The sequence below is a fragment of the Sandaracinobacteroides hominis genome, assembly GCF_016464365.1.
Taxonomy (GTDB): Bacteria; Pseudomonadota; Alphaproteobacteria; order Sphingomonadales; family Sphingomonadaceae; genus Sandaracinobacteroides; species Sandaracinobacteroides hominis.
The window spans coordinates 1-41543 of sequence record NZ_JADCUC010000010.1 but is presented as its reverse complement, the minus strand read 5'-3'; the positions used below and the strand labels follow the sequence as shown (position 1 = coordinate 41543).

34 protein-coding genes and 3 pseudogenes are annotated in these 41543 nt (G+C 62.2%); 16 read left to right on the top strand and 21 right to left on the bottom strand.

Features of this window, described 5'->3' with window-relative positions:
- Positions 1–109: 109 nt before the first annotated feature.
- The 4 genes from IM784_RS16030 to IM784_RS16015 are packed head-to-tail and all read right to left on the bottom strand — an operon-like array spanning position 110 to position 2906.
- Positions 110–688 carry a hypothetical protein gene (locus IM784_RS16030; RefSeq protein WP_199556359.1) on the bottom strand — a complete coding sequence of 193 codons (579 nt, stop codon included), beginning with the start codon at positions 686–688 and terminating at the stop codon, positions 110–112.
- 58 nt (positions 689–746) lie between these two features.
- Entirely contained in the window at positions 747–2045 is a 1299-nt protein-coding gene (locus tag IM784_RS16025; RefSeq protein ID WP_199556358.1) for a site-specific DNA-methyltransferase, read from the bottom strand.
- Complete coding sequence (locus IM784_RS16020; RefSeq protein WP_235977435.1) at positions 2042–2443, bottom strand: DUF6915 family protein; 402 nt, start codon at positions 2441–2443, stop codon at positions 2042–2044. The genes IM784_RS16025 and IM784_RS16020 overlap by 4 nt, the downstream gene beginning before the upstream one ends.
- Before the next feature lie 13 nt (positions 2444–2456).
- On the bottom strand, positions 2457–2906 hold the full coding sequence (locus IM784_RS16015; protein ID WP_199556357.1) for a DUF6878 family protein: 450 nt from the start codon (positions 2904–2906) through the stop codon (positions 2457–2459).
- Positions 2907–3082: 176 nt separating this feature from the next.
- Here IM784_RS16015 and IM784_RS16010 point away from each other — a divergent pair, with 176 nt between their 5' ends.
- Entirely contained in the window at positions 3083–3418 is a 336-nt protein-coding gene (locus IM784_RS16010; RefSeq protein WP_199556356.1) for a hypothetical protein, read from the top strand.
- A 74-nt stretch (positions 3419–3492) separates the two neighbouring features.
- Here the strand turns inward: IM784_RS16010 and IM784_RS16005 are convergent, their stop codons facing one another.
- The 8 genes from IM784_RS16005 to IM784_RS15970 form a co-directional block, all read right to left on the bottom strand.
- Positions 3493–4020, bottom strand: coding sequence for a JAB domain-containing protein (locus tag IM784_RS16005; RefSeq protein ID WP_199556355.1), 528 nt, complete (start codon positions 4018–4020; stop codon positions 3493–3495).
- Between the two features lie 20 nt (positions 4021–4040).
- Positions 4041–7019 (bottom strand): Tn3 family transposase, encoded by a 2979-nt coding sequence (locus tag IM784_RS16000; RefSeq protein WP_199556354.1) that lies wholly within the window; start codon positions 7017–7019, stop codon positions 4041–4043.
- 4 nt (positions 7020–7023) lie between these two features.
- A complete protein-coding gene (locus IM784_RS15995; protein WP_199556353.1) occupies positions 7024–7608 on the bottom strand; it encodes a recombinase family protein in 585 nt (194 codons plus the stop codon).
- Between the two features lie 459 nt (positions 7609–8067).
- Entirely contained in the window at positions 8068–10566 is a 2499-nt protein-coding gene (locus IM784_RS15990) for a S8 family peptidase (protein ID WP_199556352.1), read from the bottom strand.
- Between the two features lie 2 nt (positions 10567–10568).
- Positions 10569–11543, bottom strand: a complete 975-nt coding sequence (locus IM784_RS15985; protein WP_065847562.1) for an AAA family ATPase — start codon at positions 11541–11543, stop codon at positions 10569–10571.
- Between the two features lie 248 nt (positions 11544–11791).
- Positions 11792–12412, bottom strand: coding sequence for a GIY-YIG nuclease family protein (locus IM784_RS15980; RefSeq protein ID WP_083199203.1), 621 nt, complete (start codon positions 12410–12412; stop codon positions 11792–11794).
- A 241-nt stretch (positions 12413–12653) separates the two neighbouring features.
- A complete protein-coding gene (locus IM784_RS15975) occupies positions 12654–13286 on the bottom strand; it encodes a tyrosine-type recombinase/integrase (protein ID WP_133084382.1) in 633 nt (210 codons plus the stop codon).
- Between the two features lie 295 nt (positions 13287–13581).
- Complete coding sequence (locus IM784_RS15970) at positions 13582–14460, bottom strand: LysR family transcriptional regulator (protein WP_062344839.1); 879 nt, start codon at positions 14458–14460, stop codon at positions 13582–13584.
- 209 nt (positions 14461–14669) lie between these two features.
- On the opposite strand from IM784_RS15970, the gene IM784_RS15965 reads away from it, so the two are divergent.
- The 9 genes from IM784_RS15965 to IM784_RS15925 all read left to right on the top strand — a co-directional run bounded on the left by IM784_RS15965 (position 14670) and on the right by IM784_RS15925 (position 21869).
- On the top strand, positions 14670–15365 hold the full coding sequence (locus IM784_RS15965) for a type 1 glutamine amidotransferase domain-containing protein (protein ID WP_199556351.1): 696 nt from the start codon (positions 14670–14672) through the stop codon (positions 15363–15365).
- Between the two features lie 2 nt (positions 15366–15367).
- Positions 15368–15823: a VOC family protein gene (locus IM784_RS15960; RefSeq protein ID WP_022673533.1), complete on the top strand. Its 456-nt coding sequence runs from the start codon at positions 15368–15370 to the stop codon at positions 15821–15823.
- On the top strand, positions 15823–16929 hold the full coding sequence (locus tag IM784_RS15955) for an NADH:flavin oxidoreductase/NADH oxidase (RefSeq protein ID WP_199556350.1): 1107 nt from the start codon (positions 15823–15825) through the stop codon (positions 16927–16929). The genes IM784_RS15960 and IM784_RS15955 overlap by 1 nt, the downstream gene beginning before the upstream one ends.
- The gene (locus tag IM784_RS15950; protein ID WP_009823880.1) at positions 16926–18077 is read left to right on the top strand and encodes an L-dopachrome tautomerase-related protein; all 1152 of its coding nucleotides are present in this window, start codon (positions 16926–16928) and stop codon (positions 18075–18077) included. The genes IM784_RS15955 and IM784_RS15950 overlap by 4 nt, the downstream gene beginning before the upstream one ends.
- Positions 18078–18153: 76 nt before the next feature.
- Positions 18154–18894, top strand: a complete 741-nt coding sequence (locus IM784_RS15945; RefSeq protein ID WP_199556349.1) for an SDR family oxidoreductase — start codon at positions 18154–18156, stop codon at positions 18892–18894.
- Between the two features lie 111 nt (positions 18895–19005).
- Positions 19006–19299: a putative quinol monooxygenase gene (locus IM784_RS15940; protein ID WP_199556348.1), complete on the top strand. Its 294-nt coding sequence runs from the start codon at positions 19006–19008 to the stop codon at positions 19297–19299.
- A gap of 103 nt (positions 19300–19402) precedes the next feature.
- A complete protein-coding gene (locus IM784_RS15935) occupies positions 19403–19822 on the top strand; it encodes a GlcG/HbpS family heme-binding protein (protein WP_199556347.1) in 420 nt (139 codons plus the stop codon).
- A 306-nt stretch (positions 19823–20128) separates the two neighbouring features.
- Positions 20129–21268 carry a glutathione-independent formaldehyde dehydrogenase gene (locus IM784_RS17675; protein ID WP_199556346.1) on the top strand — a complete coding sequence of 380 codons (1140 nt, stop codon included), beginning with the start codon at positions 20129–20131 and terminating at the stop codon, positions 21266–21268.
- A gap of 31 nt (positions 21269–21299) precedes the next feature.
- Complete coding sequence (locus tag IM784_RS15925; protein WP_199556345.1) at positions 21300–21869, top strand: type 1 glutamine amidotransferase domain-containing protein; 570 nt, start codon at positions 21300–21302, stop codon at positions 21867–21869.
- A gap of 256 nt (positions 21870–22125) precedes the next feature.
- Here IM784_RS15925 and IM784_RS15920 read toward each other — a convergent pair whose 3' ends face one another.
- From IM784_RS15920 to IM784_RS15910, 3 genes are all read right to left on the bottom strand, one after another.
- Entirely contained in the window at positions 22126–24786 is a 2661-nt protein-coding gene (locus IM784_RS15920) for an excinuclease ABC subunit UvrA (RefSeq protein WP_207791787.1), read from the bottom strand.
- 394 nt (positions 24787–25180) lie between these two features.
- A complete protein-coding gene (locus IM784_RS15915) occupies positions 25181–26290 on the bottom strand; it encodes an S-(hydroxymethyl)glutathione dehydrogenase/class III alcohol dehydrogenase (RefSeq protein WP_199556344.1) in 1110 nt (369 codons plus the stop codon).
- Positions 26291–26391: 101 nt separating this feature from the next.
- Positions 26392–27381: a zinc-dependent alcohol dehydrogenase family protein gene (locus tag IM784_RS15910; RefSeq protein WP_199556343.1), complete on the bottom strand. Its 990-nt coding sequence runs from the start codon at positions 27379–27381 to the stop codon at positions 26392–26394.
- Positions 27382–27477: 96 nt separating this feature from the next.
- On the opposite strand from IM784_RS15910, the gene IM784_RS15905 reads away from it, so the two are divergent.
- Together IM784_RS15905 and IM784_RS15900 are read left to right on the top strand one after the other, a co-directional pair.
- Positions 27478–28098, top strand: coding sequence for a TetR/AcrR family transcriptional regulator (locus tag IM784_RS15905; RefSeq protein ID WP_017503026.1), 621 nt, complete (start codon positions 27478–27480; stop codon positions 28096–28098).
- A 76-nt stretch (positions 28099–28174) separates the two neighbouring features.
- A complete protein-coding gene (locus IM784_RS15900; protein WP_199556342.1) occupies positions 28175–29005 on the top strand; it encodes an aldo/keto reductase in 831 nt (276 codons plus the stop codon).
- 852 nt (positions 29006–29857) lie between these two features.
- Here the strand turns inward: IM784_RS15900 and IM784_RS15895 are convergent.
- Positions 29858–32557 (bottom strand): annotated as a pseudogene (locus IM784_RS15895) (Tn3 family transposase); the annotation flags it as partial.
- A gap of 140 nt (positions 32558–32697) precedes the next feature.
- On the opposite strand from IM784_RS15895, the gene IM784_RS15890 reads away from it, so the two are divergent.
- The 4 genes and pseudogenes from IM784_RS15890 (at position 32698) to IM784_RS15875 (ending at position 35659) form a co-directional block, all read left to right on the top strand.
- A complete protein-coding gene (locus IM784_RS15890) occupies positions 32698–33267 on the top strand; it encodes a recombinase family protein (protein ID WP_199556341.1) in 570 nt (189 codons plus the stop codon).
- Positions 33268–34641, top strand: coding sequence for a hypothetical protein (locus IM784_RS15885; protein WP_199556340.1), 1374 nt, complete (start codon positions 33268–33270; stop codon positions 34639–34641). It begins immediately after the preceding gene.
- A gap of 69 nt (positions 34642–34710) precedes the next feature.
- Positions 34711–34894, top strand: a pseudogene (locus IM784_RS15880) (integrase core domain-containing protein); the annotation flags it as partial.
- A 432-nt stretch (positions 34895–35326) separates the two neighbouring features.
- Complete coding sequence (locus tag IM784_RS15875) at positions 35327–35659, top strand: ribbon-helix-helix protein, CopG family (RefSeq protein ID WP_199556339.1); 333 nt, start codon at positions 35327–35329, stop codon at positions 35657–35659.
- Between the two features lie 630 nt (positions 35660–36289).
- On the opposite strand, the gene IM784_RS15870 is transcribed toward IM784_RS15875, so the two are convergent.
- The 5 genes and pseudogenes from IM784_RS15870 to IM784_RS15850 all read right to left on the bottom strand — a co-directional run.
- Positions 36290–37252, bottom strand: a complete 963-nt coding sequence (locus IM784_RS15870) for a tyrosine-type recombinase/integrase (protein WP_199556338.1) — start codon at positions 37250–37252, stop codon at positions 36290–36292.
- Positions 37249–37596 (bottom strand): hypothetical protein, encoded by a 348-nt coding sequence (locus tag IM784_RS15865; RefSeq protein ID WP_199556337.1) that lies wholly within the window; start codon positions 37594–37596, stop codon positions 37249–37251. Before IM784_RS15865 ends, IM784_RS15870 begins: the two co-directional genes overlap by 4 nt.
- A 273-nt stretch (positions 37597–37869) precedes the next feature.
- Positions 37870–39432 carry a PepSY-associated TM helix domain-containing protein gene (locus IM784_RS15860; protein ID WP_199556336.1) on the bottom strand — a complete coding sequence of 521 codons (1563 nt, stop codon included), beginning with the start codon at positions 39430–39432 and terminating at the stop codon, positions 37870–37872.
- A 17-nt stretch (positions 39433–39449) separates the two neighbouring features.
- The gene (locus IM784_RS15855; RefSeq protein ID WP_199556335.1) at positions 39450–39734 is read right to left on the bottom strand and encodes a hypothetical protein; all 285 of its coding nucleotides are present in this window, start codon (positions 39732–39734) and stop codon (positions 39450–39452) included.
- 11 nt (positions 39735–39745) lie between these two features.
- Positions 39746–41386, bottom strand: a pseudogene (locus tag IM784_RS15850) (TonB-dependent siderophore receptor); the annotation flags it as partial.
- Between the last annotated feature and the right edge of the window lie 157 nt (positions 41387–41543).

Here is a 41543-nt window from a genome sequence, read left to right as displayed (position 1 = left end):
TTTTTTTTTTTTTGGGGTGGTGGGTCTTTGTCTTGTTGTTGTTTTTGGGGGGGGGGGGCGGCCCCCCCCCCCCCCCGCCTCTGCGAATGGGGTCCGAGGGGAGGGAGGGTCAGGACCACTCCATTCGCGTTCTGTCAGGATCTCCGTCGAACTCGCTGAAAGCGGTGATGCCTGGGAGGTATTTGAACAGGCCTTCGATCCGGAACTGGTGGGCTCGGAAGGTGGCGCGCAATTGGCGAAGCGTGATGCTGCCAATGGAGGTTTCGGACAGGCCGAGGGCGTGCAGGATGGCGTATCCATTTTGCGAGCTGACCTCGAGCGCCGGCACGCTGTCCTGATCTTCAGAAACGCTTGCATGGATCGTCGAGGATCCTTGCGTTAGCCGAAATTCGATTTGCCGCTTGTTCCATTGGGCTTCGTCGGCGATCGCGATGAAAGCAGCGTCTTGACCGGTTGGCGCGCAAAGTGCGGCAAGCGGTATGGCGCTGGCGATGACGGTAACGCAGATCGCGTCGCCAGGTTCGTAGTAGGTAGGGTGACCGTAATGCCAGGTCATGAGGGACTGACGTTGGCGTTTTTCGGCCGTTGTCAGCAGCTCGATGATGGCGCGGAAGGTGTCGAGGCTCATTGCGGCGGACGGCACTGGCATGGGGGTTGCGCTGTCTGCGATGCGGAAAGTGATGCTCATCTTTTGGCTCCTGCGATGGTCGCTGGAGGCCCGCCCTCTTTCCTCTCTTGCTGCGTCCTCAGGGAAGGACTTCGAATCCGGCTGCGTGCTGAAACTCCGGTCGACAGGCAGCGCCGTGCAGATATTGCCGATGATGGTCTGTACCGATCCATCTGCGGCCGAGCTGTTGAGCAGCAGCTGCTGTAGAGCCTGATCCGAGGAATGGATCGAAGACCAGGTCGTTCGGACGGGTCGTCATCTCGATGACGAACTTCGGGATAGCGACAGGCATAGGACATGGGTGGGCTGTCAGGCCTGCCGCGGCGAGGTTTTTTCGCCATGTTTCAGCGCCGCTCGATCCGCCGGCACGGATTAGCGCGGAAGGGAAGGTGGTTTTCTGGCCGGCAAAGCTGCCCGGTCCGAAGATCAGCCCGGAGGCGCGGGCTTCCTTGCCTCGACGGGCTTGTTCCGGTTGGCTGGGTCGATCGTCCCTGCAGGCGCCTGCGTTCATGTAGGGAAATGGAGTTTTGGACAGCAGGTAGATGGGGTCGACGGTAGGTCTTGGTGTCATTCCGCGCACCGCTCCCCACTGAAGGTTGGGCAGGCGGGATGGGTTTTCCCAGAAGAGATCCGGCATGCGGAAAAGCCCGAGGTCGTCTTGCGCCGAGAGGATGAATCTTTCCCGGTAGTTAGAGATGGCGGGCATGCCCTGGTAGTGGGTGGCGCCGAGGTGCAACGCGATTATTCCGTCGTCTTGGACGACGGGGAGCCAGCTGGCGAGCATTTCAAGCATCCATGGAATCCATTCGGCGGGGCGCATGGTTCCGTAGGATTTCATGTTTTCCGAAGTCAGCGGGAATAGCGGGGAGGTGAAGATGGCTTGCACCGTTCCATGTTCAATGATGGTCGAGGCGGACTGTGCGACTGCGGCGATCGCCTTTCCGAGGCTGGTTCGAAAAATCGTTACGCAGATTCCGTGTTTTATCCGTCCGAGCGCTTCGTTTCCCGGATCGGTGAGTGTCCATTTCCCGCGTTGCTCAGAGGTAAGCCATCCCAGTCTGCGGGCATCTTGCATCGCCCAACGCACTGTCCGGTGCCAGAGGTTCGAGGGCCTACCGTTGAAGCTTTTTGTCGCGCTGCGAATGTTGTCTGGGATGCCCAGGAGATCTGCAACGGCTTCGGCTGCTTTGGCTGGGTTTTGAACGCCGGCACTGGCGATGCTTGAAAGCAGTGGGATGAGGATCTGGGTTCGCGTCGGGGTATAGCCCGGCCAACTATTCGCTTCTTCAGCTTTTTGGAGCAGGCCTGCTGCGAGGCGCTTTTCTTTTTGCCTTTGCGAGGCCTGGTTGCCCGGGCTGCTATTTTGCAGGCGGCTCATTGGTCCTGGTCCGCCGGATCGCCGGGGCTGGATGTTGGGTTGGCTATGATCTCTACGCTGCTTTGATCGAGGCGTTGCGCGCGCATCATCCACGTTTGTGGCGTGATGGCGCGCGCCCAATCAACGAAGCTTGGGATACGACCTCCCATGTCTTCCATGACGTGTTGCTCGCCGATTAGGCGTACGGGTACTTCCTTTCCGTCGCTGTTGGTGATCGTCACACCGAAGATGCGTTCGAGCATGAAGATGCCTTCTGTGTGGTGACGGAGCGCCCGGTGCCGGAAGTCGGCGACGTGGGATTTCGACTCGTCGAACCAGTTGTGCAGCGGAACATAATCCTCCGGGCGTCCGCCGAATTTGCGGACTGAGGAGAGGGCGTGGTGGTAGCAATGTCCCATGATTCCCTCGCCTTTAGAGATCGGTGACGCTGGTGTCGTATTCGATCACCCGAGCGTTTTGGGTCATTTGGATGGTTTGGGTTTCGGTGGCGAATTCGATCGTTCCGTGAGCCCCCTCGCCGTTTTCCCAGCCACCGTGGATTGTGAAAATGAAGTCGAAGGTCAGCCGGGTGATGAAATCACCCAGATCGATGTTGGGGGACGGCTTACCGAGGTCATCGCTGTAGTTGAGCTTTGCGTCAGGCGCCTCAGCTTCGTCTCCGCCCTTCAGATACTGGATTTCGTCAATATTTCCTTCGTCTCCGCCTCCGTCGTAGTTGACGATGACAAGGCTGATGTCCGCTGCCTGCAGGCAGTTGAAGAGTTTCTCTTTGTTGGAGAGGAATTCTTTCGCTGCGCGTTCAGGATCCGTTGTGTCGAAGTTCGCGATGCCGCGCTGTTGTTCTTCGGTGAGTTGAAACATGTTTTCGCTCCTGAGGTCCCGCTCGGTTATCGAGTGGGGGTCACAGGCGAATGCCCCCTCCCCTTTGTATGGGATGGGTGCAGCTTTTCTGTTATATGAGAATGCATAACACGTTGAGATTTAACATAAATTCGATTATCGGATCTTTGGGAAGTCCGGAATTTGGGGGAGTTGCGATGGGTTTCGGTGTTTTGGGGTTTGCGCTTTTGATGGTTGGGGCACCTGTTGTGGGAACCATTGCAGATTTGAGCGATGCAAAGTGGATTTGTCATCCGATTGATGGAACTGCCCGCGTGCTGAAAAGTCCGAACCCCAATGATCTCCACGAAGATTGGAAGGGAGAAAGCAGATTTGGCACGGGCATGGGATTTATTCCACAGGGCGCCGAGAAGGACGTGTATGATCTTCAGTATTTTTCGGGTTTTGTCTTGTCCGGGCGCGGCTCGGTTTTGACCGAGCGCGCATTTATTCTTTCAAAAGAGTGGAATTGTGAGCGGCTGGAGCAGAAGTGAGAGGCTTGGCCGCCCTTCCCTGTTCACCAGGCCGAGCTTTCCGAATCTTGGGGTTCTCGGATGGGATGCTGTTGTCAGATGTGTCCAAGTGCTCGCAAGCTGGCGTGTCCGGACGTTGCCAGAATGATGTGATCGATGAGTTTCACATCAAGGACATTTCCAACATCACGAATTTTTCGGGTGAGTTGGATGTCGGAGTGGCTGGGTGTCGGGTCGCCTGAAGGGTGGTTGTGGGCGAGCATGATGTGGGAAGCATTCACTTCCAGGGCTCGGGTGATCACCGTCCTCGGGTGAATGTTGACGCAGGTGACGGACCCGCTGGTCATCTTCTCGTCATGAATGAGACGAAGGTGCGCGTCCAGAAAGAGGACGCGAAATTCCTCGACCTGTTGGTAGGCCATCTGGGCGTGCAGGTAGTCGACAACGGTCGAGAGCGTGGACAACCGCGGGCGATCGGCGGGAGTGCGCCGCAGCGCCAGAGAAACGGCTGAACCGACCATGCGCAAAAGCTGTATTTCCTTGTCGGATGCACCGAAGCTGCGGAGTTTCGGTTCCGGCCAGGATATAGCGGCGCCGATGCTGCCGGCATGGGGGCGGTACATAGAACGGACCCAGATATACGCTAAGGTTTCGCCGGGCCTTCGACGGCGTGCATCTGGCGAAGCGGCCTGAGGGCCGGCGATGGTGCATCGGGGTCGGTCCAAAGATAATCGCCGGTGAGGTTGATGTGCTGCCATCCGAGCGGCGAAAGGTGTTGCAGCAGGTCCGGCGGGATCGACCGGCCTAGACTGGCAAGATGCATGCGGGCGGCTTGCATGTAGGTCGTATTCCAGAGGACGATAGCACCGGCGACGAGGTTGAGTGCGCTCGCTCGATGGGTCTGGGCTTGCAATGCGTGATCGCGGATACGGCCGATCCGGTGGAAAAAGATGGCGCGTTTCAGCGCATTTTCGGCCTCACCCTTGTTGAGTTCGCGGGTCGCGCGACGCCGCTGTTCGGGTTGTTCGATCCAATCGAGCGTGAACAGGGTGCGCTCGACGCGGCCGATCTCGCGCAGTGCCAAGGCCAGGCCATTGGCGCGGGGATAGGAGCCAAGCCGTTCCAGCATGATTGACGCACTCACGACGCCGGTGCGGATCGAGGTGCCCAAGCGCAGCACGTCGTCCCAATGGGCAGCGATCAGGCTCTCATCGACCTTGCCCGCGAGGAGCGGCGCAATATCGGGGCCGGGTTCGATGCCGTCAAACAGGTAAAGCCGGCGCGCGGAGATATTCGGTATGCGCGGCGCAAACCGGAATCCGAGTAGATGGCATAGCGCAAATACATGGTCGGAAATGCCCCCACCATCGACGTGATGCTCCTCGATGTGCAGATCAGCACCGTGATGGAGCAGCCCGTCCAGCACCTGCGCCGCCTCGCTCGCGGATGCGGAGATGACGGTGGAATGAAACGGCGCGTAGCGATCCGAGACATGGCTGTAGAAGGAGACGGCAGGCTCCGCGCCCTTGTGCGGATTGACCGCACCGGTCGCCTGGGCACGGCGATCGAGCGGGAAGTTCTGACCATCCGAACTGGACGATGTCCCGGCCCCAAACAGGGCGGCGAGTGGCGCGGTGTGCTGGGCATCGACCAACCTGGCGAGAGCCCGACCGTAGGTTTCCTCGCGTAAATGCCACGAGGCGAGCCAGCTGAGTTGGCGTTGGGTCACGAGATTGCAGGCTTCAGCCATGCGCGTATGACCAAGATTGGTTGCATCGGCGAGCACCGCCGTGAGGATAGCGCGGGGTTCATCGGCAACCCGACCGCTTTGCAGATGCGTAAAGCACTGGCTGAATCCGGTCCATCGATCGACTTCAGCAAGGAGATCGGTGATGCGGATCGCGGGAAGATGGGCGTAAAGCGGCGCAAGGGCGCTATCCGCTTCAGCCGGCGTGACCGCCTTCAACGGCGAAATCCGCAGCTTGCCGAGGCTGAGTTGTACATCTTCCAGCGTATCCGTCTCCGCTTTTCGCTCGACCTCTGCCAATCTACGGGCGAGCCGGGTACGCCGTTCGGCTAGCCAGGCATCGGCCGTATCAGGTGCCGGAATCGGCAAAGGGCCGGCTGCCCGCATGGTGGCGAATACCGGGCCAGGAATAAGCTGTTGCTCGACGGCACGATAGCGTCTGCTTCCCTCGACCCACATGTCGCCGGCACGAAGCCTGTCCCGAAGCTCGACCAGGACGCAAAATTCATAAACTCTGCGATCGGGAATGCCGGGGCCGATCGCGCGACGCCAGGCCTGCCGAATGAAGGCAACCGGCGTATCCGGCGGCAGTTTTTTCAGGCGACCGAGATGAAGGTCGCGCATGATAGCGACTGCTCGCGCGAGCGTATGGCAGGCCGGGACCGCTCCGAACGTGAACGAGGCGATGAACAAGGGACCGACCTGTCGGAGGACGGGGTAGTTGGTAGCGGCGATCGTAACGGGATCGACGGCATCGGGGCGGATCAGCTTGCGGGCTTCATCGACTTCACGGCCGAGATCGTCCCATCCAACTACGGCCTCGACCGCGGCGCCGATGTCGCCGCCCGACACTTTGGCAGTGAGCAGGGCATCGCCGAGCCGGGCGAGTAGCCGGATTTTACCATTGATGGTGCGCCGGTCGCGCTTGAGCGCTGTGTCTGCACCGTTCTGCTCGCGCCGAAACATCTGACCCAGCAGGCGGTCGAACATCAGCACCGCATCGTCGGTAAGCGTGACGATGGTTTCGAGTACGGTTGCCGCCAGCGTCGCACGGCGCCGCGTTGCTTGCAGCGTCCGGACATGTTGCGCCGTCAGCCGAGCCCCTTCCTGACAGAGGCGTCGCAGGCGTTCGGGATGTATGCCTGCCGCGATATCGGGATCGATCCCGATATCGCGCAGCAGAGCTAGCCGCCGGATGATGACGGCGAACGTCTTGCGACCGGGCTTGCCGGGCGGCTGCCGCACCCATCCGAGGCCGCTGAGGTTCGTGCCGGCGTGAGGCAGAAGAAGGGCGTCAAGCAGACGGCGTTGCCCAGTCTCCAGCCCTCGGGTCAGATGCTCGGCGACGTGGCGCTCGGCGTCGAGCAACGCCTGCGCAACCATCCGTTCGACCGAACTGATGCCAGGTACGATGATGCGCCGTCGTCGGCACTCGCCTAGTAGCGACCGTGCCAGCCCAGCCCCGCTGGTCGTCGTCAGCCCAATCGGCAGCAGCCATTCCTGCAACGCCGCTCGCAATGGCCGGCTGAACTGTGTGAACCCAAAGCCCTCGCGCAGCGCATCGAGCTGTTCGTACCGGGTCGGGCCGCGCGTCGCATAATCGGCCAGCACCTCGGGCGCGATCTGCAATTGCTCGGCGACGAACGCGAGCGGCGTATCGGGGATCAATTCGCCCGGGCGCAGCAAACGGCCGGGATAGCGCAGCGCGCATAGCTGGATCGCGAAACCCAGACGATTATGCGGTCGCCTGCGGCGCACGATGATAGCCAGGTCATCCTCACTCAACGTCCAGTGCTGAACGAGCGTGGTTTCATCATCGGGAAGTGCGAGCAACGCCATGCGTTGCTCGTCCGACAGCACGGCGCGACGAGGCATCGGGTTAGGCTCTAGCGGGCGGCGCCCAACCGATCCGGGCAAGAGTGCCAATCAAGGTCGAACGCGGCACCTTGAAGGTGCGACAAACGGATGCCTTGCTTGCTCCGCCATCAAGCGCGGCAGTAATCCGTTCAAGGGTCTCAGTGTCGATCATGGGAGGCCGTCCACCCTGGCGCCCTCGACGCTTTGCAGCCGCCAGTCCCGCCATCACCCGCTCGCGCGTCAGCGCGCGCTCATATTGCGCCAGCGCGCCGAACAGCGAAAATAGCAGTTCGCCGTGCGGCGTGTTCGTATCCATCTGCTCAGTCAGCGAACGGAACGCGATGCCACGCGCCTTTAGGTCAGAGACGATCGCCAGCAAATGCGGCAACGATCGCCCAAGCCGATCGAGTTTCCACACGATCAGCGTATCACCCGCACTCAAATAATCGAGGCAGTCCTTCAGGCCCGGTCGATCGTCGCGTGCTCCCGATGCCTTATCAGTATGCAAATTACGCGGATCGACACCCGCCGCGACCAGAGCGTCGCGCTGAAGATCGACAGTTTGGCGATCATCGGCCGATGACACTCGCATATATCCGACCAGCATGTACGACAAACCCTCAAAACCACTTTGTCGTACACTACGTCAAAGCGACAGGGTTTGTCGACTATTCAGGCGCAGGATTGCCGACCAAAGCCGAGGGATCACCCAAGGGTGTCCGAAAACATGTGTTTCTCGGCAGGTTACAGCGTCCCATTTTTCCGTCGATCCGACACCATTTCGGGAAAAGGCAATCGGGAACAGGATTTGGGAAAGCCCGTCCCGTGGCCGTGGTTCGGCGTTACGGGGACCATCGTTCTCAATCGACCTTCCTAGTCGGGACGGCAGGTGCCGACCAAACCCGGTCGGTCAGATCAGCCACCGCGAACGTCGGCTCCTGACAAAACTTGCCAGTATGACACTCCGAACCGGACCGTCCGGAAGGCGCCATCAATGCGGCCATTTCAAGTTTCCCCAATCGACCCTGAAAGCTGCCCGTAGGTGACGCGAACGCGGATAGCTGCGCTACGCTTCGATAATAACTTCGGGGACGATTTGCGCCTTGACCTCAGCATATAGCTCCGCTCCTGGAGCGGCCCTAATGCTGGCGATCAGGCTGTATCGCACCGCTTCACCGACATGTCCCTGGGCGACGTTCTCGCGCCACCAGCCCCCGGTCGGATAGACGATGATCGCATCGCGGGCGGCGAGTTCGGTCGCCATGCCTTCCCAGATATCGGCATGAAGCGAGCCGCGGCTGCGCAGCTGGGGACCGACGGTCCAGCCGGTGTCCGGCGCGGTGCGCGCCGGCGGCCGTGCTCCGGCTTCCGAGGTGCGTCGACGCAAGAACACGTCGAGCTGTTCGTCGGCATGTTTGAGGTCGAAGCGAAGGCCGTGGCTGGCATAGACATGGCGGCGCGACAGGCCCCGCTCACCAGGATTGGGTTCGATGAAATAGCTGAGTGTGATCCGCAGTTGGACCTGCGCTTCGCCGAGCGCCAGCAGCGTCTCGCGCGGCCAAGGCAGAGCATGGACGGCGAGTTCGTCAGTGACCGCCTTGCCGCTCTTCATCTTGAATGGGACGAGCATCTCCTCGGCGACGATCGTCACGTCGTGGTCGAGGCTGCCCAGCGCTCTTGCTAGTGAAGGGACGCCGAACCCATAACGGCGTAGCAGGGCGGGTTTGCCGATCGCGCCTTGGTTCGCACGCATCGCCGGAGTCCATTCAGCTGAATGGACGATGAGGCCGCGCACGGTCTCCGGCCACAGTGCTGGCTTCTCCGCCAGGATCTGCGCGCCCATCCGGGCCGCGAGCGCCGTCGCCGCGCTCGTGTCCCCGGTCGTCGTGAACGGGCGCTCGGCGGTAATGCGATAGGTGGTGAGCAGGGCAAGATCATCGACATGATCGCCGTTCCCGGTGGCAGGGTCATGACCGATATTGCCGCCTTCGAAGACAACGTCCGGCTTCAAAGGCCATTCGCGGTGCCAGCTCACCGAGGTACGGCTGCGCGGCATGATGTCGCCGGCAAGGCCGAGCGCACTCCATCCGGCAAAGGCGGGATCTGTGATGACGGTGCGCTCGGTGAAGGCGCCGACGGTCAGCACATTCCAGGCTTGGGCCGGGTTTTCGATCGGCATGGTGTCGTTGCGGGTGGGATAGTCCGCTGCGACGATCTGGCCTCCAATATTGCCTGCGGCGACAGCCATGAAACGCTGGACCTCGTCGCGCCCGAAGGTCATGGCGTCGAGCTTGGCCGACCAGGAGGAGGGGCGTCCGCGCCAATGATCGCCAAAGCTCGTAATGGCGAGGCAGATGGCACGCGGGCGGTTGGGAGCGACGATCTCGGCCCGCGCGATCGATTGGGCGGTGATGGCGCCGTAGAGATCAGGATCGTTAGCACCGTGGTCGGGCAGGATCTTGACCGATTCCAGGCGGTGGCGAACCTCCACCGGGCCATTGCCATCGAGCACCTCCATGAGGTCGCCGTAGAGCGCCGTCCCGGACATCTGCGTGCCGTGCCCGCCATGGACTTGATTGCTAGAATCCTCGACACTCCATCCGGCGTCGAAGGCCTGCTGGTCCGCAGCGTTGAGATAAGGAGCGATGAGGGCGTGGCCCATGGTCGTCCCGGAATCGAGTAGGCAGACCGCCGGGGCGTCGTCGGCGCAAGGGACGAGCCGTCCGGCGAGATCGGCGCTCCAGGCCCGTTGTTCCGCGCCATGCATGCCCATGAAGAAGGACGGCGTATCGCGTGCGAGGCGGATTTCGGCGACGCTGTCGGTGTGGGCGACAACGCGCCCGAGCTGCTCGGGCGTGCTGCGCGCGATCACGACCTCGCGTTCGGCGAACTCCAGACTGTGCTCGCGCACGCCAAGCTCCAGAGCCAGCGCCGCGGTGTCGAAGGCGGGCCGCGTTCCTTTGCGGAGCCAGATTTCCCACCATGCCGCCTGGCCCGGAGCGGGGAAAAGATCGGGCTGGTCGGTGTAGAATGACCGCGCGACCGCGAGGCGGGCCGTTTCGATCGATGCGACGAGCAGCTGGTTCTTTGGCTTGCGAACCTCCTCGACCGTGCCGTCTTCGCGGATCTTCTCTTTGACGCTGTCCTCATCGCGGTAGGCAGCGACCTTCTTGAGATAATAGTCCTTCTGCTTCTCGGGGACGAAGACGGTCGCGAAGACCTGGCCGGCGTCGGCGGCGCGGACATTGACCAGCTCAATCGGAAACTTGCCGCGCCGGTTCTCCAGCTTGTCGACGATGTCGGCCTGGGCTTCAGGCAGCGTAAATTCGATGTAGAAACCCTTGGTGCCGGCAGCGACATTGGCTTCGCGATTGGCGAGGATCGTCTCGCCCTGCTGCACGACCTGGGTCAGGGCCTGGGTCAAGGCATTGGCGTGATCGGCCCGGTTGCGCTGCGGCGGACCGCCACCGCCATCTCCGCCGCCCTGATGGGCGGTGTAGCCCTGGCGTGCACCGTTGGACCGGAGATAGATATGCGGGTGCGGCCGCGCGTCCTCGTCTGCCATCGTTACCGACGCGCCGCCGCCTTGCGCTCCGCGATGGCGGCCAGAAGATCATCGGTCTCGACGCTTTCGCGTCCGCCTAGCAGCGTGCGCTTGGCTGCCTCGTCGGCGATCCTGGAGAGATCGGCTTGGCTCAAGCCCTCGATCTCCTTTGTCGCCCGGTCCCATTCGAGCGATCCGGTGTCGAAGGTGGACAAGCGCCCCTCGAGGATGGCGCGGGCCACATCGGCGCTCGGCAGGGCATATTCGATCACGTCGTCGAACCGGCGGAACAGGGCCGGGTCGAGCAGCTCGGGATGGTTCGTCGCGGCGACAATGAGACCTTCACTGTCGTCCTCCTCTAGAAATTGGAGGAAGGAGTTGAGCACGCGGCGGATCTCGCCAACATCGTTGCGCTCGCTGCGCCGCGCGCCGATCGCATCGAACTCGTCGAAGAAATAGACGCCGCGCGTCTCGACCATGGCCGAGAAGACTGCGCGCAGCTTCGAGGCGGTCTCGCCCATGAACTTGGTCAGGAGACCGTCGAGCAGCACCGAGAAGAGCGGGAGCTTAAGCTCGCCGGCCATGGCGGCTGCGGTCATGGTCTTGCCCGCGCCCGGAGGACCAATCAGCAGCAGCTTGCGGCGCGGCTGCAGGCCATGCTGACGCAGCCGAAAGGCCTGGCGCTGTTCGAGGATCACGCGCTCGAGACGATCGCGAAGATGGTCGGGCAGGACCATGCTCGAGATCCGGGTGTCGACATATTTGGCCGCGACCAGATTGGCGAGCTCGCCGCGCGGCTGAACCATCGGCACCGCGCGGCCTTTGATCTTTTTGCGCGCGCGCGCCTCGTCGACCATGTCGCGCAACTGCTGCGCGACCTTGCCGTGGCCCAGGCGCGCCTCATTAGCGGCCGCCTGCATGGCGACCGTCATGAAATGCTCATCGTCCCCGTCGAAATGACTTTGGAGCAAGGCGACGATATGCGTGGCCTTAGTCATTGTTCCGAACTCGAATCGCTCTGGTACACCATGTTTTCCACTCGCGCTGTCTGTTGCGGCAACGCTCGGAAGACGCGCTTTAGCTCGACTGCCCCCAAGTCGTATCGCGATCTATCCTCTTTCCGGCGCTATGACAACGCGTTCAACAACGAGAGACGATCGGCCAGCCTTGCCGCGCCGGCTGGTAGCCGGAACCATGGGGCGACCGACTGCAGGCACAAGCGCGGCCTCGATGCGCCAAGGGGCAGCTAGCGCAGGCGCCGGTTGCGCTGCAGATGTTCGGGAAAGTCGGGCGATGGGCCGAGGATGACGAAGCGGTCCATGCCGGTCGGCAACGGCTCGGGATTGTCGGCCTTCCAGGCGAGATAGTCTTCCTCGCAGTCGAAGTCGGGAACCTGCTCGGCAAAGTCGCTGAGCCGCCTACAGCTGATGCAATAATAGGCTTGCGAGGCCTCCTGGAAATGCATGCCGCATAGCGAGCCGCAGAAGGGACAGCATTCGTCGAGCTCGAGGTCCGACCATTCCCACACGCCCAGATGCTCGGGGAGCGCGTCGCGGTCATGAGCGACAATCTCGAAGGCATCGGCATTGCGGGCGACGAAGCCGTTGCTGCCAGCCCATTTAAGGTCTTCCAGAATCTCCGCGGGCTCGAGCCGAAACCACTCTCCGGCGGTGCGCCGCGCGCTATATTTCCGGTGCAGCTGCGCTTCGAGTGCGCTCTCTGCATTTGTATTGATCCAGCCGACCAAAACGAGAGTTTCAGGATTTCCGGTCTGTAATATGTCTCGGCGCCGGCAAATATCCTTGGCACGCCCTATCTTAAGGCGTGGCTCACCCGTGCTGATCTGGTGAATGAAATAGACCGGCATGACAGAGATCCCTACCACGAATCCTCAAACAGACGATCCTTTGATCGACTGCATTCAGAAATTCTTGTCCAAAAGCCACTAGTCCGCTGCCAGCCCTATTGCAGCCCCTGTGCGTGGCCAGTCCAGCGAGCATTGAGCGTCGCCTTTTGGCAAAAAGTTGCCGTTGAACACGTCGTGACAGAACGACGGCAATGTCCCAGCGCCCGTGCCCGGCACGCCCCGGGCACGGGCGCCAGCAGGTTCAGATCTCGGTGTTCTCGGCAAGTGCGAGTGCGTCTTCCACGTCGATTCCAAGATAACGCACCGTGTTCTCGATCTTGCTATGGCCGAGAAGAATCTGGACAGCCCGCAGATTGCCGGTCGCTCTGTAGATGATCGATGCCTTCGTTCGGCGAAGTGAGTGCGTACCATACTCGCTCCGCATCAGGCCGACGCCTGTCACCCATTCGTCGACAAGCCGAGCGTACTGCCGTGTGCTCAGGTGCCCATTGTGATCGACCCGGCTCGGGAACACATAATCGTCCACTGTGCCGCCCCGGCGTTCGAGCCACGCCAGCAAGCTGGCCCGAGCATCTGGCAGCAGTTCGAATTGAACGGGCCGTCCTGTTTTCTGCTGCATGACGATTGCCCGCGTTCGGATCTGGCCACCGCTGACAAGGTCGCCGATCTTCATCTGCACGAGGTCGCAGCCCCGAAGCTTGCTGTCGATCGCCAGATCGAACAGCGCCCGATCTCGCAGGCGGCGGCGCTGATTGAGGTAGAAACGGATCTCCCAAATCTGCTTCGGTTTCAAAGCCCGCTTTGCACCCACGGTCCTTCCGGCATTCCAGACCGGGCGCTTGGTGGCGGTAAGTTCTGTTTCAGGCATCTCCATGATCGTTCTCCTATGGCCAAATTGGCCATCTGCAGAACGCTTGCCGACGAGGATGCGCAGGACTTGCTGTGGGGCTCGTGTCGACCAAGATGCGTCGTTCGCCGGTCGCGCTTTCAACGACAGCTTCTACCAAAACCTGCCGCTCGGTCGCCGTGAAACCGTCTGGCAGCAATGGGCCCTAAATTCGGACGTTCGGCCTTGTAGCCGACGATCCCGAAAGCCGCCATTCGTTTCGCCAGCGCTCAACTGGTTCAGACCCGACATTGCGCTCACGGCCCAACAGGCGTGGCCACCATTATTTTCGGAGTGCAGCAATCAGGGCGTCCCGAGCCATGGCCACGCGCGGGTGTCGCAGCGATGAGCGTGCCCAGACGAGGTAGTAAGCGTTGCGCGGCACCGTGACCGGGGCAGGTATCTCGATCAGCGTGCAGGCAGCGCGTTCGCTGCGGGTGAGATAGCCGGGCATCACCGTCCAGCCGAGACCCGCGCACAATCCCGACCGTAGCACCCTCAGATCGGGCGCGGTCAACGCGGGCTGGCTCGTCAGCTCGATCTGGTTTGCATGGAGCCAGGTACGCAGCAGCGGTCGGTCGAGGTCGTAGGCGAGGTGGGCCGTCCGGTTGAGCCCGTCGGCAAGCGGCAATTCGGCAATCCGCATGGCCACGGCGGGCGAGGCTACGGCGCGCAGGTGCTCTTCGCCCAGCGCATGAAAGGCCAACCGCGGATCTTCGGGCTGCGAGGCGGTGACGGCTAGGTGCACCTTGTCTTCGAGCAGCAAGGCATAGAGCGCCTCGCGCCCGCCGATATGCAGGCGCAGGTCTAGCCCCGCATCCAGCAGCGGCGCCAGTCGGGGCGCGATCATCTCTCCCAGTAGGTCCGACGGCGCGGCGATGTGGACCGTGCCCGAGATGCGCGACGATCGGGCCCGCGCGCTGGCCAGTGCCGATTCCGCCGTGTCGAGGCTGCTTCCGATCGAAGCCGCGAGATCGTCGGCAATCGCTGTTGGTCGAACACCCCGCGAATGGCGATCGAACAAGGGACGGCCCAATTGCGCCTCGAGCGATGCGATGTGCTGCGACGCAGCCGGTTGGGTGATGCCGATTGCCCGGGCCGCCTCGCTCAGTGAACGACGGCGGTAGACTTCGACGAAGGTGCGCAACTGCAGGAGGGACATTCCGGTTCCATAACCGGATTTATGGCCGTCCGCCATTCCCGCTGGATTTCATGATGCCGTTCCCTGCGTATCTAAGCCGCCGAAAGGAACGATCGAAGCAAAATCGCCGCCAATTGCTCCAAGCCCTCACCGCTCTCCTGGTGGCGGGCGCGGCGCCGGCGGGTGCGTTTGCTCGTGTTCCCGACATCACTAGAAAAGGACAACTGACGATGACCCGCATTCTCATGGTGGCCACCTCCGCCGACCGCATGACTCCCGGCACCGAACCGACGGGCGTCTGGCTCGAGGAACTTACCACCCCGTACTACGCGTTCCGCGATGCGGGCGCCGAGGTTACGCTGGCCTCGATCAAGGGTGGCGCCATCCCCGTCGACCAGCGTAGCGTCAACGCCGACGGCGAGAACGACGCTTCGGTCGAGCGCTATCTGAAGGACGAGGCCCTGAAGGCCGAGGTTGCCAGCACCCTTGTATTCACAAGCATCGATCCCGCCGGCTACGACGCGCTGTTCCTGCCGGGCGGCCACGGCACCATGTTCGATTACCCCGTCAGTGACGAACTGGCCCGCCTGGTCGAACGCTTCGACCGCGAAGGCAAGATCGTCGCCGCCGTCTGCCATGGACCGGCAGGGCTGGTCTCGGCGACGAAGGCCGATGGCACGCCCTTCGTCGCCGGCCGCCGTGTCGCGGGCTTCACGGACAGCGAGGAACGCGCGGTCGGTCTCGATCAGGCGGTGCCGTTCCTCCTCGAAACGCGTCTCAAGGAACTCGGCGGCAAGCACGAGGGCGGCCCCGATTTTGCCCCCTTCGCCCTGCGCGACGGCAATCTGGTGACCGGCCAGAACCCCGCCAGCGCTACCCTCACCGCAGAGCTCGTGATGGAAGCCCTCAAGGACAAGGTCGCCTGATCATGCGCTATCTCCACACCATGCTGCGCGTCGCCGATCCCGAGGCGGCGATCCGTTTCTTCACGCTGCTGGGTCTCAAGGAGACCCGGCGCATGGAGAACCAGGCCGGGCGTTACACGCTGATCTACCTTGCCGCCGATGAGGATTTCCGCGGCGACGGCGAGCAAGGCGATGCCGAGGTCGAGCTGACGTACAACTGGCCGCCCGAGGACGGCAGCCCTGCCGAGACTTATACCGGGGGCCGCAACTTCGGCCACCTCGCCTACGGGGTCGACGACATCTACGAGACGTGCGCGCGGCTGCAGGCGGGCGGCGTGACGATCAATCGCCCCCCGCGTGACGGATACATGGCGTTCGTCCGCTCGCCGGACGGGATCTCGATCGAACTGCTGCAGAAGGGCGAACACAAGGCTCCGGCCGAACCCTGGGCCTCCATGCCCAACACGGGCGAATGGTGATGGCGCATCTGTTCGAACCGATTGAGGTTGGCGGGCTGCGGCTCGCCAACCGCATCGTCATCGCGCCGATGTGCCAGTATTCGGCCGAGGACGGCGCGATGACCGATTGGCACCGGATGCATCTCGGCCAGTTGGCGCTGTCGGGCGCGGGCGCGCTGACGATAGAGGCGACCGCTGTCAGCCCGGAAGGGCGCATCACCTACGGCGACGTCGGCCTGTACGATGACCGCACCGAAGCGGCGATGCGAAGCGTGCTCGAAAGCGTGCGTCGCTGGTCGGACATGCCGCTGATCATCCAGCTGGCCCATGCTGGCCGCAAGGCGAGCTGCGCCAAGCCGTGGCACGGCGGAGCGCAGATCGCCCCCGATGCGGAGAACGGTTGGCAGACCATGGCGCCGAGCGCTGTTCCCTTCGCTCCGGACGACCATCCCCCTGTCGAACTGGACAAGTCAGGGCTTGCCCTCATCCGGGAGGCGTTCGCGGATGCCGCCCGGCGCGCCGGCAGGCTCGGCATCGAAGCCGTCCAGATCCACGCCGCGCATGGCTATCTGCTCCACGAGTTTCTTTCGCTGATCTCCAACCGGCGCGGCGACGAATACGGCGGCAGTCTCGACAACCGGATGCGGTTCCCGCTCGAAGTGTTCGATGTCGTGCGCGAATCGTTTCCGGCCGACCGCCCGGTGACCGTTCGCGTTTCCGGGACTGACTGGGTTGAAGGCGGCTGGACCGCGGAAGAAACCGCAAGGTTTGCGCAGGAACTGGAGCGGCGCGGTTGCGCGGCGATCCACGTCTCCGGCGGCGGGCTCGACCCGCGCCAGCAGATCCCGGTCGGCCCCGGCTATCAGGTACCGCTGGCCCGCACGGTCAAGGACGCGGTCGCTATGCCTGTAATCGCTGTCGGCTTGATCACCGATCCGCACCAGGCGGAGCGCATCCTAGAAGACGGGCATGCCGACGCCATAGCGATTGCCCGCGCTGCGCTGTGGGATCCGCGTTGGGCCTGGCACGCCGCCGCCGCGCTTGGTGCATCGGTCAAGGCGCCCCCGCAATATTTCCGGTCCGAGCCTCACGAAGTGGGCCGCATTCTCAAGGAAATGACGCCATGAAAATCTCCGTCAAACTGCTTCTGGCCGCTGGCGCTGCCCTCTCGCTTGCCGCCTGCGCGACGACCCGGGAGGGTGCATCCGCGCCCCGGATCGAACAGGTCGCGACCTTCGATGGCGCGATGCCGACTGGCGTGACCGTCGCCCCCAACGGGCGCATCTTCGTCAACTTCCCGCAATGGGGCGACAACGCGCCGTTCACGGTTGCCGAGCTGGTCGACGGCAAGGCGGTGCCTTATCCCGACGCCGCGACCAACCGGCCCGATCCGGCCGACCCGGCGGGGCATTTCATCTCGGTGCAGAGCGTGGTGGCAGACGGCGCCGATCGCCTGTGGGTGCTCGACACGGCGGCGCCCAAATTCTCTCAACCACGGGCCGGCGGTGCAAAGCTGGTGGCGATCGATCTTGCGACCAACCGGGTGGTGAAGACGATCGTCCTGCCGCCCAGCGTGGTGCTGCCCACGACCTACCTCAACGATGTGCGCTTCGATCTGCGTCAGGGCGCCGAGGGCGTCGCCTACATCACCGACAGCAGCAACGACGGCGTCGGCGGCATCATCGTCGTCGATATCGCCAGCGGGCGTGCGATCCGGCGCCTGTCGAACCATGCGACGACCAACCCCGAGCCCGGCTTCACCCCGGTCGTCGACGGCGCGGTGCTCATGAACCGCCCGGCCGACGGCCCCGCGACGCCGGTCACGATCGCAAGCGACGCGATTGCGCTCAGCGCCGACGGCAGCCTGCTGTATTACGGGCCACTGTCGGGCCGCACGCTGCACGCGGTGCCCACGGCGATGCTGCGCGATCCCGCGGTGTCCGAGGAGGCGTTAGGCCGCGCGGTCCGCAGCCTGGGGCGCAAAGGCGCCTCGGACGGGATAGCCGAGGACGACAAGGACCGCGTGTTCGCCGGCGATTACGAGAACAACGCGATCCGCGTGCTCGACCAGGGCCGCTGGACGACGGTGGTCAGCGACCCGCGCATCAGCTGGCCCGACACGCTATCGATCGGCACCGACGGCTACCTCTACTTCACCGCCAACCAGCTCCACCGCCAGCCCGGCTTCCACGGCGGGCGGGACCTGCGCCGCAAGCCCTACGAGCTGCTCCGCATCAAGGTCGGCGCCGCTCCCGTCCTGTTGCGCTCGCGGTGAACCCATCAGGCCGGGCGGGCTCGCGCGGGGCCGCGATCCGGCGAAAAATCAACAACTGACTTGAAGGAATACAGAAATGACCAAGGGTATCGAAGGCAAGGTCGTTCTCATCACCGGCGGCAGCAGCGGCATCGGCGCGGAAACCGCGCGTCTTCTCGCGGAACGCGGCGCCAAGGTGGCGATCGCCGCGCGGCGCAAGGACAGGCTCGACGAGGTCGTCGCGGACATCGCCGCAACTGGCGGCACGGCACGTAGCTACGCGCTGGACGTGACCGATAAATCGGCGGTCCAGTCCGTCGTCGCCACAATCATTGCCGACTTCGGCCGCCTCGACGTACTGATCAACAACGCCGGGCTGATGCCGATCCGTCCGATGGCCGAGGTCAACACCGCCGAGTGGGACCAGATGATCGACGTAAATCTAAAGGGTACGCTTTACGGCATCGCTGCGGCCCTTCCCGGCTTTCTCGAGCAGGGCAGCGGTCACATCATCAACTTGAGCTCGGTTGCGGGCATCAAGGTCTTCGCACCGGGCGGCACGGTCTACTCCGGCACCAAGTTCGCCGTCAGCGCGATCAGCGAGGGCTTGCGCCACGAGGTGGGGGAAAAGGTCCGGGTCACGTCCATCGAGCCCGGAGCTGTCGAAAGCGATCTGAAGTTCACGACATCCGGCACGGCTGCCGAGACGGTACTGGACTTCTACAAGCAGGCCATCCCGGCGGCATCGGTGGCGCGTGCTATCGCGTTCGCTGTCGAACAACCTGATGACGTCGACGTCAACGCGATCGTCATCCGGCCGACCGCACAGGAGTTCTGATTTCGACGAGGAGGCGGGGCCGCGTGTGCTCCGCCTCATGGGGAACGTACCGGCCCGCTCGTCCGTTACTTTGCCGACTAATATCTGTTCGTTTCACTTGAGGAGTCATTTATGCCCAAACTTGCCCTGTATGTACCGCTGAAGGCCAAGCCCGGAAAAGAGCGCGATGTCGCCGATTTCCTGACCTCGGCATTGCCGCTCGTTCAAGCTGAGCCGGGCACTCAGACCTGGTACGCGATCGAGGAAGGTCCCGGTGCGTACGCGATCTTCGATACGTTCGACACAGAGGAGGATCGGCAGGCCCATCTCGACGGCAAGGTTGCCGCCGCACTCATGGACAAGGCAGACGAACTGTTTTCCGAACCGCCGCAGATTCACAAGTTCACCCTGCTGGCCGCGAAATAGCGGAGCGGTCGGCACCCTAGCGCGTCGCTCTCGCCCGCGGGGGGACCCGCGCGCGGCGGCGTGCGCTGAACAGCTTTCTCCGAACTGGTCAAGGAGACACGCCATGCACACCATCCAGACACTCGACCTGAACGACACGCGGACGATCATCGATGCGGGCATCGCGGAGGCCGAGCGGATCGGCAGCCCGTCGAACATCGCGGTGGTGGACGCGGGCGGCTGCCTCCTGGCGTTCGCGCGGATGGACGATGCGTGGCGCGGCAGCGTCGACATCGCGATAAGCAAGGCGTGGACGGCGCGCGCGTTCGACGTCGAGACCAAGGCGCTGGCGAAGCTCGCCCAGCCGGGCGCCGACTTCTACGGCATCCATGCCTCCAACGACGGCAAGGTGATGATCTTTGCCGGGGGCGTGCCGATCAAGGAGGGCGATACGGTTATCGGCGCGGTGGGCGTGTCGGGCGGCACCGGTAAGCAGGACCAGGGCGTGGCCGAGGCAGCGGCGCAGGCGTTCGCGCGCGGCTGAGCCTTGGAGCGCGGTGCCGGCTCAGTCGGCGGCGGCGCTCGGGCGCCGGGCGCCGGGCGTGCCTCCCGCGCGGCGCGGGTCGCCTCCATTTAGCGCGTTATTCGGCTGTTCTGGCCCAGTTATTCAGAAAACCGCAATAAATCGATCCCGGGACGGCCATACGGGTAGGAACCTCTCAGATGGCAGAAGGTTCAGGAAACTGAGATCACTTGGAAGGGTGCGATGTCGTCCGCCGTTGCGATGGACCGGATCACCAAGCTGTCGATTTGATGACGCGTTGAGAAGAGCTGCGAAAGGAAAAGATCCGTGAAAGCTGTCGTGTACAACGGGCCCAAAGATGTTTCTGTCAGCACCATCGATGATCCCAAGATCGAAAAGCAGACCGATGTTATCATCCGGCTGACCACGACCAATATCTGCGGGTCGGACCTTCACATGTATGAGGGCCGTACCAGCTTCGAGAAGGGCAGGGTCTTCGGTCACGAAAACCTTGGCGAGGTCATCGAGGTCGGCTCTGCGGTAGATCGTATCAAGAAGGGCGATCGCGTGTGCATGCCGTTCAATGTCGGTTGCGGTTTCTGCGAAAATTGCGAACGCGGTTTGACGGGTTTCTGCCTCACCACCAACCCTGGAACCGCCGGCGCAGCGTATGGCTTTGCCGAGATGGGTCCGTGGCAAGGTGGTCAGGCCGAGTTGATGCGCGTTCCTTATGCGGACTTCAATTGTCTGAAGCTGCCTGAGGACGCTGAGGAGAAGGAGGATGACTATGTCATGCTCTCCGACATTTTCCCGACGGGTTGGCATGGCGTCGAACTGTCAGGTTTCCTGCCTGGAGAAAGCATTGCGATCTACGGCGCCGGTCCGGTTGGTTTGATGGCCGCGCACTCAGCCGAAATCCGCGGTGCCTCTCAGATCTTCGTGGTCGATTCTCACGATGACCGCCTGAAACTGGCCGAGGCGATAGGCGCTATTCCGATCGACATGCGCAAGGGCGATCCCGCCCAGCAGATCCTTGACGCGACCGGCGGCCTCGGGACTGACCGGGGGGTCGAGGCGGTCGGGTATCAGTGTTGCGATCGCCACGGCAAGGAGCGTAGCAATTACACGATGAACTGCCTCGTCAAAAGCACGAAGGCCACTGGCGGAATCGGCGTCGTCGGCGTGTTCATTCCGGAAGACCCGAACGCGCCCGACGATCTTCAGAAGGAAGGCAAGATGGCGTTCGACTTCGGCAACTTCTGGTTCAAGGGCCAGAAGATCGGCACCGGCCAGTGCAATGTAAAGCACTACAACCGGCGATTGATGAAGCTTATCGAGCAAGGCCGGGCCAATCCTGCCCAAATCATCTCGCACCGACTGCCGCTTGATCAGGCACCAGACGCCTACAAGCATTTCGACGAGCGCGATGCTGGTTGGACGAAGGTCGTGCTCAAACCGGGCACCTGACCTTAGTCTTCGACGGAATAGGAAATAAATTATGACTTTAGAAGGCAAATCAGTTGCCATTCTGATCGCACCCCGCGGGACGGAAGAACCAGAATTCTCGAAGCCCAAGCAAGCTGTCGAGGACGCTGGTGGCAAAGTGACCGTGGTCAGTTTTGAACCGGGCAAGGCTCGCACAGTCAATAGCGATCTTGACGAGGGCGGCAGCTATACTATCGACAAGACGTTTTCCGAGGTCAAAGCCGACGATTTCGACGGACTTGTTGTGCCCGGGGGAACTGTCGGTGCCGACAAGCTGCGCGGCAGCGTCGAGGCAATTGCTTTCATCCGGGCTTTCTTCGATCAGAAAAAACCTGTTGCGGCTATATGCCATGCACCCTGGACATTGATCGAGGCGGGCGTGCTTGAGGGTCGCACCTTGACGTCCTACCCGACGCTGAAGGTCGATATCGAGAACGCCGGCGGTGCATGGACCAATGAGGAAGTCGTGGTCGACAACGGCCTTGTTACCAGCCGCGATCCCAATGATTTGCCCGCCTTCTGTGCCAAACTCGTTGAGGAAATCGCAGAAGGCGTGGGCGCAGCGCTCGCAGCAGGGAATTAAAACGGGGCGTTTCGACGAACCATGTGAGGGCCCTCTCCTTGGAGAAGGTCCGCACAAAGCAAGCGTGGCGGATGGCCAGCGATTGGCTGTCCGCCACGCCGCGTATCACACGAACACGGCGCACCTGACGGGCGCTCAAACCCTAAGCCGCGTCAACCGCGGTGACACATCGCCGGCTCCCGCTTACAGATTCGAGCCATTCCAACGTGTGGGTGAGATACACCTGATCGAACGTGCGTTCGGCCAGATTTACGACCTACAGCGCCGCCTTGAGATAGCGGGCGGTGAGACTGCCTTCCGCTTCCGCAACGACGCCAGGGACGCCGCTGGCAACGATACGGCCCCCATCTTCCCCGGCCCCCGGTCCCAGGTCGATGACCCAGTCCGTCTGGGCGATGGCGCGCATGTCATGTTCGACGACTACGACGGTATTGCCGGCGTCTACGAGGCCCTGCAGGTGTTGCATCAGCCGGTCGCCATCGGAGGGGTGAAGCCCCGAAGTTGGCTCGTCGAGGATGTAGATCGTGTTGCCGCGTTGAGCGCGTTGCAGTTCAGTCGCCAGCTTGATGCGCTGCGCCTCCCCGCCAGACAGCTCGGTTGCAGGCTGACCGAGCCTCAGATAGCCAAGACCGATCTCCCGCAACACGGCGAGGGAGCGCATCACGGATGCCTCGCCAGCGAAGAAATCGCACGCATCGTCGACCGTCAGTTCGAGCACCTGGGCGATATTGCGCCCGTTCCATTCGACTTCGAGCGTTTGCGGGTTGTAGCGAGAGCCATAACAGGTCGAGCACGTGGCAAAAACGCTCGGCAGGAACAGCAGCTCCACCATGACGTATCCCTCGCCCTCGCACACAGGGCAGCGGCCTTGCGCGACGTTGAACGAGAACCTTCCCGGGCTGTAGTGCCGCCGGCGGGCGAGCGGCGTATCAGCGAAGATCCGTCGCACATGGTCGAACATGCCGCTGTAGGTGGACAGGTTCGACCGCGGCGTGCGGCCGATCGGTTTCTGATCGACCCGCACCAGCCTGCGAACGTGCTCCATGCCTGCGACAATGCGTCCTTCAGTGTCGTTCTGCGCAACATCGAGCAGCGGATCGATATCCTCCTCCTCGGCCACGGGAGAGCCGCCGAGGTGTTCCGTGACGAGCTCGGGCAGCGCCTGACTGACAAGACTGGATTTGCCCGATCCCGAAACGCCGGTGACAGCGGTGAAGCAGCCGATGGGAAACTCGACGTCGAGACCATGAAGATTGTTCCGCCTGATCCCTTCCAGGCGTAGCCATGCCTTGGGATCGCGCGGTGTGCGCTCACTGCGGAGCGGCTCTGCGAACAGGTAGCGGCGGGTGATCGAAGTCTCGACGTCGGCAAGCCCCTCTATCGGCCCGCTGTAGAGGACTTCGCCGCCCTTTTCCCCGGCTCCCGGCCCGACATCGACGAGCCATTCCGCGCGGCGGATCACGTCGAGATCATGTTCGACGACGAACAGGGAGTTGCCCGCCGCCTTGAGACGCTCGAGGATGGTGAGCAAGGCTTCGCCATCTGCCGGGTGCAACCCTGCCGATGGCTCGTCAAGCACATAGACCACGCCGAAAAGCTGTGACGACAATTGCGTGGCAAGCCGCAAGCGCTGCAGCTCCCCGGAGGAGAGCGTCGGCGTGCTGCGGTCGAGCGAAATGTAGCCAAGGCCAAGATCGATCAGCGGCTCTAACCGCTCGATCAATTCGCAGGCAAGGCGTTGGGCGGCGATCCGCTTTTCATCGGAAAGATTGGGCGTGCGGCGCACGTCGGGCGCAGCCTTGTGCGCCGAACCTCCTGCCGCGACCCGCCGTTCGACCGCCGCATCGCGGGCCGCCTTGCCGAGGACATGGCCCTTCGGGACCGCCGCGGCGCCCCCATATTCGCCATGCGCGACGGGCGTGAGCAAGTCCCGGAGTTTCAACACCGTCAGATCGCCGAACTCGGCGATGTCGAGGCCCGCGAACTTCACGGACAGGGCTTCGCGCTTCAGCCGCTTGCCGTCGCAGGTCTGGCAATCGCGTCCAATGATGTATTGCGAGACGCGCTTCTTCATCAGCGCGCTTTTCGTGTTGGCGAAGGTTTCCAGCACATAGCGGCGCGCGCCGGTGAAGGTGCCCTGATAGCTCGGTTCCATGCGGCGTTTCAGCGCCACGCGGGTCTGTTCGGGCGTCAGGCCCGCATAGACCGGCACCGTCGGCGCCTCGTCGGTAAAGAGAATCCAGTCGCGATCCTTCTTCGGCAGATCGCGCCACGGCGTGTCGACGTCATAGCCGAGCGACACGAGGATATCGCGCAGGTTCTGGCCATGCCATGCCGCCGGCCAAGCGGCGACTGCGCGTTCCCGGATCGTCAGCGTGTCGTCGGGCACCATCGTTTCTTCGGTCGCGTCATAGACGCGCCCGATGCCGTGACAGGTCGGGCAGGCGCCGGCGACCGTGTTGGGGGAGAAATCCTCCGCATAGAGCATGGGTTGATGGCGCGGATATTCGCCGACGCGCGAAAAGAGCATCCGCACCAGGCTGGAGAGCGTCGTCACGCTGCCGACCGAGGATCGCGCGTTGGCCGATCCGCGCTGCTGCTGCAACGCGATCGCAGGCGGCAAACCGTCGATCGCATCGACCTCCGGCACGCCGGCCTGGTCGATCAGGCGACGGGCATAGGGCGCAACCGATTCCAGATAACGCCGCTGGGCTTCGGCATAAAGGGTGCCGAACGCGAGCGATGACTTGCCCGAGCCCGATATGCCGGTGAACACCACGAAGGCGTCGCGCGGTACATCGACGTCAACATTCTTGAGGTTATTCTGGCGCGCGCCGCGAACCTGCACGCAAGCGGGCGGCCCCCTATGCCCATGATCGGTGGCCTGCGTCGTCGCGTGAATATCCTTGCTCTTCAATTCAGTATTCCTGCCCTATACGCCCGTGCGGCCCGTGGTTCATCACAGTCGGGTAACAGATGAATGCATTTCCAACTCAATACATCCAACGGCCACGCTGGCCCGATGTTCGGCAATTTTGAAATATTTCTCCAGCATCAGACAAAGGTTCCGACAAAACCATTTTTCCCGTTGGGTCGCGCGACGAGGCCACACACACTCCGCTGGTAAGCGCCTGGGCCAGGCGGCCCTGGTCCGTGCCGCTATCGGCATGTAACGACCGCACTTCGGCGCTTGTTACCGCATCGCGACGCGTTGCCCATTTGCCAGAGCGCGCGTCATCATGGCCGGGGTCGGGCCATGATGACGGCCGAGTTGTCGATCCGAGCGCCTCGCGCCGCTTCGGATCGGCGGGTCAGTAGTGAATAACCGTGCGGATTGACTTGCCTTCGTGCATCAGTGCGAAGGCCTCGTTGATCTCCTCCAAACCCATCGTGTGGGTTACGAAAGGGGCCAGATCGATATCGCCTCTCATCGCATCCTCGACCATGCCGGGAAGCTGTGTCCGTCCCTTGACGCCACCGAAAGCGGACCCCTTCCATACGCGGCCCGTGACGAGCTGGAATGGGCGGGTGGAGATTTCCTCGCCCGCGCCGGCAACGCCAATCACGATCGACTGACCCCAGCCACGGTGCGCTGATTCAAGCGCGGCGCGCATGACGTGGACGTTGCCGATGCACTCGAAGGTATGATCGATGCCCCAGCCCGTCATCTCGATCAGCACTTGCTGGATAGGCCTGTCGTGGTCCTTGGGGTTGATGCACTCGGTCGCACCGAACTGGCGTGCCAGCTCGAACTTGGACGGATTGGTGTCGATGGCGATGATGCGACCTGCCTTCGCCTGGCGCGCACCCTGAATCGCTGCGAGGCCGATGCCACCGAGGCCGAACACGGCAACCGAGTCTCCGGGCTGGACCTTGGCGGTATTGTGGACTGCGCCGATGCCGGTCGTGACGCCGCAGCCGAGCAGGCAGACATGTTCGGGGTTTGCCTCGGGATTGATCTTGGCGAGCGAAACTTCGGCAACGACAGTATATTCACTGAAGGTTGAACAGCCCATGTAATGATAGAGGGGCTGACCATTGTACGAAAAGCGGGTGGTCCCATCGGGCATCAAGCCCTTGCCCTGCGTTTCGCGGACAGCGACGCACAGGTTGGTCTTGCCCGACAGGCAGAAGTCGCACTTGCCGCACTCGGCGGTGTAGAGCGGAATCACGTGATCGCCCGGCCCGACGCTGGTGACGCCTTCACCGACCTCGACAACGATGCCCGCGCCCTCGTGGCCCAGAACCACCGGAAAAACACCCTCCGGATCACTCCCCGCCAGCGTGTACGCGTCGGTGTGGCACACACCGGTGTGCGTCACCCGTATGAGGACTTCGCCTTTCCGGGGTGGGGCGACATCGATCTCGACGATTTCGAGTGGCTTGCCCGCCTCGAAGGCTACAGCGGCGCGAGATTTCATGTTGGGATACCCTCGTTGAGTTAAACTAATTGCTGGCGCGAGGCCGTCGCGTCGGCGCAAATTCGTGGGGGAGCGATCGCTCACTCCCCCCGGTATGCCGGTCAGACCGTAACGACGACCTTGCCGATCTGGTCGTTCGATTCGAGGAAGCGGTGGGCGTCCTGGATGGCGTCGAGCGGGAAAGTGCGCGCGATCCGCGGCTTGAGCGCGCCCGATTCCAGACCCGCCACGATGAACGCCTTGGCGCGATCGAGGGCGGCATCGTCCGAGACGATCTCGCTGTAGAGATACCCCTTGAGCGTGAGGCTCTTGCCCAGCACGGAGAACAACGGGAACGGCGTCGGTTCGCCGCTGAGCGCGCCATATTCGAGCAGGATGCCTCCGCGTGCCATGCTCTCGGTCAGCGGCTCGAACGACGGGCCTCCGACCGGATCGAGCACCACGCGCGCACCCTGACCATCGGTTATCTCCATCACCCTCGCTACCAGATCCTCTTCCCCGGTCGCGACGACATGATGTGCACCGGCATCGATCAGGGCCTGGCGCTTGGCGCCGGTACGCGTCGTCGCGATTACCGTCGCGCCGACCATCCGCGCAATCTGGAAGGCCGCAAGGCCGACGCTGCTGGAGGCAGCAGTGACGATGACGAAATCGCCCTCGCCGAGTTTCGCCTGCTCCACCAGCGCACCCCAGGCGGTGACATACTGCATCCACACGGCCGCCGCTTCCTCGAACGACAGCGCTGCCGGATGCTTGACGACGAGGCGGGCGGGCACGTTGGCGACCTCGCCATAAGTGCCCCAGCGCGCGATATCGAGCGGGGGGATGACGCTGACGGCTTCGCCTTCCGCAAACCCGGTCACGTCCGCGCCGACCGTAACGACAGTGCCGGCGGCCTCATAGCCAAGGCGGCTCGGGAACTCGGCTTCCTGAAGGTAGGCATGGTTGCGGAACATCACCTCGGCGCGGTTTACGCCTATCGCCTTCACCGCGATCTGCACTTCGTCGGCCGCGGGCGAGGGGACTGCCACATCTTCAATCCTGAGGACGCTGGCGTCGCCATATTCGTGGATACGGACGATGTGGCTCATTGGAGACTCCTTGATTATTTAGTGATCGTTCTGTAAGGGAGGGAACCACTCGTTTCAAGATATTATTTATCGATCGTTCCATATCGTGCACCAGAGATGACAGAGACGAAAGCCCGTCGCCGCGCAGGTCGCCCTCGTGTGTTCGACACTGACGCTGCGCTCGACAAGGCGGTGCGGCTGTTCTGGCAGCGCGGCTACGAGGCGACATCGATGGCCGATCTGGTGGCGGAGACTGGCGTCGCCGCCGCCAGTCTCTATGCAGCGTTTGACAACAAAGCGGGGCTGTTTGCGGCGGTGATCGAGCGCTACGCCGCGACGTTCAGCGTCCACCTCTATGCACCCATCAACGATCCGGCGTTGTCCACCTACGAGGCCGTCAAAGGCCTGCTGGAACGGGCGGCGTCATCATTCTCGGAGCCTGGAACGCCGGCCGGCTGCTTCATGTATTCGGCAGCGGCAGCCGTTTCGCCGGCGTCCGCCGACATCGAATGCCTGCTGCGCGACAAGCGTATCGCGGCGGAGGCCCTCCTGATCGAGCGTCTGCAACGCGGCGCCGCGCAGGGCGAGCTTGCGGCCAACACCGATCCGGCCGTGCTGGGCAAATTCATCAATACGGTCATGGAAGGCATGTCCGTTCAGGCGCGCGACGGCGCTACGATCAACGAACTGCTCTCCATCGCCAAAATGGCACTCGATCGATGGCCGGCCGCGATATGATCGTTACATTGTGGTCATCTGCCAATCGCGCCTCCGGCGACCGAACAGTCGAACTCATCTCATAGGACGAAAGCACATGAAACACGTGACATTGCCCGGCGGGGAAGTGGTTCCTTCGATGGGTCAAGGCACCTGGAAGATGGGCGAACGTCCCGAGCGCCGATCCGATGAGATCGCCGCGCTACGCGCCGGTGTCGAACTGGGCATGACGCTCATCGATACGGCCGAAATGTACGGCGATGGCGCCGCGGAAACGCTGATCTGCGAAGCGCTCGGCGATCGTCGCGACCAGTTGTTCCTCGTCAGCAAGGCGTATCCACAGAACGCATCGCGCTCCCGCCTTGCCGGTGCGTGCGAGGCGAGCCTGAAGCGGCTCGGCACCGATCGGCTCGACCTCTACCTGCTCCACTGGCGGGGATCGGTGCCGCTCGCCGAAACGATAGAGGCAATGGAGGCGCTGAAGTCGGCAGGAAAGATTCGGCATTGGGGTGTCAGCAACCTCGATACTGACGATATGGACGAGCTTGTCGCTGCCGGTGGGGATGGCTGCGTGACCGATCAGATCCTCTACAATCTCGTCCGTCGAGGCCCTGAGTTGGACCTGTTGCCGTGGCTCGCCCAGCACAAAGTGCCAGTGATGGCGTATAGTCCCGTCGAGCAGGGACGCCTCTCAAGCCATCCCGCCCTCGACAAAGTAGCGGCCCAGGTTGGCGCAACCCCTGCGCAGGTCGCACTTGCCTGGACGTTGCGCCACGATGGCCTTATCGCCATCCCGAAAGCGAGTTCGATTGCACATGTGCGGGAGAACCGCGCGGCCGCAGATATCGTGCTCTCCGACGCCGACATTGCGACACTCGATGCGGAATTTCCCAGGCCACGCGAGCCCCGTCCACTCGAGATGCTTTAGCGTCAGATGACGATATTATCGCTCGAAGGAACAGAACGCAAACCGGATCGGCGGTAGGCGCTCAGCGGTGCGGTGATCGGACCAGTGTCGACACCGCTATCGAGCGGGTGCTGCGCGACTGACGGTTCGAGCACCAGGCCTATCACGCCCCTGGCCCCAATCTGCTCTTAGCCTCCACGAATAACCGTCTGACCGTTCTTACCGTCTATGGGGCGTATCCGAGCTGGCAGGGCATCCAGCCAAGGGCGTCATTCTTGTCCATCGGGCGCTCTGGATCGAAGCTCGGGCGGCCTAGCTGTCAGCACGACACCGCGCTGCCTGAGTTTCCGAGCTGCCATCCCAGCGTGCGCCGCTGGCGGGAAGGTGAGCCGATTACTCGCTCAAGCTCAGTTCGACAGAGCGCAGGCCATGAACCGTTCACTGCACTGCAGCGCCGAATTAGCGCTCCGCTACGTAGAGAGCTGCTTAGCAAAAAATGCTCTCAATAGCCCGATCTCGCAAGCTCAGTATCTGATTTACGAAAAAGGGAAATGTGGTGGACGCACTAGGGCTCGAACCTAGGACCCGCTGATTAAGAGTCAGCTGCTTGACGGCAGCTTTAGCCGATTTCTCCCCAAAAGAGGACGGTCAACAATCGGCCCACTTTCTGCCGATCTGTGATGCCAGTCAGGCAAACGATGTATGTCGGCTCCAGACAGGACCTGCCATCCGATCTATCAATTTGGAACGGCAGCACTGTCCTAAACCACGCCATTTCTTACGGATGTACGAAAAACAGGTGTTTGCCGACACCTGAGCGGGGCTGTCGGCGCTTAGCGTATATCTGGGTCCGTTCTATGTACTGACCCCGATGATGCGGCCCTGGCGGAATGTGTAGATCGCCTGCGTCAGGGCATGGCGCTGCTCGCTGTTGTTGAGACCGGCATGGCATCGCCGGCGCAGATCGGGATTTTCTAGCCAGTCCAGCATGAACAGCGTCCGCTCGATCTTGCCGATTTCCTGTAGCGCGACATCGAGCTGGTTCTGCCGTTCGTAGGCAGCGAGCTTTCGCAGCATGACCGATGGCGCGACATGGCCGGCCTTGATCGACCCTACGAGGCGCAGCACGTCTTCCCATTGCTCACCGATGATGTCGGTGCGGATACGCTTGCCCAACAGCGGGGTGATGGACGGATAGGCCGTGACCGGCGCGATCGGCGCGAGCCGCCTGTCGGGGAAGTCGCGCAGGCGCGGGCAGAAGCGAAATCCCAGCATCGCGCACAGGGCGAAGACATGATCGGTCGCCCCGCCGGTGTCGGTGTAATGCTCGACGATCCTGAGATCGGTGCCGTGGCTGGTGAGGCCGTCGAGGACATAGGGCGCCTCATGCGTCGCGGCCGAGATCACTTTGACGTGGTAGGGCGCGCGCTGATCAGAATTATGGGTGTAGAAGCTGAAGCCATGATCGACGCCATAGCGGGCGTTGATATCGCCGCCCGACGCGCCGCGCTTCGCGGCCCTGAAGAACTGGCCATCGGAACTGGACGTGGTGCCGTCGCCCCATACTCGTGAGAATGGCAGGCGGTGGTGCGCGTTGATGAGGAGGGCCAGCGCCGCGCGGTAGCTGTCGTCGCGGATATAGGCGTCATGGGTCCAGAGGAGCTGATCGCGCGTGACGCCCTGACTCGCCGCCGCCATGCGCGACAGGCCGAGATTGGTCGCATCGGCGAGGATCGTGGCGAGCAGCGCGTTTTCATTGGGACACGGCTCGCCGGTACGCAGGTTGGTGAACGCCGCAAGAAAGCCGGTTTCCTGCGCCACCTCATGCAGTAGCTCGGTGATGCGGATGCGTGGCATCATGGCATCGAGCCGGTCGGCCAGCGCTTCGGCGTCGGGCGTCGCGATCGTGCGAACGGGGGATATCTGGAGGCGGTCGTCGCGATATCGCACACCCTCCAGAGCGTCGCGCTTCAGGCGCTGGGCAAATTTCTTAAGCCGCCAGTCAAGTTCGCGGCCCCGCTGTTCGAGCCATTCGCCGGCTGTGGGTGGCAGACCGAGAGCCGACACGATCGGCTTCGCCTGGGGTTCGCTGAGCAGGTAGCTGTCGAACCGGCGGTATCCTGCCGATCGCTCCACCCAGACATCCCCGGAACGCAGCTTGTTGCGCAGATGCGCGATCGTCGCGATTTCCCAGAGACGCCGGTTGATCTTGCCGTCATCGCCCACGACGATTTTCCGCCATTCCTTGCGGAAGGGCATCGGAGCGTCGGCAGGCAGATCGCGTTTGCCCGACCTGTTGAGGTCGCGCAGCATCTCGATGGCGGCGATCGTTTTTGCACTGCCCTTTCCGGCCCTGAACTGGAGCGCCTCAAGCAGGTCGGGGGCGAACTTGCGCAACGTCGCATAGCGGTCGGCCGCCACCGTCAGCGGATCAAGGTTGGCGGTTTCCGCGATTGTCGCCACTTCTGGCCTCGCCTTCAGGAGGGTGTTCCACCCGACCGATGCGTCCAGGGCCTCCATTGGATCTTCGCCGGTATCGACCGCATCGGTCAATGCGTCGATTGTCCTGCGAAAGATCAGCATCAGCCGCGCCACATTCTTTGACGTGGTGGCATAGCTGCGCGCCTGGGCGTTCTTCGCGCGGGTGAAGATGCTGCCGATCAGCTTGTCCGCCATCTCCAAGGCGTTATCGGTCAGTCGTTCCTCGAGGTCGAGCAGGAACGCAACCAGCGTAGCGCGCCGTCGGGAGGGAATATATCGCTCGATCATATAGGCAGGCGAAGCGCGGCCTTCCCTGACATATTGCCGAAATCGGTCGGCATGGATGCGGCCAGCCACGTCCGGGGAGATGCCGATCTTCCGCACTTGCCGCAGGCGGTCGAGAATCTGGCGGATGTGATCGGGCCTGGGCGCAACGGGAATGGTCTTGAGCGAAGCGAGTTGGCTCATGCCGCCGGCGTCGTCAAAGACCTGGTCGAGGGCGTGGACCTGTTCGGCGCTAAGATCAGCGATCAGGGCGTAGGCAGCCTGCTTGCGGGCACGCGCGCGTCCCGCACTACTGGCGCGTTCGATGGTGGAGATGGACGGCAGTAGAATCCGGGCCTCGCGAAGGGCGGTGACAACGCCGATCGCTATCGTCATCCCCTTGTCGGTCGCCCATGCCGTTTTCGCGGCCGCTTCGATCATGAAGGGAATGTCGGCGCGGGTTGGTCCACGAAGGCCCGCTCGCATCGCCAGCTCGCGGGCATGGTCCGTCATCGTCTGATCCCGCGCTGCATAGTTGGCCAGGTCGGTTACGTGTAGACCAAGTTGTTCCGCGACGAAGGCGGCGAGATCATGGGGTATCGCTCCCTTGTCCTGTATCAACTGCGCCAGTGTGATGCCCGGGTGCCGCAAGAGCGCGAGTTGCAGCGCGACACCCAACTGGTTCCGTCGCTCCCGTCGTGCGCCGATGATCTCGATGTCCGAAGGCTCGAAGGTGTAGAGCCGGGCTAGATGGTCGCGCTCGCTCGGGATGGCGAGGATCTGATCGCGTTCGCTCTCGGTCAGGAGTTGATGCTTACGCTTCGTCATTCCGATTCCCGTCCACAAAAGGTCATCTGGGCCTATGGACAGCCATGAGTAAAGAGACATAGTATGTGGACGGATATGGATGGGGCGAAGCGATCGCCCTTCAGATCGTCCACAGAACGACCGTTTGGGAGACGCACGGGATGGGCGATATTCTGGGTTATGCCCGCGTCAGCACCGGCGATCAGGACGTGGCTGGACAGACCATGCGTCTGGAGGAGGCCGGCGCGATCAAGGTGTTCACCGACGTCATGTCGGGCAAGAGCATGGAGCGGCCCGGTCTGACCGAACTGATCGCCTATGCCCGCAAGGGCGACACGCTGGCGGTGGTCCGCCTCGATCGGCTTGGGCGCTCGCTCGCCGAATTGCTCACCACGGTCGAGACGCTACGCGGCCAGGGCATCGCGCTCCTGAGTCTTGAGGAAAAGATCGACACATCGTCGGCCGCCGGCGAACTCATCTTCCATGTGTTCGGGGCCATCGCCCATTTCGAGCGGAGACTGATCTCCGAGCGAACCAGGGATGGGATCGCCGCCGCGCGCGCCAAAGGCAAGTTGCCCGGCCGTCAGCCGCTCGACATGTCCAAGGTACATGCCGCCATCAAACTGGTCGAAGCGAGCATCTCGCCGACAGAAGCAGCACGACAACTCGGCATCGGCCGATCGACCATCTATCGAGAAATGCGCCGCCTCGGCGTGGAAAGGCCCATCTGAATGTCCAGATCGAAATCGGCTCACGATCTTTCCGGCCTGATGAAATATGCGGATCGCGCGCCATGGGATGAGGCATTGGCCGAAATGCTGTCCGCGCATCTCGATCCGGCGAGCGAAGCGACCGGACTCGAGCCTGACGCCATATTCGAGATAATTGGCGATCACTGGCAAGGGCCGCTATGGGGCTGCGCCTTTGAAGATCTGCTTACGCAGGAACTGGAACCCGACGGTCGCAATCTGGTCGATGACTATCTCAAGCGCCGGGGCTGGAACGAAAAGGCGCCGAACAAGGCCTATATGCGCGCGTTACGCGATACGGTCATGTCGCTCTATGAGGTCAGCGAAGTCGTGCCTGGTCAGTCGATGACCTTGCGCGATCTGCTGCGCGACGTTGCTCCGGTGACGGTGCGCGAACACGGTGCAACCCAGACCCTGGTCAACTGGGACAAGATCGCCGCAAGGGTTGTCGACGTGAACGGGCGCCATGGCATTTCCGGAGCGCTGTTGCCGTTCAGCGCTGAGGGCGCCGTGCGAGTGGTCGAGGCATTTTCCCGACTTGCCGACGAAACTCAGGACACTGCGGAATCGGACCCGTCCGATCGGGACGCGCTTCTGGGAGCATCGGGACCGATGTTCACGAACATGTGGCTGCTCGACTGTCTGGGCAAGGCCATGCCCGGCAGCGCGCCGGATATGGTCAACGCCGACGGCGATGACCTGGTGTTCCACCGTATCGTTTTTCCGCTGGCGAAAGGCGTGGTCGGCAAGAGCCTGATCCGAAGGCTGAACGCGGCACAATGGCTGGAACCTGCCAGCGACAGTTTCTGGAACTGGCTGGCACCAGCGACGAAGAACAAGAAGCCGCAAGCGACCAAAGGCAAGCGGGCCTTCGTCACGACCATGGATGACGGCACGCCGGTTTTTGCCAATGTGGAACTGGCAGGGCGCAAGCTGATCGTCGAGGTAAACAGTGCCGCCCGCGCGGAGCGAGCAATTACCCAGATGGGCGAATGGCTTGGTGATTGCGTGAGCGCGCCTATGGCCGAAATCCGGACGCTCGATCAGGTTATGGCCGACGATGCCGCCCGCACGCCACAGGACGAGGCGCTGGATATTCCACCGCATGAAATGGAGCGTATCGTTCACGATATGCTGACCCGTGAATATACGAAAACGCTCGATGAGCCGGTCCCAGCCCTCAGCCACAAGACGCCACGCGTTCTGGCCTGTACAAAGGCGGGGCGGGTAAAGGTAGCCGACTGGCTCAAATATATCGAAAATGGCGCGGCAAAATCGGGCACCGCCGATCCGATGGGCACCTATGACTTTACATGGATGTGGGAAGAACTGGGGCTTAGCGACCTCCGGCGGTAACGGCCATCATGCGGTTCTTGAAATGTTCTCGCTTAGCGTTGTCTGGCGTACCTTCCACGCGATGCCCTCTTCAATGGCAAGTTTCAGGCTGAATGTCTGAACGCCCACTGGTTTCCTGACGCTTGCAGATGCCCGCGAAAAATTGGAGGAGTGGCGCAGATACTACAACGAGGATCGGCCGCACGGTGCCATCGGCGACAAGCCCCCGATCACGCTGATGAATCCCGGTGACGCAACCAGCCCGTCACCGTGACACTGGCCGGGAAACTCTAACCCCGGGTGGTCCGGAGAATGGTGTCGGATCAAGCCATCGCCAAGCTCTAACCTAAACCGGATGAAAACTGGAGGTCAGGTCAGCAGGGCCCGATGGGTTATCGCCGTGCCAGGGAGCGGAAGCCAGAGCCGATCTCCGCCCCAATTTTTCCCATAATGTGAGAAAAAATGACACACCTTACGCACCGAGTTCTTGTATTTCTTCGTTCAATATCAATCAGATAGTCGTATTTGCATACTGCCCGAGTTGTGCATAAATTTGCATAATTCGTTCAAGTAATTGATATTATTCTGTGTTCCTCTTCATTGTATTACATTTGTATGCAGCTTGAAAATCGCAAGTTTATGCACAATTCTCACGCTGCTTTCTTGAGGTCGAACGATCCTGCCAGCCCTTCGGAAGAACTGATGGATGGAACGTAAACTGGTACAGGCATGGCTCCCCGCGCCTGCGTATGCCGAATTCACCAAGATCGCCAAAGCCCGCCGCATCAGTACCGCTGAGCTCATCCGGCAATTAATCCAGGACGAGATTGTGCGTGACAAATACCAAGATCCGGAATGCGATCCACTGGCATCCATCGAGCAAACCGTCCGCGTCACGAACGACCGAATAGAGTACCTCATCCTCGCCGTTAACGGTCTTCTGAAATACCATCAAAGCCCCGCAGCCTACCAGGCCGTCAAAGACCACTACACTGTCATGCAGGAACGTAAGAAGGACATGGGTCGTTCTGGCGAATGATTCCAACCACTGTCGGCCGGCGGCGAGGCTGCTGTTGAAGCCGAGCTGAGAACGTGCGGCGGAGTGCGCTGCCGCAGGCGGGACAGACGCAACTGCCCCGGCCGCATGGACCAACAAACGGCCCGCAGGTCAGTCCAGACCCCAATATATGTGCAAAACATGTGCCTATCCCGACATACCCGATATGAGATTTATCGGTGTGAATTCAAATAGTTATTCGTATGTGCAAAACTTGCACACGGGGATGTGCCAATTTTGCACATCGGCGCGACGTGTCTTGATGACTGATATGTCATTGAAAATATGTAAGAATGACAAGTTTTTCCGGTGCGTTAGGTGTAGTCCCTCCCAGCGCATTGTTGGCTGAGCTGGTCAGTCAGGTGCTTTGGCCACCTAACCCCATCTGGCCGGTGAGCACGGTTGCCGAAGCGATCAGTATTACACGACCGCACCTCTCTCGGCCGATAGCCCTCCATCAGCCCCATCGCGCGCTCGACAGGATCGAGACGGCCGAGCACTGCGAACTCGTCGCGCAGAAACAGCACCCGCTTGTCTGGTCACCGCCAGCGCGCAGCAGGTCGGACTCCAGTGGCAGGACGATTGCTGGGCCTGTGCGCCGGCGCTCGCCCCTTAGATCAACACTCGCTCCACCTCGTCCAGCGTCACGTCATCAGGGCGTCGGTCATAGAGCTGGGTGGTGCGCGTTGAGCTGTGGTTCGCCATCGTCGCAGCCGCCTCCAAGGTCCCGCCGTTTCTCAGATAGGCCGTGATCCCAGTGGCGCGGAAAGAGTGATTGCCGATCGCCGTCCCGATCCCGGCCGCCGCCGCGCGCCGCCGCACCATGGCAAAAGCGCTTTGCTGGGGCAGGCGGGTGGCAGTCAGCCGCTTGGTGTTGCGACCGATCGTGCGGAACAGCGGCCCCTTGCGGTCCTCGCGCAACCCACACCCTTCGATATAGGCCAACAGATATTCCTCTAGATTGTGGTGGCACGGCATTTCGTGGCGCTTGCCGCCTTTCTCATGCAGGCGAACCCACAGGCGACGATTCTGCACGAAAGCATCGTCAACGATCATGGTCACCGCCGCACCGATCCGGGCGAACGAATAGACCATGAGGCCGATAAGCGCGCGGTCGCGCAAGCCCACGGCGGTGCCTATGTCGATCCTGTCGAGCAAGGTGCGCGCCTCGTCGGGCGCAAGAACAGCCGTCTTGCCGCGCCGCACACTATGCGCCGGCCCGCGCACCGATGCGGCGGGGTTCACCGGCACCACTTGACCCGTCACCAGCCAGTCGAACAGGCTCCGCACGGCCGCGAGCTGCTGCTTGACGCTGGGCGCGGCCAGCTCGCGCCCCAACGCCTCGACCCAGGCCGCGACGTGAAGCGGCTGCACACCGGCGAGCGATACGATGCCGCGCGCTTCGACCCAGGCCAGGAAATCGCCCGCGGCGCGCATATAGGCACGTCGCGTATGCGGGTTGCGAATGGTGACGCCGAAGAACTCAAGAAAGCGAAGCTGGGTGCGCTCGTCGGCCACTGCGATCAGGGCCGGCAACGCCGGCACGGGCGAGAGCCGGAGGGTGAGCTGGTTCATAGGCAAGCAACCTGCTCGGCAAGGGAGGCTGGTGTCGTGGAGTTGTCGAACCGAAAACGCACCGGGCCTTGCGTGCTTCCTAGCCTGAGTTCGATTGCGCGTGACTGGTGGCTATAGGAAAATGCCCACCGGTTTCCGCCAATCACAATCCAGCAAGTTCGCCCGAGAACGCCGTTGCGCTCCATCACCTTGACCGTATCAATGGCCAGATTCAAGCACGCCCGGACAGCCTGTTCGAATGGCCCTATTATGCCAGCAACGCCCTGCGCGTGGTGCAACGCGTCGGCAGTTACTTTCTGGATGAAAGCATCGATCTGCGAATTGGTGGTCAGACGCCTCGCCATACATCCTCCTTAGTATGTGATAAAGGACATTATCACATATAGGGCAGGCCGTGAATCCCGCACGGACAGATCTCGTCACAGTAAATGGCAGAACAGGTTCAGTTGCACAGGTTCTGGGGTTTCGGGTCAACCAGCGCCGGTTCCAGTCAACCTGACCATATCGCCCCCATGCTTAGGTGTGACGGAGGCGTTCGGGCGTCCAGCCTTCCGGCAATTCGTCGTCGGGTTCGGGCGGCCGATTAGGCACCTTGTCAAGAACGCGGTCGAGATCATCTAGCGTGTAGCCCTCGGAGCGCCGGTTGAAGAATTCCGCAGCCGTCTCGACCACGCCAATCTTTTGCGCCACGGCCGTTGTGACGGTGCTGCAATGGTCCGGCTGGCCTCGATGCGTGCTCCCCGTCCATGAATCCGCACGCGTGCGCCAAGTGATAGCAGCAGGATGCCGCAGGCGATCAGCAGCACGTCCAACTTCCAGACGGGAGGATTGCCGAATATGTCGGCCAGCCCGGCGCCCAGCAAGGCCGCCCCCCCCAAGGCGAACAGCGCAGTCCACGCGACGCGTGGTGGCGTGAGCAAGGCGACGACGAACGCTGCTCCCCATGCAGCGAACATCACGTCCGCCTCGGCTCCCGCGCGCGCCTCCATCGAAACTGGCAACAACCGGTTTGCCCAGAAATAAGCGCCGATCGCCAATGGTAAGCCGGCGATGACGGCGGCGTTCAACCGATCAACCGTTGTGACCGACTTTGCGCCATGCCAACGCTTGTCTGTCCACAGCAACAAGCCGGAGGCCACCATGAAGGCCCCGACCATCCCAAGCGCGAAGAACAGGAGGCGCAGTGCAGGACCAGCAAAGTGCGCCACATGCAGGCCGAAAAACTGGCTGTGGAACAACGCAATAGGGGACAGGTTTTCGTCGACAGAGGCAAGCACCTGCCCATCCACCGGGTCGAAGGTGACAGCCGGCTTGCGCATGGCCAGAAGTCCATGGATCGGATGCGCGACGGTTACGGTCATCCCTGCCCTGCCCGGCTGGTGCACATGGATTTCGCCCACCTGTTCCACATGCCAGCGCGTCCGCGCAGTTTCGACGAGAGGTGAAAGCATTGGCGTGGACGGGACAATTGCGTGGGAAGGCGCTGCAACGGCCGTCTGCGGGAACGCCTCCTTCGAGAAGGCTCCGAGGCCGCCTGCACCATAGACGGAGACCATCCCCCAAGGCTGGAGCAGTAGCATCACGGTCACAAGCCCGCTCAGTAGCACGAACAGATGGAATGGTAGTACAAGCACACCCGATGCGTTGTGCAAATCCAGCCGCGTGCGCCATCCACGCCCGCGTCTCAGACGGAACATATTGCGCAGGATATGGCGATGCGCGACCAGCCCGCTGAACAGGATCACCAAAAGCAATACGCCTAGCAGGCTGACGAGGATACGCCCCACGATGGCCGGCACGAAATGCAGATCACTGTGGAGCCGATAGAGGAAATCGCCACCGCCTGTTTCGCGTGGCGGTGTTTTGAGCTTACGGCCAGTCGTCGGATCCAGCAGTTGCTCGCCTGCCGATTTCCCTTCCCATGACACACGAAGCGCCGGGCTTTTTTCGTCGGGCAGGCTGATCGTCCAGGCTTCGGCACCGGAAGCATTCGCAGCCAGCCAGCTGGCGGCCTTGTCCGCGGCCTCGCCCGGAGGAATAGCAGCATCCGCAAGGCCGCGAAGCTCCGGCGTCATCCACAGGGTGATGTCGTGCCGCAGATAGCCGCAGCTTCCGGTTACGAAGATCAGGAAGAACAGCCAACCGAAAACCAGCCCGCTCCAGTTGTGGAGCCAACCCATGCGAGGCCGGAAACTGCTCATGCGAGCAACAGCCATGTTGCCGCCATTCCGGCAGTGAGAGACACGAGCCAGAACCAGGCTCTGCCAGCACTGCGCGCGGAAAAGGCGATGACAATGCCGGTCGCAAAGATCAACGCGCCCGGCATCGTGCCCAGCCACACGGCATCCACCTTGCCCAGCCACGGGATCAGCAGGCGGGAGAGCAGCGCAACCGATGCAGCCGCCAGCATATAGCCGCCGAGAAGCGCGGCGGCGACGCGCGCCGCCACGCTCCAAGCGGATTCACGGGCGGGAAGCCGCATCCCGCCAGCCCCTAGAAACGCCCGCGCACCGTGAACAGGGCGCTTCGCGGAGCCCCATAGCGGTTGCCGAAGGAAGTGCTGCTCATCGAGGCGAAATAGGTCTTGTCGAACAGATTATGGATGTTGACCGCCAACGTCAGGTTCGGCGTAACATCATATCCGGCATACAGGCCCACAAGCGCATAGGGCGCCTGACTGTAGGTGGCGGTGTTCACCTGCCGCCAGCGGCTTTGATAGCTGAAATTACCGCCGACAGATAGACCGTCCAGCGCGCCTTCGAACCGATAGTTGCTCCACAGCCGAAGCATATGTTCCGGCGTAAAGCTGGAGAAAGGTTTGCCCTCGGCGTTGGTCGGCGTGTCGTCGCCGTCGCGATCGCGCAGCACCTTGTTCGAGGCGTAGGTGTAGCCGCCGGCGATCAGCCAATTTGGCGTCGGGCGGCCGGTCAGTTCCATTTCCACGCCCTGTGTGCGCACTTCGCCGGCGGCAATGAAGCAGCGGCCCGTCATCGGTGGCACCTGCGCATCGGCTTCGGCGCAAGAAAAGGCCGGGTCTTCCTGTGCCCGGTTCACCTGCTTCACCCGATATAGGGCGGCCGACGCCAGCAGGGCGCCGCCCGCAAAGCTGCCCTTCACGCCCAACTCGTAGTTCTGCCCGGTGAGTGGCGCGATGAACGATCCATCCCGCTGCCGAGCACTTTGCGGCTGGAAGGCCTCCGTATAGCTGGCGTAGGCAGTGAAGGCTTCGCTGAAATCAAAGGTCACGCCGGCATAGGGTGTGAACTCGCCATTCCTGCGAAATTCCTGATGGTCATCGATCAGGCCGGGGAACGGCAGATATTTGAAATCATAGACGGTTTCATACCAGCTGACGCGGCTGCCCAGGATCAGGTGCAGACGGTCGACGGGCGACAGGCGCACGGCGGCAAATAGGCCATATTGGGTGGTGTCCGTGGTCTCGCTGCCCTGGTTGGGCTGGATATCCGGCTCAGGGAAAGCTGAGGGATCGAAGTTCAGCACATTGATGCCAAGCGGCGTCGATCGGCTGCCATTCAGCAGATCGTTGGCGAGCTTGCGCCAATTGCCACCGAACTGCACATCCTGCTCGCGCCCGAACAGTTGGAACTGGCCCTCCACATTGGCATCGATGCTCGTCTGTTTTGTGGAAAGTTCGTTGGCGGCCGCCAGCGCATTCGTGACATTGAGCGCCGGATTGACCGCACCGGAGGCCTGTAGTGTCTTCGAATCCCGGCTGGAATCGAGGTGGTTGATGCCGACCTTGAGCTTCCAGTCATCGCTCAGCTTCTGGGTGACTTCGCCGAATATCTGCGTCGTCTCGACGGTACGGCGGTTCCACGAGGCACCCAGGAAGGTTTCGCGACCAACCGGCAACGGGTCGCCGTTGGAATAGCGGGGGAGATAGTCCGGAAACGGCCGATCCTTTGCCTTCTGGTAGGAAATCGCTGCGCTCACGGTCGTGGTGGGCGTCAGGTCCATGTCTATCGCAGCATAAACGAGGCCCTTGTTGCCATCGACATAGTCGATGAACGAGTTGCTGTGCTCGTAGACACCGACGCCTCGGACGCGGAAGCGACCTTCGGAATCCAGTGCATGAGAGACATCGCCCTCCACGCGATAGGCGCCTTCGGTATCGACCGTGGCCCGGCCGTAACCACCGCTGGTTGTCCGTCGTCAGAACATTCGGCACAACTCGCGGCGTAGATTAGCGGAGTGCGGACCTCGTCAGGGGGTTGATGTTAGGCGGCGAACTTGCGGTGCTGCAAGCGCCGATGTTCGATGGTCTGTCGCT

Coding starts and splice junctions, on each gene's coding strand:
- IM784_RS16000 (WP_199556354.1), bottom strand. CDS start 7,019: ATGCCTCGTCGCGCCGTGCTGTCGGACGAGCAACGCATGGCGTTGCTC.
- IM784_RS15890 (WP_199556341.1), top strand. CDS start 32,698: ATGGGCGATATTCTGGGTTATGCCCGCGTCAGCACCGGCGATCAGGAC.
- IM784_RS16010 (WP_199556356.1), top strand. CDS start 3,083: ATGGGTTTCGGTGTTTTGGGGTTTGCGCTTTTGATGGTTGGGGCACCT.
- IM784_RS15885 (WP_199556340.1), top strand. CDS start 33,268: ATGTCCAGATCGAAATCGGCTCACGATCTTTCCGGCCTGATGAAATAT.
- IM784_RS16015 (WP_199556357.1), bottom strand. CDS start 2,906: ATGTTTCAACTCACCGAAGAACAACAGCGCGGCATCGCGAACTTCGAC.
- IM784_RS15970 (WP_062344839.1), bottom strand. CDS start 14,460: ATGTCCCTCCTGCAGTTGCGCACCTTCGTCGAAGTCTACCGCCGTCGT.
- IM784_RS15925 (WP_199556345.1), top strand. CDS start 21,300: ATGACTTTAGAAGGCAAATCAGTTGCCATTCTGATCGCACCCCGCGGG.
- IM784_RS15870 (WP_199556338.1), bottom strand. CDS start 37,252: ATGAACCAGCTCACCCTCCGGCTCTCGCCCGTGCCGGCGTTGCCGGCC.
- IM784_RS15940 (WP_199556348.1), top strand. CDS start 19,006: ATGCCCAAACTTGCCCTGTATGTACCGCTGAAGGCCAAGCCCGGAAAA.
- IM784_RS16025 (WP_199556358.1), bottom strand. CDS start 2,045: ATGAGCCGCCTGCAAAATAGCAGCCCGGGCAACCAGGCCTCGCAAAGG.
- IM784_RS15915 (WP_199556344.1), bottom strand. CDS start 26,290: ATGAAATCTCGCGCCGCTGTAGCCTTCGAGGCGGGCAAGCCACTCGAA.
- IM784_RS15900 (WP_199556342.1), top strand. CDS start 28,175: ATGAAACACGTGACATTGCCCGGCGGGGAAGTGGTTCCTTCGATGGGT.
- IM784_RS15990 (WP_199556352.1), bottom strand. CDS start 10,566: ATGGCAGACGAGGACGCGCGGCCGCACCCGCATATCTATCTCCGGTCC.
- IM784_RS15955 (WP_199556350.1), top strand. CDS start 15,823: ATGGCGCATCTGTTCGAACCGATTGAGGTTGGCGGGCTGCGGCTCGCC.
- IM784_RS15865 (WP_199556337.1), bottom strand. CDS start 37,596: ATGGCGAGGCGTCTGACCACCAATTCGCAGATCGATGCTTTCATCCAG.
- IM784_RS15965 (WP_199556351.1), top strand. CDS start 14,670: ATGACCCGCATTCTCATGGTGGCCACCTCCGCCGACCGCATGACTCCC.
- IM784_RS15980 (WP_083199203.1), bottom strand. CDS start 12,412: ATGCCGGTCTATTTCATTCACCAGATCAGCACGGGTGAGCCACGCCTT.
- IM784_RS15905 (WP_017503026.1), top strand. CDS start 27,478: ATGACAGAGACGAAAGCCCGTCGCCGCGCAGGTCGCCCTCGTGTGTTC.
- IM784_RS15945 (WP_199556349.1), top strand. CDS start 18,154: ATGACCAAGGGTATCGAAGGCAAGGTCGTTCTCATCACCGGCGGCAGC.
- IM784_RS16030 (WP_199556359.1), bottom strand. CDS start 688: ATGAGCATCACTTTCCGCATCGCAGACAGCGCAACCCCCATGCCAGTG.
- IM784_RS15935 (WP_199556347.1), top strand. CDS start 19,403: ATGCACACCATCCAGACACTCGACCTGAACGACACGCGGACGATCATC.
- IM784_RS15975 (WP_133084382.1), bottom strand. CDS start 13,286: ATGGAGATGCCTGAAACAGAACTTACCGCCACCAAGCGCCCGGTCTGG.
- IM784_RS16005 (WP_199556355.1), bottom strand. CDS start 4,020: ATGTACCGCCCCCATGCCGGCAGCATCGGCGCCGCTATATCCTGGCCG.
- IM784_RS15860 (WP_199556336.1), bottom strand. CDS start 39,432: ATGGGTTGGCTCCACAACTGGAGCGGGCTGGTTTTCGGTTGGCTGTTC.
- IM784_RS15855 (WP_199556335.1), bottom strand. CDS start 39,734: ATGCGGCTTCCCGCCCGTGAATCCGCTTGGAGCGTGGCGGCGCGCGTC.
- IM784_RS15950 (WP_009823880.1), top strand. CDS start 16,926: ATGAAAATCTCCGTCAAACTGCTTCTGGCCGCTGGCGCTGCCCTCTCG.
- IM784_RS15960 (WP_022673533.1), top strand. CDS start 15,368: ATGCGCTATCTCCACACCATGCTGCGCGTCGCCGATCCCGAGGCGGCG.
- IM784_RS15995 (WP_199556353.1), bottom strand. CDS start 7,608: ATGCTGGTCGGATATATGCGAGTGTCATCGGCCGATGATCGCCAAACT.
- IM784_RS15985 (WP_065847562.1), bottom strand. CDS start 11,543: ATGACTAAGGCCACGCATATCGTCGCCTTGCTCCAAAGTCATTTCGAC.
- IM784_RS15875 (WP_199556339.1), top strand. CDS start 35,327: ATGGAACGTAAACTGGTACAGGCATGGCTCCCCGCGCCTGCGTATGCC.
- IM784_RS16020 (WP_235977435.1), bottom strand. CDS start 2,443: ATGGGACATTGCTACCACCACGCCCTCTCCTCAGTCCGCAAATTCGGC.
- IM784_RS15910 (WP_199556343.1), bottom strand. CDS start 27,381: ATGAGCCACATCGTCCGTATCCACGAATATGGCGACGCCAGCGTCCTC.